At 46.2% G+C, this 55,840-nt stretch carries 56 protein-coding genes (1 of these 56 running past the window's edge); 22 read left to right on the top strand and 34 right to left on the bottom strand.

Annotated elements, in window-relative coordinates:
• The coding region (locus H735_RS31715) for a hypothetical protein (RefSeq protein ID WP_042980302.1) at window positions 1-209 on the top strand (209 nt) is incomplete at its 5' end.
• On the opposite strand, the gene H735_RS19955 is transcribed toward H735_RS31715, so the two are convergent.
• The 4 genes from H735_RS19955 to melA form a co-directional block, all read right to left on the bottom strand.
• Window positions 206-1,339 carry a flagellin gene (locus H735_RS19955; RefSeq protein ID WP_020195526.1) on the bottom strand — a complete coding sequence of 378 codons (1,134 nt, stop codon included), beginning with the start codon at window positions 1,337-1,339 and terminating at the stop codon, window positions 206-208. The genes H735_RS31715 and H735_RS19955 overlap by 4 nt on opposite strands.
• Window positions 1,340-1,511: 172 nt before the next feature.
• Window positions 1,512-3,758 (bottom strand): hypothetical protein, encoded by a 2,247-nt coding sequence (locus H735_RS19950; RefSeq protein ID WP_020195525.1) that lies wholly within the window; start codon window positions 3,756-3,758, stop codon window positions 1,512-1,514.
• A 116-nt stretch (window positions 3,759-3,874) separates the two neighbouring features.
• Window positions 3,875-5,299, bottom strand: a complete 1,425-nt coding sequence (melB, locus tag H735_RS19945; RefSeq protein ID WP_020195524.1) for a melibiose:sodium transporter MelB — start codon at window positions 5,297-5,299, stop codon at window positions 3,875-3,877.
• A gap of 88 nt (window positions 5,300-5,387) precedes the next feature.
• Entirely contained in the window at window positions 5,388-6,740 is a 1,353-nt protein-coding gene (melA, locus tag H735_RS19940; RefSeq protein WP_020195523.1) for an alpha-glucosidase/alpha-galactosidase, read from the bottom strand.
• Window positions 6,741-7,068: 328 nt separating this feature from the next.
• Between melA and melR the strand changes: the two genes are divergently transcribed.
• A complete protein-coding gene (melR, locus tag H735_RS19935; RefSeq protein WP_020195522.1) occupies window positions 7,069-8,079 on the top strand; it encodes a transcriptional regulator MelR in 1,011 nt (336 codons plus the stop codon).
• Between the two features lie 78 nt (window positions 8,080-8,157).
• On the opposite strand, the gene H735_RS19930 is transcribed toward melR, so the two are convergent.
• Window positions 8,158-9,060, bottom strand: coding sequence for a Dyp-type peroxidase (locus H735_RS19930; protein ID WP_005436880.1), 903 nt, complete (start codon window positions 9,058-9,060; stop codon window positions 8,158-8,160).
• Between the two features lie 44 nt (window positions 9,061-9,104).
• A complete protein-coding gene (locus H735_RS19925) occupies window positions 9,105-9,590 on the bottom strand; it encodes a DUF2919 domain-containing protein (protein ID WP_027726641.1) in 486 nt (161 codons plus the stop codon).
• Window positions 9,591-9,733: 143 nt separating this feature from the next.
• On the opposite strand from H735_RS19925, the gene H735_RS19920 reads away from it, so the two are divergent.
• Window positions 9,734-10,087 carry a DUF2956 domain-containing protein gene (locus H735_RS19920; RefSeq protein ID WP_020195520.1) on the top strand — a complete coding sequence of 118 codons (354 nt, stop codon included), beginning with the start codon at window positions 9,734-9,736 and terminating at the stop codon, window positions 10,085-10,087.
• 1 nt (window position 10,088) lies between these two features.
• Window positions 10,089-10,421: a DUF4156 domain-containing protein gene (locus H735_RS19915; protein WP_020195519.1), complete on the top strand. Its 333-nt coding sequence runs from the start codon at window positions 10,089-10,091 to the stop codon at window positions 10,419-10,421.
• Between the two features lie 37 nt (window positions 10,422-10,458).
• On the opposite strand, the gene H735_RS19910 is transcribed toward H735_RS19915, so the two are convergent.
• Window positions 10,459-10,746, bottom strand: coding sequence for a winged helix-turn-helix domain-containing protein (locus H735_RS19910; protein WP_005445349.1), 288 nt, complete (start codon window positions 10,744-10,746; stop codon window positions 10,459-10,461).
• Window positions 10,747-11,050: 304 nt separating this feature from the next.
• Here H735_RS19910 and H735_RS19905 point away from each other — a divergent pair, with 304 nt between their 5' ends.
• Genes H735_RS19905 through H735_RS19890 form a run of 4 tightly spaced genes read left to right on the top strand, consistent with a single transcriptional unit; the run spans window position 11,051 to window position 13,494 of the window.
• Window positions 11,051-11,401: an ArsC family reductase gene (locus H735_RS19905; protein WP_020195518.1), complete on the top strand. Its 351-nt coding sequence runs from the start codon at window positions 11,051-11,053 to the stop codon at window positions 11,399-11,401.
• Between the two features lie 18 nt (window positions 11,402-11,419).
• On the top strand, window positions 11,420-12,556 hold the full coding sequence (gene dapE / locus H735_RS19900) for a succinyl-diaminopimelate desuccinylase (protein ID WP_020195517.1): 1,137 nt from the start codon (window positions 11,420-11,422) through the stop codon (window positions 12,554-12,556).
• 39 nt (window positions 12,557-12,595) lie between these two features.
• Complete coding sequence (locus tag H735_RS19895) at window positions 12,596-13,294, top strand: M15 family metallopeptidase (protein WP_020195516.1); 699 nt, start codon at window positions 12,596-12,598, stop codon at window positions 13,292-13,294.
• The gene (locus tag H735_RS19890) at window positions 13,291-13,494 is read left to right on the top strand and encodes a DUF2897 family protein (protein WP_020195515.1); all 204 of its coding nucleotides are present in this window, start codon (window positions 13,291-13,293) and stop codon (window positions 13,492-13,494) included. The genes H735_RS19895 and H735_RS19890 overlap by 4 nt, the downstream gene beginning before the upstream one ends.
• A gap of 128 nt (window positions 13,495-13,622) precedes the next feature.
• Here the strand turns inward: H735_RS19890 and bamC are convergent, their stop codons facing one another.
• Together bamC and dapA are read right to left on the bottom strand one after the other, a co-directional pair.
• Window positions 13,623-14,642, bottom strand: a complete 1,020-nt coding sequence (bamC, locus tag H735_RS19885; protein ID WP_005436864.1) for an outer membrane protein assembly factor BamC — start codon at window positions 14,640-14,642, stop codon at window positions 13,623-13,625.
• 66 nt (window positions 14,643-14,708) lie between these two features.
• Complete coding sequence (gene dapA / locus H735_RS19880; protein WP_005436863.1) at window positions 14,709-15,587, bottom strand: 4-hydroxy-tetrahydrodipicolinate synthase; 879 nt, start codon at window positions 15,585-15,587, stop codon at window positions 14,709-14,711.
• A gap of 408 nt (window positions 15,588-15,995) precedes the next feature.
• Between dapA and H735_RS19875 the strand changes: the two genes are divergently transcribed.
• Together H735_RS19875 and bcp are read left to right on the top strand one after the other, a co-directional pair.
• Window positions 15,996-16,538 (top strand): glycine cleavage system transcriptional repressor, encoded by a 543-nt coding sequence (locus tag H735_RS19875; RefSeq protein WP_005436861.1) that lies wholly within the window; start codon window positions 15,996-15,998, stop codon window positions 16,536-16,538.
• A gap of 16 nt (window positions 16,539-16,554) precedes the next feature.
• Window positions 16,555-17,025 carry a thioredoxin-dependent thiol peroxidase gene (gene bcp, locus H735_RS19870; RefSeq protein WP_005433058.1) on the top strand — a complete coding sequence of 157 codons (471 nt, stop codon included), beginning with the start codon at window positions 16,555-16,557 and terminating at the stop codon, window positions 17,023-17,025.
• Between the two features lie 64 nt (window positions 17,026-17,089).
• Here the strand turns inward: bcp and H735_RS19865 are convergent, their stop codons facing one another.
• Complete coding sequence (locus H735_RS19865; RefSeq protein ID WP_005436858.1) at window positions 17,090-18,160, bottom strand: AI-2E family transporter; 1,071 nt, start codon at window positions 18,158-18,160, stop codon at window positions 17,090-17,092.
• A gap of 1 nt (window position 18,161) precedes the next feature.
• Entirely contained in the window at window positions 18,162-18,398 is a 237-nt protein-coding gene (locus tag H735_RS19860; RefSeq protein ID WP_009707396.1) for a sulfurtransferase TusA family protein, read from the bottom strand.
• Between the two features lie 270 nt (window positions 18,399-18,668).
• Between H735_RS19860 and bepA the strand changes: the two genes are divergently transcribed.
• Genes bepA through H735_RS19840 form a run of 4 tightly spaced genes read left to right on the top strand, consistent with a single transcriptional unit; the run spans window position 18,669 to window position 21,523 of the window.
• A complete protein-coding gene (bepA, locus tag H735_RS19855) occupies window positions 18,669-20,123 on the top strand; it encodes a beta-barrel assembly-enhancing protease (RefSeq protein ID WP_020195514.1) in 1,455 nt (484 codons plus the stop codon).
• 16 nt (window positions 20,124-20,139) lie between these two features.
• A complete protein-coding gene (arsC, locus tag H735_RS19850; protein WP_009707398.1) occupies window positions 20,140-20,490 on the top strand; it encodes an arsenate reductase (glutaredoxin) in 351 nt (116 codons plus the stop codon).
• Window positions 20,491-21,063: an NAD(P)H:quinone oxidoreductase gene (wrbA, locus tag H735_RS19845; protein ID WP_009707399.1), complete on the top strand. Its 573-nt coding sequence runs from the start codon at window positions 20,491-20,493 to the stop codon at window positions 21,061-21,063.
• Window positions 21,064-21,082: 19 nt separating this feature from the next.
• Window positions 21,083-21,523, top strand: a complete 441-nt coding sequence (locus H735_RS19840; RefSeq protein WP_005436847.1) for a DUF2069 domain-containing protein — start codon at window positions 21,083-21,085, stop codon at window positions 21,521-21,523.
• A 143-nt stretch (window positions 21,524-21,666) separates the two neighbouring features.
• Here H735_RS19840 and H735_RS19835 read toward each other — a convergent pair whose 3' ends face one another.
• Window positions 21,667-22,926, bottom strand: coding sequence for a DUF2066 domain-containing protein (locus tag H735_RS19835; protein ID WP_020195513.1), 1,260 nt, complete (start codon window positions 22,924-22,926; stop codon window positions 21,667-21,669).
• Window positions 22,927-23,161: 235 nt separating this feature from the next.
• Here H735_RS19835 and H735_RS19830 point away from each other — a divergent pair, with 235 nt between their 5' ends.
• Window positions 23,162-24,415, top strand: coding sequence for a uracil-xanthine permease family protein (locus H735_RS19830; RefSeq protein ID WP_020195512.1), 1,254 nt, complete (start codon window positions 23,162-23,164; stop codon window positions 24,413-24,415).
• Window positions 24,416-24,561: 146 nt separating this feature from the next.
• Here H735_RS19830 and upp read toward each other — a convergent pair whose 3' ends face one another.
• The gene (upp, locus tag H735_RS19825; RefSeq protein ID WP_005445324.1) at window positions 24,562-25,188 is read right to left on the bottom strand and encodes a uracil phosphoribosyltransferase; all 627 of its coding nucleotides are present in this window, start codon (window positions 25,186-25,188) and stop codon (window positions 24,562-24,564) included.
• Window positions 25,189-25,367: 179 nt separating this feature from the next.
• On the opposite strand from upp, the gene purM reads away from it, so the two are divergent.
• Both purM and purN read left to right on the top strand, forming a co-directional pair.
• The gene (purM, locus tag H735_RS19820; RefSeq protein WP_020195511.1) at window positions 25,368-26,408 is read left to right on the top strand and encodes a phosphoribosylformylglycinamidine cyclo-ligase; all 1,041 of its coding nucleotides are present in this window, start codon (window positions 25,368-25,370) and stop codon (window positions 26,406-26,408) included.
• Window positions 26,409-26,551: 143 nt separating this feature from the next.
• Window positions 26,552-27,190, top strand: coding sequence for a phosphoribosylglycinamide formyltransferase (purN, locus tag H735_RS19815; RefSeq protein ID WP_020195510.1), 639 nt, complete (start codon window positions 26,552-26,554; stop codon window positions 27,188-27,190).
• Between the two features lie 84 nt (window positions 27,191-27,274).
• On the opposite strand, the gene H735_RS19810 is transcribed toward purN, so the two are convergent.
• Together H735_RS19810 and lpcA are read right to left on the bottom strand one after the other, a co-directional pair.
• On the bottom strand, window positions 27,275-28,120 hold the full coding sequence (locus tag H735_RS19810; protein ID WP_005436836.1) for a class II glutamine amidotransferase: 846 nt from the start codon (window positions 28,118-28,120) through the stop codon (window positions 27,275-27,277).
• 61 nt (window positions 28,121-28,181) lie between these two features.
• Window positions 28,182-28,757: a D-sedoheptulose 7-phosphate isomerase gene (lpcA, locus tag H735_RS19805; RefSeq protein ID WP_005436835.1), complete on the bottom strand. Its 576-nt coding sequence runs from the start codon at window positions 28,755-28,757 to the stop codon at window positions 28,182-28,184.
• Between the two features lie 359 nt (window positions 28,758-29,116).
• Here lpcA and fadE point away from each other — a divergent pair, with 359 nt between their 5' ends.
• Window positions 29,117-31,561, top strand: coding sequence for an acyl-CoA dehydrogenase FadE (gene fadE / locus H735_RS19800; protein WP_020195509.1), 2,445 nt, complete (start codon window positions 29,117-29,119; stop codon window positions 31,559-31,561).
• Between the two features lie 105 nt (window positions 31,562-31,666).
• Here the strand turns inward: fadE and H735_RS19795 are convergent, their stop codons facing one another.
• The 4 genes from H735_RS19795 to dnaQ all read right to left on the bottom strand — a co-directional run bounded on the left by H735_RS19795 (window position 31,667) and on the right by dnaQ (window position 34,861).
• A complete protein-coding gene (locus H735_RS19795) occupies window positions 31,667-31,930 on the bottom strand; it encodes a hypothetical protein (protein WP_020195508.1) in 264 nt (87 codons plus the stop codon).
• A 342-nt stretch (window positions 31,931-32,272) separates the two neighbouring features.
• Window positions 32,273-32,665: a DUF1353 domain-containing protein gene (locus tag H735_RS19790; protein WP_020195507.1), complete on the bottom strand. Its 393-nt coding sequence runs from the start codon at window positions 32,663-32,665 to the stop codon at window positions 32,273-32,275.
• 213 nt (window positions 32,666-32,878) lie between these two features.
• A complete protein-coding gene (locus tag H735_RS19785; protein WP_020195506.1) occupies window positions 32,879-34,129 on the bottom strand; it encodes a TIGR03503 family protein in 1,251 nt (416 codons plus the stop codon).
• Between the two features lie 15 nt (window positions 34,130-34,144).
• Window positions 34,145-34,861, bottom strand: a complete 717-nt coding sequence (gene dnaQ, locus H735_RS19780; RefSeq protein ID WP_020195505.1) for a DNA polymerase III subunit epsilon — start codon at window positions 34,859-34,861, stop codon at window positions 34,145-34,147.
• Between the two features lie 58 nt (window positions 34,862-34,919).
• Here dnaQ and rnhA point away from each other — a divergent pair, with 58 nt between their 5' ends.
• Window positions 34,920-35,384 carry a ribonuclease HI gene (gene rnhA / locus H735_RS19775; RefSeq protein ID WP_005446139.1) on the top strand — a complete coding sequence of 155 codons (465 nt, stop codon included), beginning with the start codon at window positions 34,920-34,922 and terminating at the stop codon, window positions 35,382-35,384.
• Here rnhA and H735_RS19770 read toward each other — a convergent pair.
• Window positions 35,381-36,136: a class I SAM-dependent methyltransferase gene (locus H735_RS19770; RefSeq protein ID WP_020195504.1), complete on the bottom strand. Its 756-nt coding sequence runs from the start codon at window positions 36,134-36,136 to the stop codon at window positions 35,381-35,383. The genes rnhA and H735_RS19770 overlap by 4 nt on opposite strands.
• Before the next feature lie 39 nt (window positions 36,137-36,175).
• On the opposite strand from H735_RS19770, the gene gloB reads away from it, so the two are divergent.
• From gloB to H735_RS19755, 3 genes are all read left to right on the top strand, one after another.
• Window positions 36,176-36,934 (top strand): hydroxyacylglutathione hydrolase, encoded by a 759-nt coding sequence (gloB, locus tag H735_RS19765; RefSeq protein ID WP_020195503.1) that lies wholly within the window; start codon window positions 36,176-36,178, stop codon window positions 36,932-36,934.
• 253 nt (window positions 36,935-37,187) lie between these two features.
• A complete protein-coding gene (locus H735_RS19760; RefSeq protein ID WP_020195502.1) occupies window positions 37,188-38,774 on the top strand; it encodes a lytic transglycosylase in 1,587 nt (528 codons plus the stop codon).
• Complete coding sequence (locus tag H735_RS19755; protein ID WP_005436814.1) at window positions 38,771-39,457, top strand: YIP1 family protein; 687 nt, start codon at window positions 38,771-38,773, stop codon at window positions 39,455-39,457. The genes H735_RS19760 and H735_RS19755 overlap by 4 nt, the downstream gene beginning before the upstream one ends.
• 27 nt (window positions 39,458-39,484) lie before the next feature.
• On the opposite strand, the gene H735_RS19750 is transcribed toward H735_RS19755, so the two are convergent.
• From H735_RS19750 to rseP, 14 genes are all read right to left on the bottom strand, one after another.
• A complete protein-coding gene (locus H735_RS19750; protein ID WP_020195501.1) occupies window positions 39,485-40,333 on the bottom strand; it encodes an endonuclease/exonuclease/phosphatase family protein in 849 nt (282 codons plus the stop codon).
• A gap of 134 nt (window positions 40,334-40,467) precedes the next feature.
• Window positions 40,468-40,806: a nitrogen regulatory protein P-II gene (gene glnB, locus H735_RS19745; protein WP_005436810.1), complete on the bottom strand. Its 339-nt coding sequence runs from the start codon at window positions 40,804-40,806 to the stop codon at window positions 40,468-40,470.
• A 230-nt stretch (window positions 40,807-41,036) separates the two neighbouring features.
• The gene (locus H735_RS19740; RefSeq protein ID WP_009707411.1) at window positions 41,037-41,351 is read right to left on the bottom strand and encodes a c-type cytochrome; all 315 of its coding nucleotides are present in this window, start codon (window positions 41,349-41,351) and stop codon (window positions 41,037-41,039) included.
• A 64-nt stretch (window positions 41,352-41,415) separates the two neighbouring features.
• Window positions 41,416-42,762: a tRNA lysidine(34) synthetase TilS gene (tilS, locus tag H735_RS19735; protein ID WP_020195500.1), complete on the bottom strand. Its 1,347-nt coding sequence runs from the start codon at window positions 42,760-42,762 to the stop codon at window positions 41,416-41,418.
• A 103-nt stretch (window positions 42,763-42,865) separates the two neighbouring features.
• On the bottom strand, window positions 42,866-43,825 hold the full coding sequence (gene accA / locus H735_RS19730; RefSeq protein ID WP_005436807.1) for an acetyl-CoA carboxylase carboxyl transferase subunit alpha: 960 nt from the start codon (window positions 43,823-43,825) through the stop codon (window positions 42,866-42,868).
• A 46-nt stretch (window positions 43,826-43,871) separates the two neighbouring features.
• Entirely contained in the window at window positions 43,872-47,351 is a 3,480-nt protein-coding gene (gene dnaE / locus H735_RS19725) for a DNA polymerase III subunit alpha (RefSeq protein ID WP_020195499.1), read from the bottom strand.
• Between the two features lie 92 nt (window positions 47,352-47,443).
• Window positions 47,444-48,082, bottom strand: a complete 639-nt coding sequence (gene rnhB / locus H735_RS19720; RefSeq protein WP_020195498.1) for a ribonuclease HII — start codon at window positions 48,080-48,082, stop codon at window positions 47,444-47,446.
• Window positions 48,083-48,091: 9 nt separating this feature from the next.
• Complete coding sequence (lpxB, locus tag H735_RS19715; RefSeq protein ID WP_020195497.1) at window positions 48,092-49,231, bottom strand: lipid-A-disaccharide synthase; 1,140 nt, start codon at window positions 49,229-49,231, stop codon at window positions 48,092-48,094.
• A 170-nt stretch (window positions 49,232-49,401) separates the two neighbouring features.
• Window positions 49,402-50,190, bottom strand: a complete 789-nt coding sequence (gene lpxA, locus H735_RS19710) for an acyl-ACP--UDP-N-acetylglucosamine O-acyltransferase (protein WP_009707416.1) — start codon at window positions 50,188-50,190, stop codon at window positions 49,402-49,404.
• A gap of 1 nt (window position 50,191) precedes the next feature.
• Window positions 50,192-50,644: a 3-hydroxyacyl-ACP dehydratase FabZ gene (gene fabZ, locus H735_RS19705; protein ID WP_009707417.1), complete on the bottom strand. Its 453-nt coding sequence runs from the start codon at window positions 50,642-50,644 to the stop codon at window positions 50,192-50,194.
• Window positions 50,645-50,818: 174 nt separating this feature from the next.
• Window positions 50,819-51,850 (bottom strand): UDP-3-O-(3-hydroxymyristoyl)glucosamine N-acyltransferase, encoded by a 1,032-nt coding sequence (lpxD, locus tag H735_RS19700; RefSeq protein WP_005436787.1) that lies wholly within the window; start codon window positions 51,848-51,850, stop codon window positions 50,819-50,821.
• A 6-nt stretch (window positions 51,851-51,856) separates the two neighbouring features.
• A complete protein-coding gene (locus H735_RS19695) occupies window positions 51,857-52,366 on the bottom strand; it encodes an OmpH family outer membrane protein (RefSeq protein WP_005529354.1) in 510 nt (169 codons plus the stop codon).
• A 13-nt stretch (window positions 52,367-52,379) separates the two neighbouring features.
• Window positions 52,380-54,794, bottom strand: a complete 2,415-nt coding sequence (gene bamA / locus H735_RS19690; protein ID WP_009707420.1) for an outer membrane protein assembly factor BamA — start codon at window positions 54,792-54,794, stop codon at window positions 52,380-52,382.
• A 44-nt stretch (window positions 54,795-54,838) separates the two neighbouring features.
• Window positions 54,839-55,840: the 3' portion of a sigma E protease regulator RseP gene (gene rseP / locus H735_RS19685; RefSeq protein WP_020195495.1), read on the bottom strand. The gene runs 357 nt beyond the window's last position; the window shows 1,002 of its 1,359 coding nt (coding positions 358-1,359); its start codon lies beyond the right edge, outside the window; its stop codon occupies window positions 54,839-54,841.

Below are 55,840 nucleotides of genomic sequence, written 5' to 3'. Positions count from 1 at the left end.
TAGTTCTCTCAAAGTTACTTTTATTAACGGCGCATGCCCTGTTTTCTTTAGAAAAAATTTTAGATTTTTTTGAAAATAATTCGTTTGGAGGGGTAATCGTGACGAAGCGGATAAAAAAGCAAAAAAACTTTCATTTTTCGCTAAAGCTTCTTTTCGAATTGTCGATACAGGCTGATTTTGCGTTAAATTCGTGTGGTACGAATCATTAACCAAGCAGCGTCAAAGCAAGATTTGGCGCTTGTTTTGCTTGCGCCAGAATAGAAGTGCTGACCTGTTGTAAAATCTGCTGCTTCACCATTTGCGTGGTTTCTTTGGCGTAATCAGTATCTTGAATACGGCTGTTCGAGGCCGCTAGGTTTTCGTGGATATTATCCAGATTATTGATCGCATGATTAAAGCGGTTTTGATACGCACCTAACTCAGCACGATGGCTATCAACGTACTTCATAGCAGTATCTAGGACGGCCACGGCTTGTTGCGCACCACCGACAGACGTAATGTCGATGTTATCAACCGCATCATAACCTTTTAGCTGTAACCCCAACTCACTCGCTAAGTCACCTGAAAACGATAAAGTGCCTGAAGTTTCTTCTCCAGCCATAAATAGCTGTAACTGGCCTTCTTCATTCACCGATGCCGTGACTTTGTCAGTTTGACCATTGATATAAGTCGCAAGCTCTTCGATATCATCGCCAGCTTTGGCATTAATTTGAATGGTTGCCGTTTCACCAAAACGATTCGTAAATGACATACTAAGATCATTCGCACCGTCTTTTACTTTCCAATCAGAGCTTGCACGTCCGTTTGCAATGTAACTAAAACCGCCCATATCAATGCCATCACTGCGCATCGACTTTAATTCAACTTGCACGGCTTCACCTGACGCTGCACCGATTTGAAATGCCGACTTACCAAAGCTGCCATTGAGCAGTTTACGCCCACCAAAAGAAGTAGTTTCCGCAATGCGGTTTAACTCATCATTTAAAGCAGAGACCTCTTCTTGCAGCGCTGTACGTTCCGCTTTGCTGTTTGAACCGTTAGCAGATTGAAGCGATAAATCACGCATACGCTGCATGATGTTAGTCACTTCATTCATCGCGCCTTCCGCAGTTTGCATAATGGAAATGCCGTCGTTTGCGTTACGCACGGCAACATCCAAACCACGCATTTGCGATTGCAGACGGTTGGAGATTTGCAGACCCGCAGCGTCATCCTTTGCACTGTTAATACGCTTCCCTGAAGACAAACGCTCCATGGATTGGTTCAGCATATCGGTTGCACTGGTCAAATGACGCTGTGCGACAAGTGCTGCCACATTGGTATTAACGATGATCGCCACGAGTAAAGGTCCTGAAATTAAGGCTTTGGATACTTATCGACCAAATTTCAGAAAGGTTTAGTGTTTTTTAAGAAAAGTGATGTAGTTACGCATTTCCCGACGAGACAGCGAATAGCAAAAAGCCTAGTGATGGCACACTAGGCTTTGCATTTATGAGCAAAGACGACTCAGATTATTTTCTTACTTCGCTGCTTGAGTTGGCAGCAAGAGTAACTGTCACATAACTCACTCGTTGTCCGTTAACGAGCTTGTGCTCAGCAGGAACAGACTGCCCATCAACAGTAAGCGTCGGGTAATCGCCATAGAACCAAGCTTCCCATTCTAAGTTTTGCTCGGAGGTATTGGTTAGCATCGACCGCTCCAAACCATCATGGCGCAAAGTTAATTCGTGCTCTCCCATCGGAAGTTGCTCAACTTGAAGCCAGTCAATATCGGTTGTTAGATGAGACGCGGTTACAACTCGATGGTTTGCCGCATCAGGCTTGATGCCCATCAACCCCTCAATGGTATTCGAAATAAAGGTAAAAGAGATTTCAGGATAGTCACCGTTAGTACCTTGAGTTGGACGCTCATGGGGCTCGTCTTTGATATCCATGATGTACTGCATCCACTTCCATGCTTCCGCATTACGATTGTAAGGGAAGTAGGTTTCAGGGATATAAGTGTAAGCCTCAATGTTGTATGGCGCTTCCGGCGTACTTCCAATTCCATCACCCAGATTTTCTGTAATAAAGTCTAAGTAGCGGTCGTTACGTTCTCCAGGCTCAGTGATCAGCTTCATTGGCATGAACCAACTGTTTTCTTTACCGAAGTCATTCATACGGAAGCCGTCACGCTGAACGATATTCACGTAATTGTCCTGCGGTTTATTTGGATCCGCGATACTCCACTCTTCATTAAAGAAGTCTTTAAGTTGCTGCGCTTTCTCTTGCCAAAGCGCCGCCTCGCTGTACTCTTCACGAGCTCCAAGCATTGCAGCATACGCGACCGTCGCTTGGTATTGAGAGCCTATGCCATCACCGGCTTCAATTGGGAATTCGCCACGCTCGTTGTAAGTTGCGGATCCTTCAAAAATACCACCATAACCTTCGGCAATACCGTTAGGATCTTGATCGTCGTGAAGCGCGATATAATCCGTTAGCACCTTGGTGTAAAAACGCCATAAATCTGGGTCTTCGATGTAACGCTTGTCTCCTGTCCATTGATATTGCTTCCATGCTTTTTCCACAAACTCAAATTGCGCAGGCACTTCACGTACAAACCAACTGTCATCTTTGTAGTCAATGGTATGTGGCGTGCCATCAAAGTTAACCGCCCACAAGGTATACCATTTTCTTGATTCCGTAGAATGCTTAGCGAAGGTCTTAAACATCGAAAAGTTTTCGGCATCTAGACCTGCGATTTTGGCTCCGCTAGCTTGATGTAAGAAGTCGCGAGAGTAGAAAGCCGTTCGGTCAAAATAACCAGCCCAATAAGATGGAATGTAGTCTGCGGTGCCATCACCGTCATTATTGTTCTCATCACGGTTAACCAGGTCATGCTGCCCCGTCATAACGAAGCGACGTGTTTTATCAATTGCCCATTCAAACGAATCTTGGAGCTTCTGATTGGAGGACGTGACGACAACCTGCTTCTCTTTTTCAATCGCTGTTAATATCCATTTTTCTTCTTTGCCATTTGCATCTGTCACTACCGCTTGCACTGGTTGAGTAAAGTCCACGACTTCACCGACATCCATGCTTGATCGACTTTGTTCAGAAACCAAAAGTGTACTCACCGTTATGGCACTTAAATCGGTGCCATAAGGGACTTGGAACTCGACGGTTCGCTGAGTTTTATCAATGCCCGTCACACCGACCTGTTGCTCGGCCTTAAATTGGATGATTTGATTAAAACTAACAGGCTGGCTCTTGTTCACTCTAACCAAAGACACACTGTCGACGCTCACCCCACCGACATCAGATCCTGTAAACCAGACTTTAATTTGCTCGCCTTTCTCTAGTGGAATAGCTGGCAGAGTATTTGGCTTATATATTTCACCCTCTGTATTTTCGTCTTTGGTTTTTTCAATCGTCTGGCTGACTAGAACCTCATCGGTCAGATTACTCAAGCCAAGAATGGCGTCATCACTTGGGCTGCTGATGAAGGCAGATAAATCATAAAAGCCCGTCTCAGGAATAGTGACTGTTTGGCTTACATGATGGTTGGTTCCGGTGGCAATCCTCGCCATCGACTCACCAACATACGCATCTTCATACTTCACATTGGCAAACCAGTAGCTCCATCCTAAACCGTCATTTTCATAGGTAGAATTTGAGACAAGGTTGTCGCCTTTCGAAGAATCATCATCAGACGAGCTATTACAACCGGACAAAGCAAGGGCGACAAGAATCGCTGAAGCAAGTATTTTCAGTTTCATTTTTTTCTCGTAGGGATAGCGTGGTTATTGGATAATGTTTATTCGGGATGCTGCCGGCGACATGAAATGAAGACGCCGGCATGTTTATTGTTTATTTTTAATAGCCATAAGGAGCGTTAAACCGCTTGAATGGATTCTGGAGAAACTTTCGTTTTCTCATCAGAATCGTTGGCTACGATATGGTCGTATTTCTCGGTCAGATGATCCTGAATTTTTTGGTGGTAAGAACCGTTGAGTTTGTAGAAGCGGAAGTACACAACCAAAGCGATAGCGAAGAAGAACGCAGGCAGACCAACCATGATGCATTGCATGCCAAAGACGGTTTCAGGGCTTTGTTCCATGTTCGGTACATAATCCACTGCGGTCAGTGCGATACCAATGAAGAAAGCCGCAAAAGCTGAACCTGCTTTAACCACCAGCGTTTGCACGGAGTAAGCAATACTCTCGCAGCGAGAGCCCAGTTTGTACTCACCGTAATCCACTGTATCCGCCACCATAATGACGTTCAGTACCCAAAATAGCGCCGTACCGATTTGCAACAACACACCCGCAGTAGAAATCAGCAGAATGCTTTGCTTGTCGTACATGCCTACGTAGATAAGAACTGCACTGCCTAGGATTGGGAAGCTCGATGCACACGCCCACAGCACTCGACGTGAGAACATTTGCGCCAATTTAGGGAACAACACCAGTGTAATTAGGTTCGCAATACCAGCATATGCCATGTAGTAAGGGAAAAGTTCCTCATTACCGACCACATAGGTGAAGTAGTAAACCGCAAAGGCTGTGATGATGTTGGTAGCGAGGTTGTATGAAAGTGCCATACAAAGCACGCTAGTCAGTTGGTCATTTTTGTAGATAAGCGAGAGGAGCTTCTTCAGTGATACTTTTTCTTCAGGTTTCGTCACGTCAAGGTTGCTGGTTGAGTAGCGCTCTTTCACGTTACGTAGCGTGATATATGTTGAGACGAGGAAACAACCGACAAGCAAAATCGCAAACACTTGGAAGCCAAATCCTTTGTCGTCGCCACCGACATAATTAACGAACGGCATTGCGATAGCGGCGGTAACAATCCATGCAAGACTGGCAAAGAATCGAGGGTACGGCACAAGCTCTTCACGCTCACGTTTGTCCAGAGTGAGTGTCGGAACCAGTGACCAGAAAGGAATATCCATTAAGGTGTAGGTCATGCCCCACAAAATGTAAGTCACTGCTGCATAAGCAATAAGCCATGGCCCTTCGATGTAATGCGCACTAAACAACATGAGCAACACCACTGAGTTGGTGATGGTGCCAATTAAGATCCAAGGTTTAAATTTACCCCAACGTGTGCGGGTATTGTTCACGATCCAGCCCATAATTGGGTCATTCACTGCATCCCAAATACGCGCAATTAAGAAGATGGTTCCCACCACGGCAGCCGAAATACCAACAACATCGGTGTAGTAGAACATCAGATACATGTAAACGATGGTGATAGCGAAGTCTTTACCAAATGCGCCAAAGCCGTAGCTTAGCTTGGTATTCATAGAGATACTCATTTGTTACTCCTTACGCCCCCTCATCGAGAAGGCGCAGTATATTCACGTTATTGTCGTTTTTATTGATATTGGTTTTTTGATTCTGTATTTACTGATGCACCCACGCAGGCAACCAACCTTCATGTGCTTCAATCAAATCGTCAACAAGGGCATAAATCTCTTCGAGTCCAAGCACTGCTGCAGTATGAGGATCAAGCATGGCAGCATGATAGATACGATCTCGGTTTTCAGTGAGGATGGCTTCCGTCAGCAGAGTCTGAACATTGATGTTGGTCTGCATTAATGCCGCTAAGTGATTTGGTAGTCGGCCAGCTTTGATAGGTTGCACGCCATTTGCGTCGACCAGACAAGCTACCTCCACACAACAACCTTGTGGCAAGTTGTCAATTAACGCTTCATTCTTCACGTTGCCGTAGATAACGCTTGGCGTGCCTGTCCAAATCGAGTTCATGATGGTGCTCGCGTATTCATGCGACTCTTTGACGATGATTTGATCCGCGTTTTTGAAGTCTTCGAGGTCTTTTTTCCAGTCAGCAATTTGTTCTACACAACGTTTAGGATATTCATCCAATGGCACTTTATAACGTTCAATCAGATCTGGGCGATTTGGTTTGATGAAATATGGGGTGTATTCAGAAAAATGTTCTGATGATTCCGTTACGAAGTAGCCCAGCTTCTTAAACATCTCGTAGCGGACTAAGTTGGTGCAACGACCGTTGTGATGCAAACCCGGCTTCGGCGCTTTGCCTGATTCAAATGCCTCAAGCAAATCAGGATAAATGTCGACATACTCCCCCTGCTCGTTTTTCTTTTCGAACGTCAGGTAATAAGCCATGTGGTTTATGCCAGCACAGGTGTAACGAAGGTCTGAATATTCGATATCAAGGTCGCGAGCCAACTCTTCCGCCGTCCCTTGCACGGAATGGCACAAGCCCACTTGTTTGATGTGAGGGTATTTCTCATACATCGCCCATGTGTTCATCGCCATTGGGTTAACGTAGTTGAGCATGGTGGCATTTGGACACACTTCAGTCATGTCTTCACACACGCTCCAAAGGTGAGGAATAGTGCGCAGTGAGCGCATGATGCCGCCAGGACCTAAGGTGTCGGCGATGGTTTGCTCCAAACCGTGACGCTTACAAACCTCAAAGTCCGTTACAGTGCATGGTTCATACCCACCGATTTGGAATGCGATAACGACAAAGTCTGCACCTTGCAATGCTTCTTTTTGGTTTAAGTGACAAGTGATCGTCCCCGTCGCACCGGATGATTCCATCAACTTGCTTACTACTAGGTGTGATTCCTCCAAGCGGATTTCATCAATATCCATCAAGGCAATTTGCGCCCCTTTGAAGGCCGGCTTATGGAACACATCGCCAAGAATGTTCTTCACAAAAATCGTAGAACCCGCACCGATGAATGTGATTTTAGGGCTTTTCATAGTTGAATCCTTTTTGCTTTCATACTTTTGTTTCGATGCATTTAAGTTACACCTGTCGCAACGCCGAATTCGTCTCAGATAAACCAATCACTCTCCCGTTTCCTAACATTTAAAATCAACCAGTAAAAAATCTTAGGAAATGGGATATTTTTGTGTAAATCACGGATAAAGAAGGTGGGAAGATACGCTGAGGCTTGCTAGCACGGCGATTTAAGTCACATAACCAAAATCTTATAAAACAGAGTAATCGGTGTTTTTGAAGCTGTTCTGAGTTTTGTTTCAACAGATTTAGTACAAAGAACTTATACAGTTTCCTAAGAGGTGGGCGATGGCGAAGGTAGAGTCCAAGGCAGAGTTAGATACATTGAAAGTCGTGATTCAAGATAAGTATTCTTCCGAAACGGTTTCTGTAAGCCCACTTTCGCTGTACTCATCCTATGAAAAAATCGATATCGAGCTTAGGCCGCCCCACTCTATGCCGGGTTATCACTGGCACGGACAAGTAGAGGTAAACATTCCTTTTGGCGATGATGTTGAGTACATCATTAATGGCAGCCCAGTCGTGGTAAAAGCGGGCTCGATAGGATTGTTTTGGGCGTCGGTTCCTCATCGACTCACCAACCCGGGCAAGAGTCATAATATGGGGATCATCAATATTCCGATTCACCACTTTATGTCTTGGACACTAAATCGAGACTTCGTCAATCAGATCACTCATGGTTGTGTGCTGCAATCAAACGCCAGTTCATTAGTCAGCGAGTTTGAGTTAGCACGCTGGGCTAAAGAAATAAGCCACTCTTCGGAAAGTCGCCAGCAATTAGCGATTGATGAAATTGGCTTGATGTTAAAAAGAATGTGCTTAGATGGATGGCAACAACTGAGTATCAATCGACAAGAGAAGTCGACCAAAAAAGGCGTCTCCAAACACTCGCAGTTTTACGTCAGTCAAATGCTGGAATACATTGCCACCCATCATAACCAACCGATCACGATAAAAGATATCGCAGAACACATTGGACTGCACACTAATTACGCGATGAACGTGTTCCGACGAACCATGCAGATGACCATCAAGCAATACATCACGGCAATGCGGATTAACCACGCCAGAGCGCTGTTGAGTGATACCGACCGGACAATTTTAGATATTGCTTTAACGGTAGGTTTTAATTCTAGCAGCCGATTTTATGAGACTTTTCAGAATTATATTGGTGTAACGCCAACGCAATATCGCAAGAAGTCACGCGAAGATCATCGCTGGAGCAGTCACAGTACTAGCCCACTTTACGAACTAGAGAAAGGTGCCATTGATGGCAAAAGACCACTGACGGTCAGTTAGTCTTATCAGGCAAGAATGAGAGGAAACAAAAAAGGCAGATCACTCTGCCTTTTTAATCATTGGAGGGTTAGCGAAGAATCACTTAATCGCCAATTCCGCTAGCATTTCTTGTGAAGGAGCGAAGAAGTACGCACCTGTTACCGCTTTAGTGAAGCGAAGCAGTTGGTCAGTCTTACCATCTGTCACGCCGTACATGCTTTCAAGCATCACTTTGATGTTGTGGATAGTGTTGCAGTAAGAGATAAACAGCAGACCGTGTGCGCCCGTTACTGTGCCGTATGGCAAGCTGTGACGAACGATCTTAAGGCCTTTGCCTTCTTCTTTGATGTCCACACGACCTACGTGAGAAGCGGCTGGAACATCTTCTAGCTCGATAGAGTCAGGCTTAGTACGACCAATCACTTTCTCTTGTGCAGACACGTTCAAACGGTTCCATGCAGGAAGGTTGTGCTCAAAGCGTTGAACCATCACGTAACTACCACCAGCGAAAGCACCGTCTTTGATCAATGCTACGTCAGCACGTGCGTCGCCTTTCGGGTTCTCTGTACCATCAACAAATTCTGTCATGTCACGAGCATCTAGGTAACGGTAGCCGTATGTTTCGTCAACAATTGTTACGTCTTCCGCTGTGTCCACTAGGAACTTACGAAGAACGTAGAAGTGCAAATCGTGGCGCGTTGAATGACAGTGGATCAGTACATCAACGTCTGATGCCGGAGCAATCACGTCACCTTCACCCAATTGTGGAAAATCAATCAACTCTTCTGGCATTTGCATGTTTAGGTGCTGCCAGAAAGACTTAGTGAATGCGATAGAAATTGTTAGGTCTGCACCTGGTTGGTTCGCATTGAGCTCTTTTACTAGCTCAGGTAGCGCTTTCAGTTTCGCCAGCACGTTTTCACGGTTTTGGTTCACTTTTAACTGAGTGTAAAGTGCAAATGGTCCTGCTTCAGGCACAATCGCCGTTTGAGCTTGTGACATTGAGAAATCCTCTATACATTGCCCCATGCGGGAATTTTTTGTTCTTAATTCTTCGATGGCTGTTCTTCTTTGTGCTCAACTTGTGGCACGTTGAAACAGTCTTTCACCCATCTTCCATTAAAAAGATAGATCATAAACCAAGCTAACAGGGTAATAGTGAGCGCGTTTGCCCAGTTGAATACACCATGTTCTAAGTAGACATGATACATGGTCTGAACCAATTGAATACCGCACAAGATCAAAGTCATGGCACGACCATGCTGGGTAATTTGATTCACCCAACCTCTGTCTGGATGGCGCAAGCCCATCAACCACATCAATAATAAACTTGGAATACCCATCGATAGTCCGAGATATAGCGTATTAGAGTCGGGATAAACAATCGATAATATCTTGCTACCGCTGTCTCTACTCACTCCTGCCATGGCAAACACCACCCAAGAGCGTGCTAGGAACATCCACCCTAGCCATAACATAATTGGCGCTTTCAAAAATCCATGAGCGTCGTACTGATCAAATGAGTAACGCACAATATCGTCTTCTTAGTTTCATAAAAACGCCACTTTAACTGATCGCTTCAGAGTTGCAACCCAGCAAAGCTGAGAACTAAAGTTCATTTCATCATCTTACGCAGGTAAACTAGGTTTAGATTTACAGTGACGTCGATGGAAACATGAAGAAGAAAAACACAGCAGCACCCGTTCCTTCCCAAGAAACCCAAACAGAAGCGATGAAGATTGCTAAATCCACGCAAAAACCTGGGCAAACCAAAGAACAGACTAAACTGATCGCTCAAGGTATTGAGAAAGGCATTGCTCAGTACAAGAAGCAGCAGAAAGAGCGCAACCGACAAGCGGATAAAGCGAAGAAAAAGCAGCAAAGAGAAAAACAGCGCCAAGTTGATGACGTAGTTGAACAAGGTTCTTCAGACGTTGAAGCACCAACGAGCAAACCTGCCGTCTTACCTTGGGCGCTATTGGTTTTAAGTTGGGCAGGTTTTGCGGCTTACATCATAATGGGGAAATAGCATGCAACGTTATGTGATGATAGGAAGCATCGCATTGGCTTTGATGGGGTGTTCATCACCATCCATACTGTCAACTGAACTAGGTAGTGATGTGCAGATTCGCATTGATAGCCAGTTCAATCCAGATCAATGCGAGTACCTAGGTGAAGTGACTGGCAGCGAAGGACATTGGTATAATTACTTGTTCTACACCAACGATGCCATGATGCATGGTGCGATGGCCGATTTGAAAAACAATGCTGCTTTGCTCGAGGCCGACACCGTTTACATGGTCTCACCTCAAGACTTTGTGACTTCTTTCAGCGTGCTAGGTACTGCCTACCGCTGCCAATAAGCGTTTTCCAGACGTAAAAAAGCCAGCAATTGCTGGCTTATGCACGAAATCCAAGACTGCTAGCGATATCTCCCTCTCGCTCAAGAACCCATTGACTGTCAAAAGGTCCCCAATCCGAAAGTTGGTAATAGCCGTCGTTATGACGTCGACCATCTTGAACGAAGATGAGTTCGATGCCGATCCCCGGTAATGCCTTGAGTACATCTTGAATAGTACGACGAGGCCACCCCGTTCTTTCGATCAATTTTGGTACATTTGGCCTTTCTAGGTTTTCCACCAACAAGGCCAAATATAGCCGCCTTGCAAAAACAGGACTCAATTCCATTGACACCTCCTAAAATTGTGCTGATTCATTATTTCTTTTTTGCTCGGCGAGATGTTGCGTTTGATCAATAACTCGACTTTTCCGTGCTATTTAGCCGAGTTTTTTATCAATCTGATCACCATTTGGTGGAGGAATGAGCTACAAAATAAGCCTGAATAGAGCACTGACCTGTGAAATATTCGCCGCATGATTTTGTCACATTGGTTGCTTCTTGATAGGATGCTTGAACAGCCAAAAACAATGCAAAATCGGGCGTTCCATAGCGCAAACCGATAAGTAAAGTACAAAGAGAAAAGGAAATAATATGACGATCACTATGTTCGGCATCCCAAACTGCGACACGATTAAAAAAGCCAAAAAATGGCTAGAAGCAGAAAACGTTGCTTTTGATTTTCACGACTACCGCAAACAAGGTGTCGATGCGGCAATGGTAGCTGAATTTTGTAACGCACTAGGTTGGGAGCAAGTTCTGAACAAGCGTGGCACGACTTACCGTCAACTGACCCAAGAGCAAAAAGATTCTCTTAACGAAGAAAACGCAATCGCGCTATTAGTAGAAAATCCAGCGATGATTAAGCGCCCAATCTTGAAAGTTGAAGACCAACTTCATATCGGTTTCAAAGCAGACCAATACGCGACCATTTTTAACTCTTAATTTAAGGAACACTCAAGGATGACAGACAGTCCAGTACTGGCACTTGCTAAAGACCTGATTAGCCGCCAGTCCGTAACGCCTGAAGATGCAGGCTGCCAGGAAGTAATGATCGAGCGATTGAAAGCGCTTGGTTTTGAAATTGAAGTCATGGTGTTTGAAGACACCACTAACTTCTGGGCTCGCCGTGGTACAGAAGCACCACTGTTTGCCTTTGCCGGCCACACAGACGTTGTGCCAGCGGGTAAGTTAGAACTGTGGGATACACCACCATTTGAACCGACCATTATCGATGGTTACCTTCACGGTCGCGGTGCGGCCGACATGAAAGGCTCACTGGCTTGTATGGTGGTTGCGGTTGAGCGCTTTATTGCAGAAAACCCGGACCACAAAGGCTCGATCGGCTTCTTGATCACTTCAGACGAAGAAGGTCCATTCATCAACGGTACCGTTCGCGTTGTTGAAACCCTAATGGAACGCGGCGAGAACATCGACATGTGTATCGTTGGCGAACCTTCAAGTACAGAAGTGGTTGGTGATGTAGTGAAAAATGGCCGTCGTGGCTCAATCACTGGTGACCTAACCGTAAAAGGTACACAAGGTCACGTGGCCTACCCTCACCTTGCAAACAACCCAGTTCACCAGTCTTTAATGGCTATCCATGAGCTTGCCACCACTGAGTGGGACCAAGGTAACGACTACTTCCCTCCGACTAGCTTCCAGATCCCGAATGTTTCAGCAGGGACTGGCGCGTCTAACGTCATTCCTGGCGAGTTCAATGTTCAGTTCAACCTGCGTTTTAGCACTGAACTCAGCAATGAAGTGATCGTTCAACGCGTCACTGAAACGCTGGATAAACACGAGCTAGACTACGATCTAAAATGGACCTTCAACGGCGACCCGTTCTTAACTGACACTGGCGCATTGCTAGACGCAGTGGTAGCAGCAGTTGATGAAGTAAACAGCACTAAGCCTGCTCTTCTGACAACAGGCGGTACATCTGATGGGCGCTTTATCGCTCGCATGGGTGGTCAGGTGGTTGAACTTGGCCCTGTTAATGCGACGATTCATAAAGTGAACGAGTGCGTGAAAGTGGACGATCTAGAAAAGTTGACTGACATGTACGAGAACACATTAAAGCATCTGTTAGCAAAATAGCGCCTAAGTGTGTAGCAAGTAGTATTTAACGAGAACACCATGACACCAGAGCAACTTACCGGAATCACTGACTCGCATCTGCAATCCACTTTAGCGGGTCAAAAAGCCTTTATGCTTCATCCAGAGGTCGCAGAGGATTTGCTGCAGATGATTGATGCGGCAAACAAAGCGGGCTTTAAGATGGAAATCGCCAGCGGCTTTCGCGATTTCAACCGTCAAAAAGCGATCTGGAACGGTAAGTTTTCCGGTGACTTAGCCATATTAGATTCTCACTCCCAGCCTCTAGACAAGGCGAAACTCAGTGATGAAGAAAAGCTGATGGCTATTCTTCGTTGGTCTGCCTTACCGGGCGGAAGCCGACATCATTGGGGTTGTGATTTTGATGTCTACGCACGTAACTTGCTACCGTCAGACACACAATTGCAGTTAGAGCCGTGGGAATACTTAGAAGGTCACCAGTTACCTTTCTATCAATGGTTAGCAGCCAATTTAGAGCACTTTGGCTTCTTCTTCCCTTATCAGCAAGATTTGGGTGGCGTTGCCATTGAACCCTGGCACATCAGCCATCGTTCTGTAGGGCAGCAATGCCTAACTCATTTGACGCCCGAAGTTCTGAGAAATCAGCTCATTGAGCAAAATCAGATCGATAACATTGCAGGGATTGACGTCATATTGAATAATTTGGATAAGGTCGTTACCAAATTCATTCACAATATCACGCCGCCGGAGGCTCTATGATCGAACTATTAACCAACCCTTGGGTCATTATCATCATAGTGGTCAGCATCGTGGTGGGGAATATTGCTGCGCTCAAGTACACCGCAAAAATGAAGTTTGGTCAGATGGATAAAGGTCGTAAGAACGATTTAGATAAGCTGAACGAGTTGGATAAAGAACGCTACGGCGAAAATGGTGAGAAGAAAGACGAATCTCGTTAATATCTCATTTGAGCTTACTCTGAACTCAAAGCAAAGTACTGAGTACTCTCATTAAAACTAATACTAAAAAGGGACCAAGAAGGTCCCTTTTGTTTATCTGTGTCTAACTACTTAGCTGTCTTAAGCAATTAATCTTTCACTACCGCAGCCAATACTGGCGCAAGTGATTTCAAGAATTCTTCTTCTACTGGCTTACCAGAAGAGTCAGTAATGTTGATAGAAGTACGGTTACCCAAGTCACCCAATAGGAAAGTGTATTTACCTGCTGCTAGGTCGACTGGTTTCACGCCGATGTCATTCCAGAAAGCATCATCAGGTGATGCGTATTTCGCTGTCACCGTACCTTGAGATTGGCTGCGCTCTTCGATAGTGAAGCCCATCTTCGGCATGATGTCTGGTAGGCGGTTCCACACTACGTTGTATTGAGCACGAGCAATGATCACTGGTAGACCGCTGCGGTCTTTACCCATAGTAATTGGGATGTGCTTCACTAGCTCTTGTGCTTTACGCTGTGCTTCTTCACGAACGTGTTGGTCATAACGAGCAGTAACCAAGTTAGTCATAAACACGTTGTAACGCTCACGGTTAGTACGTGTTACTTCTTTAACTTGATTGCCTTCACGCCAATCAATCAAGCTCACTTTAAAGCCATGGCGACCGTTCATCTCACCACGAGTAATTTCGTAGCGGCTGCCGATTTCCATGTCTTCATCTGGTGAGTTCCAAGTTACCCAACCCGTTTCGATACGATTGTCGGTTTGGTTTTCTACTGGGATCTTGTTCTCAGCAACCATGTCTTGAACGGTTTGCCAAACTTTATCCAATTCATCCTTGCGAAGCAGCCACAGTGTTACTTCACCGTCATTGCTGCGATCTAGGCGAGCACCAGGGATCAATTCCAATACTTGCTGCGGCGGACGAATATCCACTTCTTTACCAATACCACCAGCGTACTCACCTTGTGGGATACGGTAGTTAGGGTAAAACTGAGGAACAGCACCTGCGGGAACACTCCACTCTTCAAGAGGTGGGGTGTTCAAGTACTCGAAGTCGTCTTTTGCTTGACGACGCTGGTTTGCACCACCTGAACAGGCAGTCAATACGAATACAGCTAGTGAACTTAACACTAACTGGCTTGAAAGCTTCATTTATACTCCTAAAACACTGAGGGCTTATTTGCCCCCAGCATGAACTTCAATCCTAGCAACTCAATCTTAATAAATACCGGCGTCGGTTAGCGCCTGTTCCACGACTGGCTGCGATTTTTCAGAAAGTGGGGTCAAAGGAAGACGCAGTTCACCTTCTTCAATCAAACCAAGCTTATGTGCAGCCCATTTTACTGGGATTGGGCTTGATTCAACGAATAGGTTCTTGTGCAGAGTCATCAAACGTTCATTGATCGCTTCTGCTTCGTCGTATTTTCCTTCACTTGCCAAATGGAACATGTCTGCCATGTCCTTAGCCGCGATATTGTTCGTTACCGAGATAACGCCATGACCGCCAAGTTTAACAAATTCTAGGCCAGTCGCATCATCACCACTTAGTAAGATAAAATCTTCGCCACAAAGTTCACGGTGAAGTGCAATTCGGCTTAAATCGCCTGTCGCGTCTTTTAGAGCCACGATATTATCAAGCTTTGACAAGCGTGCCACTGTCTCAGGCAACATATCTACCGCAGTACGACCCGGTACATTGTACAAAATTAGAGGTACGTCACTCGCTTCAGCAATTGCTTTGTAGTGTTGGAACAAACCTTCTTGAGTTGGTTTGTTGTAGTAAGGCGTTACGCTCAGGAAACCCGTAATACCAGAATCAGCCAATAATTTGCTAAATGTCACTGCTTCGTGGGTTGCGTTTGCACCCGTACCAGCAATCACTGGGATACGACCGTTTGCAAACTCAACGGTTTTATTTACGACCTTTACATGCTCTTCAATGGTTAGAGTCGCTGACTCACCAGTGGTGCCAACTGCAACAATACCGTCTGTACCTGCTTCAACATGGTACTCAACAAGCTTTTGTAGACTATCAAAATCTACTTCACCATCTGATTTTAGTGGTGTAATCAGCGCTACGATACTTCCTGAAAACATGTTTATCTCCCTCATTTTACTCTTTCTGCATGGTACTGTAATGCGATTGAAAAACACAAGAGCGTAAACTCGCTTACAAAGTACAAATGAATGAATAATTATCAGTTGTTAGAGGTCTCGCAACTAAAATGTGAATTTTGTTCTCAATCCTAGCCATTCTGATAATTGTGTTTGGTGGCGACATGCCGTGAATAAGCCTAGGCCGCCGCTTTTAATTAGGCGCGGAATATACTCTCTCGTCATGAGGCTCAAGTCAGCGTTGAGTGAATTAATAGAGTACTCAACAATCAAACTGTTCACTTAATCAACAAAGCGTTTTAACAAGTTTAAAAAAAGAACTGACTCGACATTTCTGTGCCGTATCTGTGCTAACATCTCTCTATTGAAGAAAGGACAAGAAGCTCATTTATGAAGCAACATCTGGTACTTACAGCGGTTGGAACGGATCGTCCGGGCATATGTAACCAAGTGGTTAAGCTCGTCACACAAGCTGGCTGTAACATTGTCGATAGCCGTATTGCTATCTTTGGTAATGAATTCACTCTTATCATGCTGCTTACTGGTAACGCCAGTAATGTCACCCGCGTCGAAACGCAATTGCCACTACTAGGTCAAGAACACGACCTTATCACTATCATGAAACGTACGTCAGCACATGAATTGCTCGACAACAGCTACACCATGGAAGTGTTCATTGAATCAGAAGACCGTATCGGCCTTACAGAGAAGTTCACGCAATTCTTCGCCGATAAACAGATTGGTCTAGATTCCCTTAGTGCGCAAACAATCAGTAAATCAAAAATCCAATTAGATGCCGATCAGTTCCACATTGCGATCACCGCTTCAGTGAGCTCTGACTGTAATCTGATGCAATTACAAGAAGATTTCGATGAACTTTGTAATACGCTCAACGTACAAGGTTCTCTGAATTTCATTAAAAACAATCTATAAAGTAAAGGATATAACAATGAATACGCTGACAGCAGGCTCGCCAGCGCCAGCCTTCTCTTTGCTCGACCAAGATGGCAACACCGTTTCTCTCGGTGACTTCAAAGGTAAAAAAGTTCTGTTTTACTTCTACCCGAAAGCGATGACGCCGGGTTGTACCACCCAAGCAAAAGGCCTGCGTGATGTAAAAGCAGAGCTAGATGCGCACAATGTTGTGGTATTGGGCGTAAGTATCGACCCAGTAAAACGCCTTGGTAAATTCATCGAACGTGATGAACTAAACTTCACGCTACTTTCAGACGAAGACCATGCGGTTGCTGACCAGTTCGGTGTGTGGGGCGAGAAAAAATTCATGGGTAAAGTGTACGATGGTCTTCACCGTATTAGCTTCCTGATCAACGAAGAAGGCGTGATTGAGCACGTGTTCAACAAGTTCAAAACCAAAGATCACCACGAAGTGGTTGTGAACTACTTGAAAGAAAACGCGTAAGCTTAACTTTCATCCAAATACCAAAAAGCCCAGCAATCGCTGGGCTTTTTATTGGAATCGATTTCTATTCTTGTATCGGTTCGTTTTCTTCAGTACTTGGCAGTGCGTTCCATACCGCTTTTACTAGTGTCGCCAACGGAATTGCGAAGAAGACGCCCCAGAAGCCCCACAAACCACCGAAGACCAACACGGCAACGATAATCGCCACGGGGTGAAGGTTTACCGCTTCAGAGAAAAGCACAGGGACTAATACATTGCCGTCTAGTGCCTGAATGATGCCGTAAGCAACCAACAACCAGTAAAACTGTGGTGTTAAGCCCCATTGGAACAAGCCAACAATCGCAACAGGCACCGTCACTGCAGCCGCACCGATGTACGGGATAAGCACTGACAAACCCACCGCTACAGCAAGCAATGCAGAGTAACGCAGGTCAAGAATCGCGAACGTCACGTAACTTACGCCACCAACGATAAGGATTTCTAACACTTTACCGCGAATGTAGTTCGAGATTTGCTCGTTCATCTCGTGCCAAACTTTATTCGCTAGCTTACGGTTTTTCGGCAGAATACCACTCGCCATACGCAGCATTTCTTCTTTGTCTTTGAGCAGGAAGAATACCAATAGCGGAACAAGAATCAGATAAACCGCCAGTGTCGCTAAGCTTACCAAAGATGCCAAAGAGCCTTTTACCACACTCTCACCCAGACCAATGGCTTGGTTTTTCGCGTTGGTAACAACGGTTTCTACGATCTCTAGGTTTGCCAGCTCAGGATAACGCTGTGGCAGTGTAGCAATGAATTTTTGCAACCCTGCATACATGTTCGGGATATCGTTAATTAAATTCCCCACCTGAGTCCAAATCGTTGGCACGAGACCAAAGACAGCAATCAGCATCAAACCGATAAAAATCAGAATGACGGTAATGACGGAGAAAGTACGCGGAATACCCAAACGGCACATTTGTGTCACTGGCCATTCAAGTAAGTATGCAAGAACGATCGCCACCAGCAATGGCGCAATCAAATGCCCGAAAAAGTAAATTGTGATAAAGCCGAACAGCAAGATCGCCACTAGGCTCACTGCATGTGGGTCTGAAAAGCGTCGCTTATACCAACGACTTACCATTTCAAGCATCTTATGAAGATTCCTTATTGAATACTGTCAACGTGAAGTGTTCCGGCGAAGTTTGGCAATCCACCGCATACCCTTGGTTAAGTAAATACTTCACGATATCGTGTTTAGAGCTTTTATCCACCACTTGAATGACAAGCTGATGATATTGCTGTGTTTCTCCCTGAAACACATCTGCAGCGTGACGCTTAGCAAGTAACAGTGCCATAGGGCAGCGTTGCTCGCGCAAATCGAGTAACATGGATTCCATTGTATTGCTCTGCACTTGTGATAGGGTTGTATTGTAACGGCTTTTTGAGCTGGTGCTAGTGATTTAAGCGTAGACGACAAAGACTTTATAATTCAAAATTTTAACATCTTGTAAGAAGTATCTACGAAACCAATCCGTTTATTTTCGGTCTTATAGCTAGCATATTCATCCCATAAGGATGACCATAATGCATGGTGGTCATGCTGAGAGGAACTCGGCACCTAACCCATGTTTCGGTATTTTGGAGAATCTTTAAACCGTATGTTAAAACGCACTCGCTCGCTAGTTTGTTTATGCCTTGCTGCTGCATTGAGTACACCAACACCTATTTACGCCAATAGCCTTGATCTCCCTGATATTGGTACGGCAGCTGGAGGCACTCTGACGATAGATCAGGAGTTGATTTATGGCGACGCTTACATGCGTATGCTCAGAGCCAGTAGCCCTATTGTTAGCGATCCCGTCATCAATGAATATATTGACACACTTGGACACCGTTTGGTTGCCAATGCGAATGACGTAAAAACTCCGTTCCACTTCTTTATGATCCGTGACCGCAACATCAACGCATTCGCCTTCTTTGGTGGTTACGTTGCCCTGCACTCGGGTCTATTTTTGCACGCTCGTACTGAAAGTGAGCTTGCCTCTGTTGTGGCGCACGAAATTGCCCACGTAACACAGCGTCACCTTGCGCGAAGCATGGAAGAACAAGCTCGTCGCTCGCCAGCGACTATGGCAGCACTCGCTGGTGCATTGCTACTCGCCATTGCATCTCCAGAAGCTGGGATGGCAGCCGTGACGGCAGCAACAGCCGGTAACATGCAGAGCCAAATCAACTACACCCGTTCCAACGAAAAAGAAGCCGACCGCTTTGGTATTGCAACCTTGGCGAAAGCAGGCTTTGACGTACAAGCAATGCCGCGCTTCTTTGGCCGCCTAGCGGATGAATACCGTTACGCGAGTAAGCCGCCACCAATGTTGCTGACTCACCCATTACCTGAAGATCGTATTACCGATAGCCGAGCGCGTGCGCGTGCTTACCCGCCAATGCGTATCATGCCTTCGATTGATTACCATTTGACGCGTGCTCGAATCGTTGCGCGTTATGCGGGTATCGATGGACAAGCGGCAATGGGTTGGTTTAATCGAACTCAAAAGAAAGCCTCTCCTGAGATCATCCCGTCTTTTGATTACGGTCGAGCGCTCGTTCACCTAGACAACAAACGTTTGAGTGAAGCTGAGCCACTTCTGAAAAAGCTGCTGCAACAAGACCCTGGCAACCCATTCTATTTGGATGCCATGACCGACTTGTACATCGCGCAGAAGAAGCCACAAAAAGCAGTTGATATGCTGAGCAGTGCGCTAAAACGCAACCCGCAAAACAAAGTGCTGACCATCAACTATGCTAATGCTTTGCTGGAAGCGAATAAGAATGAAGAAGCCGTGCGCATTCTTCAACGCTACACGCACGATAACCCAGAAGATACCAACGGCTGGCACCTTCTATCAAAAGGTAACCACGCACTGGGTCGCAATGACGAAGAACTCGCCGCTCGCGCAGAAATTTTAGCGCTGCGTGCAGGATGGAATAAAGCCATTCAATATTATTCTGAAGCAAGTAAAATTGCTGAACTGGGCAGCTTAAAACAAGCACGATACGACGCTCGTATCGACCAGTTAATGATCCAAAGAGATCGATTCATGGCATTACAATAACGAAATGGAGAAAACCATGTCAGTCGTGATTTATCACAACCCTCGTTGCTCAAAAAGCCGTCAAACTCTAGAACTTCTAGAGCAAAACGGTGTTACACCAGAAGTCGTTAAGTACCTTGATACACCACTTAATGTGGAACAACTCAAAGCACTTTACGCTCAACTTGGTTTCTCTTCTGTACGCGAAATGATGCGTACAAAAGAAGACATCTACAAAGAGCTTGCTCTGGGTGAAGCGTCAGTGACAGACGAGCAACTGTTCGAAGCAATGGCACAAAACCCTAAACTGTTTGAGCGCCCTGTTGTGGTTGCCAACGGCAAAGCGAAAATTGGTCGTCCACCAGAGCAAGTACTGGAAATTCTATAAATGGATTGCCAGATCCTCATTTTGTATTTCAGCCGTCATGGCTCGACAAAACAGCTGGCAAGACAAATAGCAAGAGGGGTCGAATCGACTCCTCATTGCGAAGCGATTTTGCGTACAGTTGAAGAATTGTCACCTCACTCACATACCCCTTCCGATCCAATTGTTACTCTAGATGAGTTGAAGCAGTGTGATGGCCTCGCGTTTGGCAGCCCAGTATGGTTTGGCAACATGGCAGCACCGCTTAAGCACTTTTGGGATCAAACCACACCTTTGTGGGTGAACGGCGATCTTATCGATAAGCCAGCTTGTGTGTTTACCTCATCGTCCTCAATGCACGGTGGTCAAGAAACCACGCTGCAGAGCATGATGACCCCACTTCTGCATCACGGCATGATGGTGTTAGGAATCCCTTACTCAGAGCCAGAACTGCATACCACCCAATCAGGTGGAACCCCTTATGGGGCAAGCAGTGTAGGACAAGAACCAAGTCTTACGGCAGAAGAGATTCGCCTCGCACAACAATTAGGAAAACGACTGGCGACCGCAGCGAAAAAGCTCAAAGGAAGTCAGTAAGCTCAAGGATAAGAAATCGATGTCTGACATTATTGACCAACCACCTCTTAGCACCCGAACCCAAACCTATCGCTACATGGCGCTGTTCGGCAATTTGGCATTGTTAGCTTGGGTTGCGATTTGGCAATTAGCCCTCTCCCCTCACCCGCACCTAAGCAGTACCACGCTCGCTATCGCATGGTGTATCCCGCTACTTTTACCATTGCCGGGTATTCTTGCAGGTAAGCCATACACGCACGCATGGGCAAACTTCGTCTTGATGCTGTACTTCTTACACGCACTGACAATTTTGTATATCGATGGTGGTGAGCGTTGGTTAGCTGCTGTGGAACTGCTCCTTACTTCACTCGGCTTTGCAGGTAACATCTTGTTTGCACGAGCGCGTGGTAAAGAGTTGGGGTTGAAGCTAAAACGTCTATCTCAAGTGGAGAAAGAAGAGAAAGCTAAATTCAATAAATAGCAATTTCAATAAGTAGCTAGCCCAATACGTATCTGGATGATGAAGCCTCCAGTTTTCTCACTCCCAGCAAGAAATACCAAACAATAAAAAAGAGTCGCACTTGGCGACTCTTTTTTTGTTCAGCTTGTTGTTCGGCCTAATGCTTAGTTTAGGTCTTCAACCACATCCGTTTCTAGCACTGGTGCAATCTCTGAGTTTTCTTCAGGCTCGACAGGCGTGCGAACTGGCGCATTCCATTTGTAGATCAAGTCGTACTGCTCTGGTGCAGGCTTCACTACGGCAGGCTGTTCTGGTTGCGCAGTCTCTGTATTTAGATCGACCACTTCCGCTGCTTGAGCGTCTTCTGTCGTTGCTGGCAGTTGTGTTGGCTCTTCAGGTAATTGGGCCGGTACAACTTCTTTCATACCAGCCATTGGATCTTCCGTTACTTCCAAAGAACGAATAGAAGAGACTTCTTGCTCAAACGCTTGTTGAGAAGCCAATAGATGGATAGTCAAGGTGACTTGATTGCCTTGAATACGCTTAATTTCAGCACCTGCAACCGAGCTCAACTTTGTTAGTGAGTTTTCTAGCTCGAAGAAATCCATAGCAGAGGAAACGCTAAGCACTTTCACATCAATCGCTTCTGATGATTTGCTAGAAACGACGACAGCGCTCTTCTTCGCATAGTAATCGGCAATGCCACCAACCATTGCTGGAATCGCATTTGCGCCAGACGCAGAGCCACTACGTGGAGATTGTTTAGACTCAGAAAGCTGGGCTGGAGATTGGTCGTACAACGTCCAACGAATCTTATCGCCTTGAACACGAACAATCAGTACCGCATCCACAGGGTAACGTTGGCTCGCTTGGCTGATAGGGTCAACAAAGTCGCCCCATAGATCAGAAACGTTCACGCCTGTTACATCATCGAAATCACCCACTGGCATCGTGATTGGAAGACCACGTGCTTGTGCAGCATCACGAAGGGTCGCTGCACTCGTTGAATCTGAATGCTCCCATGTAATCGTACGATCGTAGCCTTGCTCTTCTACCATCCAAACCAGAATATTCGCACGGTTTGGTGACCAAAGAGGAAGCTGAGCTTGCGTTAGTAGTGAGCGGATCTGGCCACTATTAAACAGCATTTTTAAGCTGCTTTGACCATCAATTTGGCCATAGCCAAGTTGGGAAATATAGCGAGAACTTGAACCCACTGCTTTCTTAATTACTGGGTTGCTAAGGGAAGATTGGCTGCCTGTCGCACGCACAATCACATCTTGCATACCTTGTTGACGTGCGAGTTCTTCGCCGTCTTTTTGCTCACCGTCGATCGCCACTTCGGCACGATAGATATCTACCTGAGTTAATGCATAAACTGGCAGAGACAACCAACCTATCAATAAGAGAGCTAAATAGCGCATAGTTTTCATAATCCTCTGAACAAGAACACGCATGATAAGCAACTATCAAACCTTGAGCAAGAAGAGTACTGAGTGAATTGTTTGTATTCTGACCAACTTAAAAGGCCCGCATGAAACTAAACATTCGCTGACCTTATAAATCCACACAAAAGTTTGATCTAGGCAACATTGCAATCGATTGCTAGATGATAAGATTCGCCGGATTTGTCTGCGTATCTTTGAATAGGGAATTATTATGAAAAATGCGTTACAAGGCGCTCAGATGCTCTTTGTCGCTTTTGGTGCTCTCGTACTTGTGCCACTTCTGACTGGCCTTGACCCAAACGTTGCTTTGTTTGGTGCTGGTGTCGGTACTCTTCTTTTCCAACTGATTACTAAACGTTCTGTTCCAATCTTCCTTGCCTCTTCTTTCGCGTTTATTGCTCCTATCATGTTCGGTATCCAAACTTGGGGTATCGGAGCAACCATGGGTGGCTTGATGGCTGCAGGTTTGGTTTACGTTGGCCTTGGTGCGATGATCAAAGTGCGCGGTGTTGGATTCATCCATAAGATTCTTCCACCTGTCGTGGTTGGCCCTGTAATCATGGTGATTGGTCTTGGCTTAGCACCAACGGCTGTAAACATGGCGGTTGGTAAATCAGGTGACGGCGCAATTCAATTAGTGAACGGCGACGCAGCGATTATCATCTCCGCAGTGTCATTGCTAACGACGATTGCCTTAAGCGTATTCGCGAAAGGCTTCCTAAAACTGGTTCCTATCGTCGGCGGTATCTTGGTAGGCTACACTGTGTCTCTATTCTACGGCGTGGTCGATTTCACTCCGGTTACTCAAGCGGCTTGGCTAGCAATGCCAAACTTCACCGCGCCTGAATTCAACATCAACGCTATCTTATTCATGATCCCTGTAGCCATCGCTCCTGCGGTAGAGCACGTAGGTGACATGCTAGCGATTTCTAACGTAACGGGTAAAAACTATCTGAAGAAGCCAGGTCTTCACCGCACTATCGCGGGTGACGGGGTAGCAACAATTGCTGCTTCTATGGTTGGCGCGCCACCAAACACGACTTACAGTGAAGTAACCGGCGCGGTAATGCTAACGAAAGCATTCAACCCTGTAATCATGACATGGGCAGCAATCACAGCCATCGTACTTGCGTTGGTTGGTAAGCTAGGTGCGACTCTACAAACGATTCCAGTTCCAGTTATGGGCGGCATCATGATTCTACTGTTCGGCTCTATCGCAACAGTCGGTCTGAACACACTGATCAAGAACCACGTTGACCTTCACAAATCACGTAACCTAGTGATCGTAGCAGTAACGCTAGTGTTTGGTATCGGCGGCATGGCTTTCGGTATTGGCGAGTTCAGCCTACAAGGTGTGAGCCTATGTGGTATCGTGGCTATCATTCTTAACCTAGTGCTACCACACGACCTTGGTGAAAACCACGTGGTGGATAACGCACAAATGGAAGAAGAGAACGCGAAGTAATTTGCAAGTGCGGCTTAATCGAATTAAGTCGCCTTTCCTACTCTCGCATCTCGTAACTAGCTTCTACATAACAGATGCAAAAAAGGCTTGGTTTTCACCAAGCCTTTGTTCTTTCAATTCAGTAATAATCTAGCACCAAGCTCAAATTATTTAGTACCGAAGATCTTGTCACCTGCGTCACCAAGACCAGGAACGATGTAGCCTTTGTCGTTTAGCTTCTCATCGATTGCTGCTGTGTATAGCTCAACGTCTGGGTGAGCTTTTTCTAGCGCTTCAATACCTTCAGGAGCAGCTACAAGAACAAGTACTTTGATTGCCTGACAACCTTTCTCTTTTAGAAGATCGATTGTTGCGATCATAGAACCGCCCGTTGCAAGCATTGGGTCAACAACTAGAGCAATACGCTCGTCGATGTTAGAAGCAAGCTTGTTGAAGTAAGGTACTGGCTCAAGTGTTTCTTCGTCACGGTAGATACCAACAACACTGATACGTGCACTTGGCATGTGCTCAAGTACGCCGTCCATCATGCCAAGACCAGCACGTAGGATTGGCACTACTGTCACTTTCTTACCTTTGATTTGGTCAACTTCTACAGGACCGTTCCAACCTTCAATGGTTACTTTTTCTGTTTCAAAGTCTGCTGTCGCTTCGTAAGTAAGTAGGCTACCGACTTCTGTCGCTAACTCACGAAAACGCTTCGTGCTGATGTCACCTTCTCGCATTAGACCAATTTTGTGTTTTACTAGAGGGTGTTTAACTTCAACAACTTTCATTTCCATCTCCGGCTTTTTTGGCAATATTTAAACAAACCTTCAGATTATACATGATTTTTGCAGGGATATCAGGATAGATCACTAAAGAAAAAAACCGACGCAAACGTTTGCTATCTGTATTTAACCACTGGTAGAATAGCGCCGTTTTCATATCCAACTTAAAAACCGAGGACTTCCCTGTGAGTGGTAACAACTCTTCTCTTAGCTATAAAGACGCTGGTGTAGATATTGATGCAGGCAACGCGCTTGTAGATCGTATTAAAGGTGCGGTTAAGCGTACTCGTCGCCCTGAAGTGATGGGTGGTATCGGTGGTTTTGGCGCACTGTGTGAATTACCGACTAAATACAAACAACCTGTACTGGTTTCTGGTACTGACGGTGTAGGTACAAAACTTCGTCTAGCACTGGATATGAACAAGCACGACACCATCGGTGTAGACCTAGTCGCGATGTGTGTAAACGACCTAATCGTGCAAGGTGCTGAGCCGCTATTCTTCCTAGATTACTACGCGACTGGCAAGCTAGACGTAGACACAGCAGCAGATGTGGTTTCTGGCATTGCTGATGGCTGTGTTCAAGCAGGCTGTGCACTTATCGGTGGTGAAACTGCTGAAATGCCGGGCATGTATGAAGGCGAAGACTACGACGTTGCAGGCTTCTGTGTTGGCGTAGTAGAAAAAGAAGACGTGATTGACGGCACGAAAGTAGCAGCAGGCGACGCACTAATCGCTGTAGGCTCAAGCGGTCCACACTCAAATGGTTACTCGCTTATCCGTAAGATCCTAGAAGTATCTGGCGCAGATAAGAACGAAGAGCTAGCAGGTCGTACTATCGGTGAACACCTACTAGAACCAACTAAGATTTACATCAAATCAGCACTGAAGATGATTGAGAAGCACGACATCCACGCGATTTCTCACATCACTGGTGGTGGTTTCTGGGAAAACATCCCACGCGTACTACCTGAAGGCACGAAAGCTGTTATCGATGGTAGCAGCTGGGAATGGCCAATCATCTTCAAATGGCTACAAGAGAAAGGCAACGTTGAAACGCACGAAATGTACCGTACGTTCAACTGTGGTGTTGGTCTAGTCGTTGCACTACCAAAAGACCAAGCAGACGCAGCGGTTGCTCTTCTTCAAGAAGAAGGCGAAAACGCATGGGTGATTGGTGAAATCGCTCAAGCAGAAGCCAATGAAGAGCAAGTTGAAATCCAATAACTTGCGAATCAAGCTCAAAAAATAAAAAGAATGAGGACGCCATGTCCTCATTCTGCTATCTGGAACATCGAAAACCATTCTAATAGTAGGTAATTTAGTGATTAAGCACGTCAAACCTACAGTATCAAGGCAGTCTCAATATCATGAAAAACATAGTGGTCCTCATTTCGGGTAACGGCAGTAACCTACAAGCAATACTTGAAGCCTGTGAAGCCAACATGCCAAACGCACAAGTGGCAGCGGTTTTTTCCAACAAAGCTGATGCCTACGGTTTGGAGCGTGCAAAACAGTTTGATGTGAATGGTCACTTTGTCGATCCTAAAGCATTTGAATCTCGTGAAGACTTTGATGCCGAACTGATGAAGCAAATTGATGAATACCAACCAGATGTGATTGTACTGGCAGGTTACATGCGTATCCTCAGCAGCGCGTTTGTTTCCCATTACCTGGGTAAGATGATCAACATCCACCCTTCTCTATTGCCTAAGTATCCGGGTTTACACACCCACCAGCGTGCCATTGATGCCGGAGACAAAGAGCACGGCACCAGCGTTCACTTTGTCACAGAAGAATTAGACGGTGGTCCTGTTGTGCTGCAAGCTAAAGTACCGGTGTTTGAAGACGATGATGCCGATGCACTTGCCGCACGCGTGCAGACTCAAGAGCACAATATCTACCCAATGGTGACTAAGTGGTTAGTCGACGGGCGATTATCGATGACTGAAGGCAAAGCGTATCTCGATGGTTTTGAGCTAAGTGCTCACGGCTACGCCGACGAGTAGTTCTCAACTCCAAACACCAAACGCAAAAAGGCAGCTATCAAGCTGCCTTTTGTTTTATTCGAATGTTTTACTGCGAGAAAGCCATCACTCCAACGGCTCAGTCGGCGCTTGATTACCCGGCTTCGGCGCGGCAAACGGTACATCAGTTAGCGCTTCGGCGTTGTTCAATATCAACTCACCAACATGGAACAAGCCATACTCACCCGGCTTCATTCGATGCCAAGTCTCATTGCCCGTTAAAGGCTGAGTCGCAATCACAGAAACCACATCGTTTGGTGTCGTCTCTTCTTGGAAGTTGATTTCTACATCTTCATCCAACAGCGCTGCCTTGCCAAATGGTGCTCGACGCGTGATCCAGTAAAGATGGTTGGTACAGTAAGTCATCACAAACTCACCGTCGCTGAGCAGCATGTTAAACACGCCCTTTTCTTTCAACTTATCGCAGCACTGGGCAACATAAGCAAAGACCGCTTCCATATCTTGAGGAGGCTCAGGGTATTTGTCTTCCATCTGCTTGAGTAGCCAACAGAAAGCCATCTCACTGTCGGTTTCTCCGACCGGACGGTGGCGACCCGTATACAAATCTTGGTAGTCAGTTAGCTGACCATTGTGTGCAAAAGTCCAATAACGTCCCCAAAGCTCACGCGTAAACGGGTGTGTGTTTTCTAGATTCACGCCACCTCGGTTTGCTTGGCGAATATGGCTGACCACCGCACGACTTTTGATCGGGTAGTTTTGCACTAACTCAGCAATTTTCGAGTCACAACTTGGGTTTGGATCTTTGAAAGTACGGAACCCCTTTCCTTCATAGAAAGTAATTCCCCAGCCATCACGATGCGGGCCAGTGCGACCACCGCGCTGCATCAAGCCTGTAAAACTGAAACAAATATCTGTAGGAACATTTGCGCTCATGCCGAGCAATTCACACATGGTTTAACGAACTCCTTACCTTAAAACACAACTAAGCCAGTATTCGGCTTAGTTGTAAATCTTATTCCATCTCTTTTTCGATCAACTGAATGATGATGTGAATGATCTTAATGTGCACTTCTTGGATACGGTCTGCGTAGCCAAAGTGTGGTACGCGGATCTCGATGTCTGCAAGACCTGCCATTTTACCGCCATCTTTACCCGTTAACGCGATAGTCTTCATGCCTTTCGCTTGTGCCGCTTCAATCGCTTTTAGGATGTTGCCTGAGTTGCCAGAAGTCGACAAACCAAACAGAACGTCACCTTTGCGGCCTACTGCTTCTACGTAACGAGAGAATACAAAATCGTAACCAAAGTCGTTACTTACACAAGAAAGGTGGCTTGGATCTGAAATAGCGATACCAGCGTAACCTGGGCGGTTTTCACGGTAACGACCTGTTAGCTCTTCTGCAAAGTGCATAGAGTCACAGTGAGAACCACCGTTACCGCACGACAACACTTTACCATCTTGCTTGAATGAGTCAGCAATCATTTTCGCTGCCGCTTCGATTTGCGCGATGTTGTGGTCATCACTTAAAAACTTATTCAGAACTTCAGCAGCTTCGTTTAATTCACTTCTAATCAGATCTTGGTACATAAGACGTTCTCTTTATTATTTCGGCCACAGCGGAGCGTTTCCGCTTCTCACTTGGCAAATTGTTCTGATGCTAAATTCACACCGGACAGTTCATTACTCTGAGTTTACCCACAAACGAGAATTAGTGTCGATAGCGATCCAACAGATTTGGATTCATCGCGGTAATAAACTTGTTAACTTGCTTACGAAATCATCACCCAACTCCCAACTTTAGAATTTTAACTCTACTTAGATCACTTTTTACTCAATCTTGGGTTTTACATTTTATTAATATTTTGATTACACTTATGAGAACTGGTTAGACCTCTTACCAAAATACAGACGTACAACATAATTAAAGTCTGAAAAGGAAAAAACATATGGACATCTTGCTCTCAATCGTAGCGATGACAGTTGTATTAGGCATTACGCTTTACCACAGAATGTCACTCGTGAAATCCGTCAGTCTGCTAACTGCTGCCATGCTAGCACTGACTATCGCAGGCTCAGTTGGTGTTATTGGCTGGGCACTTTACGTTCTTGCTGTTGCAGTGTTCGCGGTTTCTAGCATTCGCCAATCCCTCATTAGCCGCAAAGCACTCGTTATGTTTAAGAAAGTCCTGCCTGCTATGTCTCAAACCGAGAAAGAAGCATTGGACGCAGGTACAGTTTGGTGGGAAGCCGAGCTATTCAAAGGCAAACCTGAATGGCAAAAGCTTCACGCAATCAAAGCGCCTAAGCTGAGCAAAGAAGAGCAAGCTTTCCTAGATGGCCCAGTAAATGAAGTGTGTGCCATGGTGAGTGACTTCCAAGTAACGCACGAGCTGGCTGACCTTCCACCAGAAGTGTGGCAATACCTGAAAGACAACAAATTCTTCGCCATGATCATCAAAAAGAAATACGGCGGCCTAGAATTTTCTGCATACGCGCAATCTTTGGTACTGCAAAAACTCACTGGCGTATCTGGCGTGCTGTCTTCTACCGTTGGCGTACCAAACTCGTTAGGTCCTGGTGAACTTCTGCAACACTACGGTACAGAAGAACAAAAAAATCATTACCTACCGCGCCTAGCAGAAGGTAAAGAAATCCCATGTTTCGCACTGACTAGCCCAGAAGCAGGTTCCGATGCGGGCTCTATCCCAGATTACGGCGTGGTATGTAAAGGCGAATGGCAAGGTGAAGAAGTCCTTGGTATGCGTCTAACTTGGAACAAGCGTTACATCACTCTAGCGCCAGTCGCAACGGTACTTGGTCTTGCATTCAAACTACGTGACCCAGAAGGCCTACTAGGTGACCAAGAAGATCTTGGTATCACCTGTGCTCTAATCCCAACTGACCTTAAAGGCGTTGAGATAGGTAACCGTCACTTCCCGCTTAACGTACCATTCCAAAATGGCCCAACTCGCGGTAAAGACATCTTCGTACCGATGGACTTCATCATCGGTGGCGAAAAAATGGCAGGCCAAGGCTGGCGTATGCTGGTTGAGTGTCTATCGGTTGGTCGTGGTATCACGCTACCTTCAAACTCAACAGGCGGCATCAAAACAGCGGCTATGGCAACAGGCGCTTACTCACGCATTCGTCGTCAGTTCAAACAGCCTATCGGTCACATGGAAGGCGTGGAAGAGCCATTAGCGCGCCTAGGTGGTAACGCCTACGTAATGGATGCAGCAAGTAACTTAACCGTAGCGGGTATCGACCTAGGTGAAAAACCTTCGGTTATCTCAGCTATCGTGAAGTACCACTGTACGCACCGTGGTCAACAAAGCATCATCGACGCGATGGACATCGTAGGTGGTAAAGGCATCTGTATGGGTCCTTCTAACTTCCTAGCGCGTGGTTACCAAGGCGCGCCAATCGCGGTAACTGTAGAAGGTGCAAACATCCTAACTCGTTCAATGATCATCTTCGGTCAGGGCGCGATTCGTTGTCACCCTTACGTACTTGAAGAGATGAACGCGGCTTACTCTGACGCTAGCGATGCGGTTGAGAAGTTCGACAAAGCACTAGCTGGTCACGTGAGCTTCACCATGAGTAACCTAGTGCGCAGTATTTGGTTTGGTCTAAGTGACGGTCTAGGTTCTTCATCACCAACCAAAGACGCAACCAAGCGTTACTACCAACAATTGAACCGTTACAGCGCAAACCTTGCTCTGCTGTCGGATATCTCGATGGCAGTACTAGGTGGTTCGTTGAAACGTAAAGAGCGTCTGTCTGCGCGTCTTGGTGATATTCTAAGTCAGCTATACCTGAGTTCTGCAACATTGAAACGCTTTGAGCAAGATGGCCGTCCTGTTGAAGATTTGCCATTAGTACATTGGGGCTTGCAAGACAGCTTGAAGCAAGCTGAAGCTGCAGTTGATGAGTTCCTAGCGAACTTCCCGAACAAAGTGATTGGTCGTGCACTACGCGTATTGATCATGCCATTTGGCCGCGTACGTAAAGCACCAAGCGACAAGCTAGACAGCAAAGTAGCTCGTATTCTACAAACGCCAAGTGCAACACGTTCACGTATTGGTCGTGGTCAGTACCTAGAACCAACGGAACACAACGCAGCAGGTAAGATTGAGCTGGCACTGTCTGTGATTCTTCAAGCTGAGCCTGTGTTTGACAAGGTATGTAAAGCACAGGGTAAACGCCGTCCATTCATGCGTTTGGATATGATTGCTCAAGAAGGTCTAGAGCAAGGCTTCATTACTCAAGAAGAAGCTGATTTGCTGAGAGAAGCAGAACAGCATCGCCTAGATACCATCAACGTAGACGATTTTGAGCCAGAGCTATTGGCCGCAAAGCCGCTTTACCCTCAGATGGAAAACGTCGCTTAAGCGGATGATGGCTTAAACGATAAATAGGAAAGCAAAACGGGAGCCGAGGCTCCCGTTTTTTATTGAATCTCTGCTTCGCACAACACGGCGATCGCAAAGAAGCGCTTATTGTTCGTTATCGTCTTCAACAATAAACGACTGTTCAATTCTGCGCAGTTCTTCCTGCTCTTTCAGCTTAAGTTCTTCTTGAAGCGTCGCTCTGCGTTCGTTCAATGCTTTCTTTTCTGACTTAGTTAAGAACTTCACCGCTTTTTTGTTTGCCAATGCGTACGCAACGACATCTTCACCTTTTTCACGGCGCTCACTCACGCGTTGTGAGAAACGTTCGTTGTCACGTGCTTTACGTTCAGCTGAAGTTAATTTACTCATTTTTGTGCCTTTAATAAGAATACAGCAGCCCAGTTGCTGCCCTCAGGTAAACAAATGAGAAGTCATTCATATAGCTGATAGCGAGAGTCTAACATAGATACGTAAAGGAACAGCGAAGTGATTGAGTGTGCAAAGTAGGATCTACTACCGAGTACTCTGTAGAGGGTGAAGAAACAAACGCCCCAGCGCGCTGACATTAGATTATTAGTCTCACTGGAGCTCGCTAGAATGACAGTTTATTTTTAGTTATCAGGTTACTACACGCACAGTGTTCCTAGGTTTTCGTCATTTTGAACAGTGAGGAACGAACATGATTCAGAACCTCTTACCAAGAGAGCTTAACTAGGCAGACAAAAGATCCGGTTTAGAAAAGAATCCGCCAAATACTCTGACTCCGTAATAGATGTACGTCGCTCTAAAATTCGACATGCCATGTTCAAGGCATATTTGACGCAGAAGCCTATCCGCTTGCTCTCGACTGCTTTGCGGCAATACTTCCTCCCTCATGAGCTGATACAACGCATCATGCACCAAAGACGCCTTGAGGATGTTCTTGGTATCAATCGCTGGGCCACTCGCCCCATCCCATGAGTAACCTTTCTTAATCGTCAGCAACCCTTGCTCAGATAGACTCAGAAACGGACTATCAAAAGGCTGTGCGAGGGTGATACCGGTTTCAATCTGTTCTTCGGAATGAAGGTTATATTTGTACGTCCGACGTTTTTTGTACTTCATCAGAGACCTCCTAGTCACCTAGCTTCTTTGAGATTTGGAGCTTAAATCTTTCACACACTCAAATCAGCTTTAACCCACTTAGTGAATACCACGAATGATTTTGCAAATTGAACCGATATTCATAACCTTCGCCAAGAGTGTCACAAAATTAGATGCACCATAAAAAGTAAAACGGAGCCAATTGGCTCCGTTCTATAATCAAAATTCTGCGCCCTACTTCTTAGGCACTTCTAATTGCATCTCTGGCATGGCTTGGCGTTTAGCTTTGAGCTTGCTCCAGATAATCCAGAATAGAATCACCAGAATCAGTGCGATGACGTTGCCGATGACAATGATGATCATGCTACGTTTACGTTCGGCTTCGCGCTCGGCGATGATGCGTTTTTCCATTTCGATGCGGCGTTGCTCGGCGATCTCAGCTTCTTTCGCTAAGCGTGCAGCTTCGAGATCCACTTCATCGACGACGCTAAATGACTGCTCTTTGATTGGGAAGACTAATGAGCGCTTGGTTGCTAGGTCTGTGGCAAAGACTTCACCATGCCATGAGTACTTACCTAACTCTGGATCGTTATCCATCTTAAGCGTGGTTTTGGTACCGTCAGCAGACACTTGACCTTGGCTGTAACTAATAAAGCCATCTGGTGCTTCTTGCTCGACGTTCACGGCAATGGATCCCGGCGTGATCATGCCTTGCTCACCACTAACCACCAGCTGGTGTGGTTGGTCTGCATGACGCGCTTGAATAAAGGTGCGTGTGATTGGCGATGGGTAAACCAGTACCACTTGCTCCTGAGCTCGTAAAAATACGCCATTGCCCGACGTAATACGTGCACGGTATTTACCCGGCTCGATATCAATTGGCAGTTGAACGGTAAACACACCGTCGCCAGCTTTTTCATCTAGCCCGCGGCCATCATCAGCAAACTCGCCAATCACCATAGGTACAGGACGCGCTTCTTTGATCAGTTCGTCTTCGTTTTCTACAAATTTAGTGAAGGTGACGCGCAGATTTACGCGGTCTAGGAAATCACGCAGTACGAGCGGCTTATCGTCTGAAGTCAAACGTGCGGTAAACTTGAGCGCTTCATTCTGATAAAGGCGATTTGGGAATACATCTGTGCTGAGCTTTAAGTGTGAGATCAGACGAATGTTGTTTTTCGGGGTAACTTTTCCGACGGCCTGCCACGGACCTGGCATGGGTTTATCTATCGAAATAATATCGAGGGAGGATTCTTGATACCAACGAACGTTGTCGTAGGTGCCCCAAGCGTAATACTTTTTACCGTCAGGGCGGACAAGGACGACAGGCTGAGAGCTCTGTTCACGATAAACCAAAAAAGTAATCTGTTCGATGGTAGGATCGACACGAAAGCGGTTATCTAACAAAGACATGGCGGACTCGCTCGCGGCAAACGCGAAACAACTCCAGAACGCTAAAATAGCGACTGACAAAGCCCTCAACATAGTCTCTCCTATCTACTACCAAATACTGTCGTTCACCAGTTCGAGTCTTTTCTGGTGTGCTTCTACTTCATCGGCAGTTGCACGCAAAACCTTTAGCGCTTTTCTTCCTTCAACACGACGAATGCCTTCCGCTTCACCGTCTTTTTTATTGGCATTAAATTCGAGGCTTGTTTGTCCACCGGTCATCAGTAGGTAAACGTCGGCTAGAATCTCCGCATCGAGCAATGCCCCGTGGAGAGTACGGTGTGAGTTATCAATGCCGTAACGTTCACACAATACGTCGAGGTTGTTTCGCTTGCCCGGGAAGATTTTCTTCGCCATGGCAAGGGTATCGGTCACCTTACAGAAATCATCCGTTTTACCGATGGTCGGATCGAGCATTTCAAACTCGTAATCCATGAAGCCTGTATCGAAGGGCGCGTTGTGGGCAACCAGCTCGGCGCCTTTAATGAAATCTAGAAACTCTTGGTGTACGGCAGAGTATTCTGGCTTATCGACCAAGAATTCATCCGTAATACCGTGGACGCCAATCGCGTCTGGTTGGATTTCACGGTCAGGCTTTAAGTAGACGTGAAAGTGACGACCAGTCAGCTTACGGTTGATGATCTCCACGGCACCAATTTCGACGATGCGGTGACCCATGTAGTGAGGACCACCTTCTAGGTTCATACCCGTGGTTTCGGTATCGAGAACGACAATACGATTATGTTCAGAATTGCTGCTGGTATTCATAAGGTTATGTGTGTCAGACTATGCTTTATTAAATGTTTCGGCTAATAGTACCAAAAATATGACCAAACACGTTGAGATTTTCACTGATGGATCTTGTTTAGGCAATCCGGGCCCTGGCGGCTACGGCATTGTCTTGCGTTACAAGCAAACAGAAAAGACCCTCGCGAAAGGCTACACTCTGACCACGAATAACCGCATGGAAATGTTGGCCGCCGTGGTTGCACTTCAAACGCTAAAAGAGCCATGCCAAGTGACGTTAACGACGGATAGCCAGTACGTGCGCCAAGGCATTACGCAGTGGATTCACAACTGGAAGAAACGTGGCTGGAAAACAGCGGATAAAAAGCCGGTGAAGAATGCCGACCTATGGCAAGCGCTTGATAAAGAAACCGCTCGCCACCAAGTCGATTGGCATTGGGTTAAAGGCCATGCAGGTCATCGTGAAAATGAAATCTGTGATGAACTAGCGCGCGCTGCCGCAGAAAACCCAACTGAAGAAGATACAGGGTATCAAGCGTCCTAGTTTTTACTACTTGAGACCTTTTTCACTGCACTGCCCTCTCTGTTCATCACGCCAAGTGGTGTTAGCTTTCTCTTCAAGCGCCAATGCGGCTTGATAGGCTTGAGAGGGTACGTTCGTTTACGAGCCACGATGTAATACAAACTCCCCGCCGGTGACGCCCAATCACCCAAACTGTTCTCTAACCACGTCCACATGGTTTTGTAACGCGTCATTGGAAACAGCGCATAGCGATCGCAGTGAATCACTTGGTAGTTCAATACCCCTAACCAGTCTTTAATCCGGTTCACCGTGAACATGCGACCACTCCATGGCAAATTATTTCTTCGCCAAGGTAATAAACTCGCTAGCCCAGTGAGACTGATCGGATTGAATCCCGTAATAATGAGATAACCATCATCCATCATGACGCGATCAACTTCTCGCAGCAGTCGATGGGGATCACTTGCATAGTCAAGCTGATGAGCAAGCACCACAACATCAAAGCTTTTTTCTAAAAAGGGTAATTCGTAACCATCTGCGATGACATTATGCAACGGGTTCTGGATATCTACGTTGACTTGGTGTTGAATGTTACAACTACAGCTGGTTAGCTCACAGCTCAAACCACCCAATTTCAACATGTGGTAACCGAACAGCTTCGGACACCACTCATCAAGTCGGGTTTGGATTGACTCAAGTACCCACGGCCCATTGTTCATGTCTGACCAAGTCGACGGGTACTGTAAAGTTTTGTTGCTGAGTGCTGGTTTCATTAACCACCTGACTATATAAAGGGTGACGGAGAACGAATCGTGTTAGAGATCAAAAGCATACCCGCATTTAATGATAATTACATCTGGCTGATACAAAATAGCGACAAGCGATGTGCCGTGGTCGATCCGGGCGATGCTAAGCCAGTGTTAGAATATTTGCAGGCTAACGAATTAACTTTAGAAGCGATCTTAATTACGCACCACCACAACGATCACATTGGTGGCGTTCCAGATTTAGTTCATGCTTTTCCTCATGTTTCTGTTGTAGGGCCAAAAGCTGAACCTATCCCAACATTAACCAATGCAATGGAAGAAGGCGATAAGCTTGAGCTTTTCGGAGAAATCTTCATGGTGCTGGGTTTGCCGGGTCACACGCTTGGTCACATCGGCTACGCTGGTGATGGTAAATTGTTCTGTGGCGATGTGCTGTTCTCTGCAGGTTGTGGTCGTATTTTTGAGGGCACACCAGAGCAGATGTTCGAGTCACTGAGCAAAATCATGAAGCTGCCAGAAGAGACCGAAGTGTTCTGCGCGCACGAATACACCGCAAGCAACGTCGCCTTTGCCCTAGCGGTTGAGCCAGACAATGAGCACTTACGCCAGTACCGTGATGACGTAAACCGACTACGCGGATTAAACATTCCCACCATTCCTACCACGCTTCGCAAAGAGAAGTTAATTAACCCATTCCTGCGTGCAACCAACGCAGAGGTCATAAAATCTGTAACAAACCGTATCGAAAATAGCGACCCATGCTCGGTTTTTACAGCTTTACGTGAGTGGAAGAACGAATTTTAACCAATTTCTGCTTGTAACTTTGCTCGACGCAAGTATTATCGTGAGCTGATTTTCATAGAAGCGCCTCTGGCGCTTCTATTGCGTTTGGGGCTGATATAAAGCTGTTTGTATTTCACCCAATCGCATAAAAGTAGCGGCTTTCACGCCCTACCCTTAGTTAGTGTTACAAGATGTCTATTATCTTGCGACTGCCACGCACCTTAGCTGCGCGACAGGCAGGAGAAGATAAACAGGCCCTAAATAGGCTGAATCCATGCGTTTAAAGTACAGTTGGGCGTTGGCGTTACTACTTTCTGGCTGTCAATTGACACAGTCAGATTCAACAAACACACCAACACCAGAAACCAATAAGTCCGAGCAAGCGGTAAAACAAGACGCGGCTCAAGCGGACTCCGAGAAAAAGCAATCGATAGCGAAGAAACCTGCTAAAGAGACGCCGAAAACCCTTTCTCCTCAGGAACAAAAAGATGTATGGCGTCGTATCGGCATGCAGCTTGAAATGGACATCCCAGACAACAAGAAAGTCGCTTACTACCGTACATGGTATCTGAAGCACCCTAACCACCTGCGCACCGTTTCTGAGCGTGCACAGCCGTTTTTGTACATGATTACAAAACGTATTGAAGAACGTGGTCTTCCAATGGAATTGGCGCTTCTACCTATCGTAGAGAGCTCATTTGACCCATTCGCGTACTCACACGGTAGCGCGGCAGGTCTCTGGCAGTTCGTTCCTGGCACCGGCAAGATGATGGGCCTAGAGCAGAACTACTGGTACGACGGTCGTCGTGATGTGTACGCAGCGACGGATGCAGCACTTGATTACCTAGAGCAACAAAGCAAGCGCTTTGACGGTAACTGGGACCAAGCGATTGCTGCTTACAACAGTGGCGGCGGTCGTGTATCAAGCGCGATTCGTAAGAACAAAAAGCTAGGTAAACCTACGGACTTCTTCTCTCTAGATCTTCCAAAAGAGACCAGCAGTTACGTTCCTAAGCTACTTGCGCTTGCAGACATCATTGCGAACCAAGATAAGTACGGCATCGACATTCCACCGATCCCGAACAAACCTGTGCTTACGCAAGTCGATCCAAAAGAACAATTGGATCTCGCGATTGCGGCAGATTACGCAGGCATTGGTGTGAAAGAGCTGCAGGGCTACAACCCAGCTTACAACCAATGGTCGACAGCACCGAATGGCCCGCACCAGCTTCTTATTCCTATCGAGAAAAAGGATCAGTTCCTTGCTCAAGTGAAGAAGAACCGTGGTAAAGGCATGAAGGTCGCACGCTACAAAGTGAAGTCTGGTGACTCACTCAGCGTATTGGCTCAAAAGTACGGTACGACAACGAAAGTTATCCAACGTGCTAACGGCCTAAAAAACAACAATATTCGCGTTGGTCAGTACCTAATGATCCCAACGTCAACAAAAGACGATGCTAAGTACGCGCTTACCGCCGAAAATCGCCTTAACAAAACGCAATCTCAAGCTCGCGGTCAATTCAAACTGACTCACGTTGTGCAATCTGGCGAGAGCTTGTGGTCTATCGCAAAAGAGAACAAGGTTTCTCATAAGTCTCTGGCGAAATGGAACGGCATGGGACCAAAAGACACCTTGCGCGTTGGCCAAAAGCTGGTGATCTGGAAAAACTCAGACAAAGGCGCAGTGATTCGCACAGTGTTCTATGACGTGCGTTCTGGCGACACCATCAGTGGCATTGCGAGCAAGTTTAAGGTGAAGAGCAACGACATCGTGAAATGGAATTCTCTTCAAAAGCAGAAGTACCTGAAACCAGGTCAGAAGCTCAAGTTGTATGTTGACGTAACTAAGGTAAGTGTATGAACCCATCGAGTAACCCGCTTGTAATGTTGTTGGATATTTTTCGATCTCCAACATCTAGCTTCTTGGCGCTGTATCAGCGTGGAGGCTGGGGGTGGCAACCGTTCATCTTTTTGATGCTCAGTCCATTCCTATTTTGGGGTGCCTATTTCTCGAATGTGGATTTCACTTGGTTAAGTGAACAATTAACAGCTCAATTCCAACAGGTCGATCCTAAGCAGATTGAACTGTTGGAGCCAAACACGCTGATGGCAAGTGCGATCATCAATGATGTGTTTAACCGCTTTGCAACTCTGCTGCTTTTGGCGCTGTGGTTCTTCCTAGCGACTAAAGCAAGCAAACAACAATACGGTTACTGGAAATGGTTTGCGGCGGCTTCTGCAATCTTATTCCCAGCGGTACTAGGCGACATCGCAAGCTATGCGAGCCTGTTGCTAAAACACGGTCAAGTAATGACGTACGCGGCGGATTTAAACAGCCTAAATGGTTTGTTAAAACTGCCACTCACTAATGAATGGTCACATTTTGCTAGCTCATTACCGCTGCTTTTGCCTTGGTACATTGTGCTTGGTTACGGTGTGGTTCTGACTTGGACAGAGTTTGAACGTGGACAGGCTCTTGTAATTTCGAGCCTGCCTTGGATTGCGTTTTACGTGATTTGGGCCTTGTACATCGTTATTGCTTAAGCCATTTAAGCGAGTTCATAAGAGCCCTTACTGGTGGTTAAGCGTAAACGACACCAATAATGGATTATGATCGGAAGCGTCGCTCTGCGGCGCTTTCGCGTTTTTGAGGGTCAGACCTCGATAAAATACGTGGTCGAGCGGCAATCCGGTAATGAACTGAGTGCGATTGTCTTGACTGAACTTCGCTTCTTGTAGGTCTGCCTTTTGGAGAGCCTTCTTCATTGCTTTCACGCGGTCCTCACTCCAGCTATTAAAATCCCCCGCAAACAAAATTGGGCCTTTGTGCTCTTTTAGAACCATTTCTAAACCAGACAACTGTGAAGTGTACTCTTCAGTGCCAACGGTAAAGTTAATCGCATGAATGTTTACCACGGCGAGGGTTTCGCCATTGCTAAGTTGATACTTGCTGTACAGAGCCGACTTTGGCAAACGCAGCCATGGTTCTTTAGAAGTGTATGCGCAAGCACGAATTGGCTCTTTCTGCGCAATACTGATTACCCCTGCACCACTTCCTAGTGCCTTAAACGCGCTTACTTGGTTGCTCATCCAATGGCCTTCCACCAGCCAGTTTTTAAACTCATCGGTCAAACTGGCTTCTTGTAAAAGCAACAACTGCTTATTGGCAGAGAAAGCATCGAGCGCTTGTTGCCAGTTGTCTCTGTTTTGCTTATAGATGTTCCATACCAAAACGTTAAGCTCACCATCCTTATCAATCGCTTGTGGCTTATTAAACTCCATACAGCGGATGTCTTGAGTAATGTTCGTCCCTGTTTGAGTAACAATCTGTGGTTGTTCCGGCACAGTAAAGATCACCTGAAAACTCACAAACCCAGCGATAATGAGAAAAACTAACGCAAAAGCTAAACGCTGATACATAGACCTACCTGAATGCAAATAAAATGGAATCAAAAATACGAGCAATAAAAAAGGAGCCATTCTCGGCTCCCTTTTAGCTTACTCAAATTTTCACCACATGCTGTAGTGAAATCTTATATCTATCTGGATAAAGATTAGATTGCGTCTTCGTCTTCTTCACCCGTACGGATACGTACTACACGCTCTACGTCGGTTACGAAGATCTTACCATCACCAATCTTACCGGTTTGCGCCGTTTCAATGATGGTTTCTACACACTTGTCTGCAACGTCTTCTGTCACTACGATTTCTAGCTTCACTTTAGGAAGGAAATCCACCATGTACTCAGCACCACGGTACAATTCTGTGTGACCTTTCTGACGACCAAAGCCTTTCACTTCAGAGACGGTCATCCCTGTAATGCCTACTTCAGCCAATGCTTCTCGAACATCATCCAATTTGAATGGCTTGATAATCGCTTCAATCTTTTTCATGTTCATCCCTTAAGCTTCAATCGTTTGCGCATATTATCGGTTAGCGTCTCACAACATTCAATCCTTGTTGTCACCAAGCACCTGAAAATCCTGACACTGGTGGAATTTATTTGCCGATGAATGTAACAAAGTCGCGCAGTCAGCAATCCCGCATGCCCGAAACGAAAAAACCAGAGCACTGGCTCTGGCTTGGTCTAAATCTTTGCCTGGGTTACAGCGACAAGCCGCGCTTACTTCAAGCTTGCGTAGTACGCTGCTAAGTTTGCGATATCTTCGTCTGACAATAGATTCGCTTGCGCTTGCATCACTGCAGCAAGGCCACCTGTGCGTTGACCCGCTTTGTACGCCTTGATTGAACTTACGATGTATTGCTCATTCTGGCCTTTCAGGTTTGGGTAACCAGGAATCACCGCGATACCATCCGCACCATGACAAGCAGCACATACGCCTGCTTTTGCTTGCCCTGCAGCTACATCACCTGCCGCCAGAGCTTGCCCACTTAACATGGTTAGCGCCACCATTGCGCCCATGATTGTTTTCTTCATTGCTTCACCTAATCGATTATTATTTAAGGATTTTTATATTTTATCATCGACATTGTGGCATGAATTACAACGACTTGCGCCAGATAAGTTCACAATCTTGGCCACTGAAGGCTTGATCAACAAACAAATCACCGACCGCCACCACCTGATCTTGGTACATCAGAATCGGGATCTGGCGACGCAGCCAACTCGGCACGTTGTACTCTTGAAACAACTTCTTCAGCTTACGACTGTGATTCCGCGTAGTTGGGTGCGCAGAGAGTCCTTCCGGATTAAACGTCACTCTGAGAAGTTCAGGTTGAGGCGGCAAAGCAATGCTGGCTTGTTCTGAGTTGGTACTCAAAGTGAGCTCCCCGAGTCGCTCAGGCAATACCAAAGCAGTATCGGTTTGAATGTCACTCTGCCACGTCGTGACATCAACCGTTTCGGTTACCCAATACAGGCGATTCTGAAAACGACGAACTTCACCCTGCTTGAGCTGAAGCTTTGGATTGGCATCTTGCTGCGCCAGCGCGACCTCATTCCAAATCAAATTGAGCTGAACTTGTGTTGGCATATTGGCATTTAGCTTAGCCAGCCACATACGAACCAATCGCGCACGAGCCAATTCACTGTGCGTAGCTAACTCTTCAATACTAAGACTCAAATCACTTTGTAGAGCACGTTCAAACACTGCGCTAAGCAACTCGTCCAGCAAAGCTTCTTGCTGCGCGCACAAACTCGCACTGCGCTGCACCGCTTGATGGATACTCGGCCAACGTTCAGATAGCTCAGGCACAATGCGATGACGGAGGAAGTTACGATCGTAACGAGTATCTTGGTTGCTTTCGTCTTCTACCCAATCCAGCTTTTGTTCTCTGGCTGCCGCCTCGATTTGCTCTCGCGTAACGGCCAGTAATGGGCGAACTAATGTGCCATCAGCAAACGGCATGCTTTCAGCCATCGATGATAACCCCTTTGGTCCGCTGCCACGTTTAAGTGCTAACAAGAAGGTTTCCACTTGGTCATCGGCATGTTGCCCTGTCAGCAATAAGTCACCCATTTGGATATGCTTTGCTAAGACCTGGTAACGTGCTTCACGCGCCAGCAACTCAATGCTTTCACCACTATTGATGTCTAAGTTCACATGCTCAACCGAGCATGAGATTCCCGCTTGCTGAGCCCAAACTAAACATTGATTTGCCCAGTCGTCCGCATTCGTACTCAAACCATGATGTACGTACACCGCGTGACAGCTAACGGATTTAGAATCTGCTGATTGATTGTCTATCGAATGCGCTTGGCGATAACGGCTAAGCAGCTCGAGTAATAAACGCGAATCCACCCCACCACTAAACGCCAAGACAATCTTGGTGCCTGATTGGTAATAACGATCAAGAACTTGAGCAAATTGCGAGTAAAGCGATTCCATAAATCATCCGATAGAAACAAAAAAGGGTTGGACGCATGCCCAACCCTTTCTATTTTATCTGTAATCTTGCGAGAATTCAGCTAACGCCTAGCGACAGCTGTAATTAGCAGTAACCGTAGTTCATTAGACGTTGGTAACGACGCTCTAGTAGCGTTTCGTGGTCTAGTTGCTCAAGATCTTCTAGCTGACGAAGCAAGTTTGCTTTCATGTTTTCAGCCATTTGAACGTGGTCACGGTGTGCACCGCCTAGTGGCTCTTCGATGATTTCATCGATAAGCTCAAGCTCTTTCAGACGTGGAGCGGTTAGGCCCATCGCGTCTGCTGCTTGTGGTGCTTTGTCTGAATCACGCCACAGGATTGAAGCACAACCTTCTGGAGAGATTACTGAGTACGTTGAGTACTGAAGCATGTTCACGTAGTCACCTACACCGATTGCAAGTGCACCGCCTGAGCCGCCTTCGCCAACAACGTTACAGATTACTGGTACTTTAAGACCAGACATCACTTTAAGGTTCTTCGCGATCGCTTCAGATTGGCCACGCTCTTCTGCGCCAACACCTGGGTATGCACCTGCTGTGTCGATGAAAGTGATGATAGGCATGTTGAAACGCTCTGCCATTTCCATCAAACGTAGCGCTTTACGGTAACCTTCTGGTTTAGGCATACCAAAGTTACGTTTTACTTTTTCTTTGGTCTCACGACCTTTCTGGTGACCAATGATCATCACTGGGCGACCTTCAAGACGAGCGATACCACCAACGATCGCTTTGTCGTCAGCAAACGCACGGTCACCCGCTAGTTCATCAAATTCATCAAATGCGTGCTTGATGTAATCTAGTGTGTATGGACGTAAAGGGTGACGAGCCAGTTGAGCTGTTTCCCATGCACCTAGATTGCTGAAGGTTTTCTTCTTAAGTTCTAGGCTCTTTTTCTCAAGCTGTTCGATTTCTTTATCAAGGTCAACCGCAGAATCACCACCGTGACGAGATACGTCACGTAGCGCTTCGATTTTCGCTTCTAGTTCTGCAATTGGCTTTTCAAATTCAAGAAAGTTTAGGCTCATCTATGAATCCTTTTTTACTCAGCGTCTTACATATTGCGCTGAATTTTTAGTTAAATTCGAGTTCTACTTGGCCTTTGCCAAGCAACTGTTTTAAATCGTCTAGTAATGTATCTGTTGGCGTTACTCGCCATTCGGTGCCCAATGTTAACCGCGCTCTGGCGTCGGCACGCTGGTAGTATACATTGACAGGTACGGTTCCGGCTTTGTGCGGTTCTAAAATACGAGTAAATTGCTCAAAGAATTTATCGTTGATCTGGCTAGCATCAATAGATACCGACAAACCACGTGCGTATTTCTCACGTGCGGTACCCAGATCCATAACTTCACGCGCCGACATTTTAAGGCCACCGTTGAAGTCATCAAAGCTGACCTGTCCAGAAACCACCAGAATTTTATCTTTTTCGAGAAGTTCTGCATACCTATCAAGCGCATCCGAGAACAACATCACCTCCATTCGACCACTTCGGTCGTCCAGAGTCATGATACCGATACGCGTACCGCGTTTAGTTGTCATCACACGAGCTGCAATCACCAGACCCGCCACTGTCACGGATTGATCGCGACGAGTTGGGGTCGCGTCTTTTAGTCGACAACTAACGTACTTATTTAGTTCCTTTATGTATGCGTTAACTGGGTGGCCGGTCAAATATAAACCGAGCGTCTCACGTTCACCCTCTAACCATACTTTCTCTGGCCACGCTGGTACTTGAGTATATTTGTGTTCCACCTCTTCTGGCGCATCAGTCAATACACCGAACATATCGGTTTGACCAAAGGCTTCCGCTTGGTGGTGTTGGCTTGCCGCTTTCACCGCATCATTGAGTGATGCCATCAATGCCGCACGATGTGGACCTAGCCTGTCGAGTGCGCCTGCGTAAATCAGCTTTTCGATTACACGCTTGTTGACCTTCTTCAGGTCGATACGCGCACAGAAGTCAAATAGGTCGATGAAGTGACCGCCTTTGTTGCGCGCTTCTAAAATTGCATCAATTGGGCCTTCACCCACGCCTTTAATCGCGCCAATACCGTAAACAATCGCGCCATTCTCATCCACGTTAAAACGGTACAAGCCGGCATTGATGTCTGGCGGAAGCACGGTGAGCTTCATGCGGAAACATTCGTCTACTAGGCCAACCACTTTCTCTGTGTTATCCATATCGGCGGTCATTACCGCTGCCATGAACTCCGCTGGATAGTGCATCTTCAGCCATAGCGTTTGGTACGAAACCAATGCATAGGCTGCCGAGTGAGATTTGTTAAAGCCGTAACCCGCGAACTTCTCTACCAAGTCGAAGATCTTCATCGCCAACTCGCCATCGACGCCGTTGGCAATTGCCCCCTCTTCGAAGGTAGCACGCTGTTTCGCCATCTCTTCCGGTTTTTTCTTACCCATCGCACGACGAAGCATATCCGCCCCACCTAGGGTGTAACCAGACAGTACCTGTGCGATCTGCATTACCTGTTCTTGATACAGGATGATGCCGTAAGTCGGATCGAGAATTTCTTTAAGCGATTCGTGTTGCCACTTTTCATCTGGGTATGAGATCGCCTCACGGCCGTGCTTACGGTCGATAAAGTTATCTACCATGCCCGACTGCAGTGGACCCGGACGGAAAAGTGCCACCAATGCGATGATGTCTTCGAAACAGTCCGGTTGCAGACGTTTGATCAGCTCTTTCATACCGCGCGATTCAAGCTGGAATACCGCAGTGGTTTCTGAGTTTTGCAGCAAACGGAATGACGCCGCATCATCCAGTGGAATCGATTCGATGCGAACAGGATCTTTGCCTTCACGTTCTAGACGCGGGTTAATCAGACCCAACGCCCAGTCGATGATGGTGAGGGTACGTAGACCCAAGAAGTCAAACTTAACCAGGCCGGCGGTTTCAACGTCGTTCTTATCAAACTGAGTAACCGGGAAGTGACCTTCCGAGTCGGCATAAATCGGCGCGAAGTCAGTAATGGTGGTTGGTGAGATTACAACGCCACCCGCGTGCTTACCGGCGTTACGTGTACAACCTTCAAGGAGGCGACACATGTCGATAAGCTCTTTCACTTCCTCGTCTGCGTCATACAACTCTGGCAGTGCAGGCTCAGCTTTGAACGCTTTTTCCAGCGTCATACCCGGATCAGGCGGAACCAATTTTGAAATACGATCAACGAAGCCAAACGGGTGACCCAGTACACGGCCTACGTCGCGGATTACCGCTTTCGCCGCCATGGTACCGAAGGTGATGATCTGAGATACCGCATCACGGCCATACATCTCCGCTACGTGATCAATTACTTGGTCACGCTTATCCATACAGAAGTCGACGTCGAAATCGGGCATGGATACACGTTCTGGGTTCAAGAAACGTTCGAATAGAAGGTCGTATTCCAATGGATCAAGGTCAGTGATCTTCAATGCGTATGCCACCAAAGAACCAGCACCTGAACCACGACCCGGACCTACCGGAATCGCGTTGTCTTTCGACCATTGGATGAACTCCATTACGATCAAGAAGTAGCCTGGGAACCCCATTTGGTTGATTACGTCGAGTTCGATTTGCAGACGATCATCGTATTCAGGACGACGCTGTTTTCGCTCTTCCTCATCTGGGAACAGGAACTCTAAACGCTCTTCCAGACCTTCACGAGACTTCATTACCAAGAAGTCGGTCTCTTCCATACCTTCAGTTGGGAAGGCGGGAAGGAAGTATTCACCAAGACGTACTGTCACGTTACAACGCTTGGCAATTTCAACACTGTTTTCTAACGCTTCCGGAATGTCGGCAAACAGCTCGCACATTTCCTCTTCAGTACGCAGGTATTGTTCTGAACTGTAGTTCTTCGGACGACGCGGATCTTCTAAGGTGTAGCCATCATGGATCGCAACGCGGATTTCATGGGCGTCAAACAAGTCTTCACTGATGAAAACGACTTCGTTGGTTGCGACAACTGGCAGCTCAACCTCTTCCGCCAATTCAATCGCAAAGTGAAGGTAAGTTTCTTCATCTGGACGACCAGTACGAACCAATTCTAGGTAGAAGCGGTCTGGAAAGTATTGGTTGTAAAACTCGACACAACTGTCGACAACTTTGCGGTTGCCTTTTAGCAATGCTTTACCGATTTCACCGTTTTTCGCGCCTGAAAGAACGATCAAACCTTCTGATAGTTCAGCCAACCAAGCTTTGTCGAGCACCGGTTGGTGTTGTACATGACCACGAAGGTAAGCTTTTGAAATCAGCAAAGTCAGGTTTTTATAACCTTCGTTGTTTGCTGCGAGTAACGTTAATTGCGTCAGCTCCTCACCAAACTCATCCGATTGCATTTTGAAGTCTGCACCGATGATTGGCTTCACACCACTGCCGTGTGCGGTGCCATAGTATTTCACCAAACCACACAGGTTGGTGAAATCGGTTAACGCCATTGCAGGCATACCGAGTTCGGCGACTTTCTTAACGAGCGGTGGAACTTTGTTGATACCATCCACCATAGAGAAATCACTGTGGATTCTTAGGTGAATGAACTTGGGATCTGACATTAACAGGTACCGTAAAACTATATCTTGATTGGGATTCTAACCTAAAGCGGACGTGGTTTATAACACCGAAACGCCCATTCTATTACTTTGCTTTATTCTTCGATGCCGAGCGCTTTCTTCACGGGTTTGAAGCTCTTACGATGTTCACTGATCACACCATGTTGTTCAATCGCTTCAAAGTGCGCTTTAGTTGGATAACCTTTGTGCTTAGCAAAACCAAATTGCGGATATTGTTTATCCAACTCTTCCATTTCTTGGTCACGAACCACTTTGGCAATGATAGAAGCCGCGCTGATTTCCGCTACGCGTAAGTCGCCTTTCACTACGGCTTGAGAATCCATTGGCAACTGCGGGCAGCGATTACCATCGATAAGCACTAAGTCTGGCTGGACCTTCAAGCCGGCAATTGCACGTTGCATGGCAACCATGGTCGCTTGCAGGATGTTTAGCTCATCAATCTCTTCAGGAGAACAACGGCCTACCGCCCATGCTAAGGCTTTCTCTTTGATTTCTGGTAGCAATGCGAGGCGTTTTTTCTCGCTCAGCTTTTTAGAATCGTTTAAGCCTTCAATTGGGTTGTTTGGATCTAAGATGACCGCTGCGGTAACAACATCACCCACCAAAGGACCACGCCCTACCTCATCGACACCCGCAACCAGCTGATAGCCTTGCGGGTATTCAAACGGTGGTAGTTCTACTTTTGCTTTGGTCGTTTTTGGTTTTACAGCCATGGTAAATCTCTATTTATTAATCAGTTTTAGAACCGCATTCGCGGCTTGTTGATCCGCATCTTTACGAATCCAATGATGCATTTCAGTAAACTTATCCAACATTTCTCGGTTGTCACTCTCTAATAAACGAGACACTTCATTGAATAGGTTTTCTGGCGTGCAATCTTCTTGCAGGTATTCTTTTACAAGTTCGGTGTCAGCCAAAATGTTCGGCAGCGACACGTATTTGGTTTTCAATAGTCGCTTAGCAAGGAATGCCGTTACAGCATTAACACGGTAACCCACCACCATTGGGCGTTTAAGCAACATACATTCAAGTGCTACGGTGCCCGAGGCTAACATCACCGCGTCAGAAGCAGTAATCACGTTGCGTGCAGTATCGTCCACCAACTTGAAATCAAGCTCTGGTGCATGCTCATTCCACGCTTGCTCAAATTGTTCACGGCGTTTTTGATTCACCAAGGCAACAACAAAACCAAGATCTGGGAATTTCTGATGTAGCTTTTTACAGGTTTCAATAAACGGTTGAGAGAGCATTTTTAGCTCGCTGCCACGGCTACCCGGAAGTACCGCTAGCCATTGTTTATCTTGCTCTAAACCGAGCAGTTCACGTGCAGGCGCTTTGTCCGATTGCAGTGGAATAGCATCTGCCAATGTGTGACCAATGAATTCACAAGGTACATTGAATTTGTCGTAGAACGCTTTTTCAAACGGTAGGAATGCCAGTACCAGATTGGTTGCGGCTTCAATATTGAAGATGCGCTTTTGACGCCAAGCCCAAACCGATGGACTGACGTAATGCACGGTTTTAATGCCCGCATTTTTCAGGTCTAGCTCAACTCGCAAGTTAAAATCTGGAGCGTCAATTCCGATGAAAACATCTGGTGGATTCTCGGTGAAATACTTCACAAGTTGCGCTTTGACTTTCAGTAGTCTTGGCAAGCGACCTAGCACTTCCACTAGGCCCATTACAGCAAGTTCTTCCATATCGAACAGAGACTCACAGCCTTGCGCGATCATCTTAGGGCCACCAATACCAACAAACTCTGCGTCTGGGTATTGTTGTTTTACTGCCTTAATAAAGCCTTCACCTAGCGTGTCGCCAGACAATTCTCCGGCAATGATGCCGATACGTAATGGTCTTTCCATATCTACTTCGCTATTTTTCCTGTGCGCTATGGGTAACGTTTTAAACTATGTAGACACATAAACCGCAGTAGCCGCACAATCTGCAGCGTACAAACCGTTATCCATAAAACACAAAAAGACCGCAGCCCAATTTGGGCGCGATCTTTTCAATTTAACCGCTCATTCGTTGATTAACGAATAATGCCACGTTCCGTTGTTTCCAGAATGTCTGAGAAACGTTTCACTGCCGGCCACTCTTGTGCCATTTCAGCTAAGATTGGTTTCACTTCTTCCAGCGTCTTACCTGAACGGTAGATTTCTTTGTACGCTTTTTGTAGCGCACGAATTTCTGGTTTTTCGAAACCGTTACGCTTCAAGCCTACCAAGTTCAAACCAAATGGTGTTGCGTGGTTACCTTGAGCAAGTACGTATGCCGGTACGTCTTGAACAACAGCAGAACAGCCGCCAACGTATGCGTAAGCGCCAACCGTACAGAACGGATGAATCGCAGAAAGCGCCATCACACCTGCATGATCATCAACGGTTACGTGACCACCAAGAATCGCATTGTTACCAATGTGAGTATGGTTACCAACGATAACGTCGTGTGCGATGTGTGCATTTACACAAAGCAGGTTGTCATCACCAATCACTGTTGTCGCTTTGTCTTGAACCGTACCACGGTGAATCTGAACCGCTTCACGAATCACGTTGCGGTCACCGATAACCACTGTTGTATCTTCGCCACCGTACTTCTTGTCTTGGTTTTCTTCACCAATAACAGCGTGTGGGAAAATGCGGTTGTCTTTACCAATTGTGGTGTGACCTTTGATCACTACGTGAGACATCACTTCAGTACCTTCACCGATTTCTACCGTTGAGGTGATGTAAGTGAATGGACCAACAGTCACGTTAGCGCCAATTTTCGCGCCTTCTTCTACCACCGCAGCTGGGTGGATTTTAGCGGTTTCATGAATCATATTAAAACTCTCGACGAGCACACTTCAGCTCTGCTGAACATACTACTTCGCCGTCAACCTTCGCTACACCTTTGAATGCAGCAATGCCGCGACGCTCTTTCAAAAATTCTACTTCAATTATCATTTGATCGCCTGGTACTACTGGTTTACGGAATTTTGCACCGTCAACACTTGCAAAGTAGTACAGTTCGTTTTCAGTTGGCGCACCAAATGATTTAAATGCAAGTAAGCCTGTCGCCTGCGCCATCGCTTCCAGAATAAGAACACCTGGGAAAACTGGCAATTGTGGAAAGTGACCTGTGAACTGAGGTTCGTTAACCGACACGTTTTTAATCGCGTGAAGGTACTTCTCTTCTTGGAAGTCAATCACTCGGTCGATCAATAAGAATGGGTAGCGATGAGGTAGTAGCTCTTGAATTTCAGAGATGTTCATCGTTTTCTTTTCAGTAGTCAAAGTCGTCTTCCTATATCAATACTCAACAACCAAGATGGCAAGGCAGCGGCAAAAGCCACTTAATCAGGAAATGCCTGCAAAGTGTATACCAGCTTGGTGATAAATCTACTTATAGCGCGTCATTATAGAAGAAAAAGACCCGCATTTCGCGAGTCTTTGTTCAGAATTATGGAACTAAGATTCTTCTTTCGGTTCCAGCTGTTTCTCAACAGCTTTCAGGCGTTTGTTCATATCGTCAATGCGATGAACTCGAGTTGCCGTTTTACGCCACTCTCGGTTCGTTTGCAGTGGAATACCTGACGAATACAAGCCTTTCTCTTCGATACTGCGCATAACCATGCCCATACCGGTGATAGCTACACCATCTGCAATCGTGATATGTCCGTTAAGAACCGACGCGCCGCCGATCTGACAGTATTTACCAATTTTGGTACTGCCAGCGACAATAGTACCACCTGGCATCACGGTACCATATCCGATCTGCACGTTATGAGCGATTTGAAGCTGGTTATCAAGAATTACGTTGTCTTCGATAATGGTGTCTTCAAGTGCACCACGGTCAATCGTAGTACATGCACCAATCTCAACGCGGTTACCGATACGCACTGAGCCAAGTTGAGGGATCTTAATCCACTCGCCTTTGTCGTTAGCGTAGCCGAAACCATCAGAGCCAATGACTGTGCCAGATTGAACCAGACAGTCATCGCCCATTGATACTTCATGATAGATAGTCACATTAGCCCAAAGCTTGGTGTTGTTACCTAGCTTTGCGTTCTTACCGATAAAGCAACCAGCGCCGATACTTACGTTGTCGCCTAGTTCAACACCCGTTTCAATCACTGCGTTTGCACCGATTGTTACGTTAGTACCCATCTTCACGTCTGCTGCTATGACGGCACTTGGTGCGATCTCATCAGCAGGCTTCGGCGTGGTGTCCATTGCTTGAACAACACGAGCGAATGCAACATAAGGGTCAGCCACAACCAGTGCATTACCTACACACTGGTCTTTGTGTTCAGCTTTCACCATCACAACCGTTGCTTGACACTCAGAAAGGTGTTTTGCGTATTTTGGGTTAGACAAGAAAGTGATATCACCTTCTTGTGCTTTATCCATTGGAGCTACACGGCTTACGACGAGAGACTCGTCACCAAATAGCTCACCCCCGGTAATTGTCGCCAACTCGGCTAATGTTAATGTCTTCATAACTTCTTATTTTAGAGCTTTAATTACGTCTTCAGAGATGTTGTATTCTGGCTTACCGTACTGAAGTGAAGAGATGTCGATTACCATGTCGTAGCCTTTCTTAGTTGCTACTTTCTTCACTGCGTCTTGGATAGTTTTGAATAGCTTCGCTTTCTCTTCAGCTTCGCGACGTGCACTTGCTTTCTCTAGAGCTTGTGCCTTCACTTTGTACTCGCTGTCTAGTTTAGCGATGTCGATACGTAGTTTTTCAACTTCGTCTTGACCTAGAAGCTCACCATCACGTTGTAGCTTTTCAATCTTAGTCTTAGCTTGCGCTTGGATAGATTTCAGCTCATCTGCTTTGCTCTTAAAGTCTTTCTGCATTTTTTGTAGAACTACTTCGCGTTGAGGAAGCGCTTGGAAAACTTGAGCAGTATTTACATAAGCAATTTTCTGAGCAGCTTCAGCCGCGTTAGCAAACATTGAAGAGCTAAGTACTAGAAGGCCTAGGCCAGCTGCTTTGATCATTTTATTCAAAATATTTTCCTCTTTAGAAGGTTCTACCGATAGTGAACGTGAAGAACTCTTCATCGTCGCCATCATATTTCTTAATTGGTTTCGCTAGCGAGAATACTAGAGGCCCCATTGGAGACATCCATTGCAACGCCGCACCGTAAGAAGAGCGGTAGTTGGTTGGATCTGAGTAATCGTAGTAGTAACGGTCGCCGTATTCCGCACCTGAGCTACGGTAATCGAATTCCGTATCCCAAACACTCGCCATATCGAAGAAGATACTGGTACGAATTTGGTTACGAACTTCGTCAGAAGCAAATGGTGTTGGAACAATCAACTCAAGGCTTGCCAACGCAACCGCGTTACCACCAACAGAATCGTCTGTTGCAGTATCAGCACCGTTGTTCGAGCCTGAGTAGTCACGATAAACCGCTTTCGGACCTACGGTATTCGAGCCGAAACCACGTAGTGTTGTAAAACCACCCGCGTAGTAGTTTTCGTAGAATGGGAACAAGTTATCGTTACCATCCGTTTGACCATAACCGTTACCATAACCTAGACGACCACGGAACAAGAGCGTGAATTCATGCTTCTTAGTCAGTGGAACGTATTGACGAACATCATACTGCATCTTGAAGTATTGAACGTCAGAGCCAGGTACGGTCATCTTATAGAATGCACGTTGGTGGTTACCCGCTGTAGGGAAGTAGCCACGGTTTAGGTTGTTACGTGTCCATGAGATGTTGAAGTCAAAATCATTTGTGTTCAACGCGCCGCTAGAGTCAATGTTGTCCTCTTGCGCCTGTAGGAACTGTTCTACCTGTAGGTAAGGAGACAAGTTACCGATCTTGTTGTGGGTGTAGCCAACACCAAACTCAAAGCGGTTCAGTTCGTCGAATGGGAAACCCCATGTCAAACTTGCGCCGTAACTTTGGTTGGTATAGTCAACGATACCCGCTTCAGATGCTTCGAACTCGTCGTAGAAGATCTTACCACCCAAGCTTACACCATCTAGGTTCCAGTAAGGGTCACGGTAGTCCAAGCTCACGTTTTTCTGGTAGTCGTTCATCATCGCGTTAATACCAACGCGGTTACCACTACCAATAAAGTTGTCTTGCTGTAGGCCAACCTGGAAGCTCACGCCCGATTCAGTACCGTAACCGACACCGAAGTTCACGCTGCCCGAGTTCGCTTCTTTAACAGAGTAAACTAGGTCAACTTGGTCATCGCTGCCAGGAACACGTACCGTTTGTACTTCTACGTTTTCGAAGTAGCCCAGACGGTTTAGACGCGTTTTACCCGTTTCGATTGATTTCGAGTTTAGCCAGCTGCCTTCCATCTGACGCATTTCACGACGCAGAACTTCGTCTTTGGTCGAGTTGTTACCCGTAAAGCGAATGTCGCGTACGTAAATACGGTTACCTGGGTCTACGTTCACAACAAGCGATACTTGTTTGTTTTCGTCGTCAAACTCAGGAATGGTGTTTACTTGTGGGTAAGCATAGCCAGATTCACCAAGCACACGCTTGATGCCTTCTTCCATTGACGTTACGCGAGAGCCGTTGTACGTCTCGTTGTCTTCAAATGGAACCAGTTTTTCGAACGTTGCTTCTTCACCAATTAGGTTGCCGCGGAATTTCACGTCCTTAACGGTGTACACGTCGCCTTCTTCAAGACCAAGGGTAATGTATACGCCTTTTTTGTCAGGAGAAATCGCCACTTGTGTCGAATCAACGTTAAATTTCAGGTAACCACGGTCTAGGTAGTAAGACTTCAGCGCTTCGATGTCACCAGCAAGAACTTGCTTCTGGTATTTTTCGTCCGCTAGGAAGTTCCACCATGGCACGTCAACGTTTAGGTTGAAACGAGATAGAAGGTCTTCATCAGAAAAGACTTCATTGCCGATAAAGTTGATTTGCTGAATTTTCGCCGATACACCTTCGGTGAAGACGAATTTCAAGTCAGAACGGTTACGAGGCAATGGAGTAACAACCGCTTTTACCGTCGCGTTGTATTTACCAACACTGTAGTAAAAGTCTTCCAAACCTTTTTCGATGTTGCTCAGCGTAGTGCGGTCAAGCGCTTCACCTTCACGAACGCCAGAAGCATTCAGGTTTTCTTGTAGCTGCTCGTCCTTGATTGCTTTGTTGCCTGAGAATGAGATGCTCGCAATAGTTGGACGCTCTTTCACTTGAACAACCAGAACATCACCATTACGCAGCACTTTCACATCTTCGAAGTTACCCGATGCGTACAATGCGCGAATGATCTCTGCAACATCGCCTTGGTCAACGGTATCACCGACACGTACAGGCATTTTCAGCAACGCTGCACCCAGTGCCACACGCTGCAATCCATCGATTTCAATATCTTGAACTACAAAGTTCTCTGCTCCGTTTGCAGATACACTGGTCGCCAGTAAACTTGCAAACAGAATTCGCTTAATCGCCATACTTGTTCTAATTATTCCTTGCTACTGCTTTTGTCTCTGAACTATCACAGACGAGTAAAATCATTAAATAGCGCTAACGCCATGAGCGAGAAGATAATCGCACCACCAATTCGATAGCCCATTTCCTGTACTTTCTCAGGTACTGGGCGTCGGATGACTGCTTCAATTGCAAAAAACAGCAGATGCCCACCATCCAACATTGGTAAAGGAACGAGGTTAATAATACCTAGGTTAACACTAATTAGTGCTAGAAAACCTAAAAAGTAGACCAGACCATAGTCTGCGGTCGCCCCTGCTCCTTTGGCAATAGATATTGGTCCGCTCAAATTGTTCAGACCAACGTCACCTACAATCAGTTTCTTAAGCATACTGATGGTAAGTCCAATAACTTGACCAGTTTTGTCAATCGCTTTGCCAATAGACTCGAATACACCAAACTGTAATTCGAAGCGATAACTTTCTGGCCATTCTGCGACTTCAGGTGCGATACCCGCGAAGCCAACCGTTTCTTTGTTAGCTAGCTCACGACTACCTGGAGTCAATGTGAAAGATTGCTCTTCACCTTGACGTAACACCGTCAGGTCAATTGGCGTTTCTGGGTTAGAACGAATGGCTTCAACCACTTCATCCCACTTAGAAATCTTATCACCATTAATCTCGATGATTTTATCGCCAGCTTGTAGGCCTGCTTGTTCAGCGGCACCACCTTCACTTACCTGTGCCAACTCCGTATAAATCTCTGGAGTGTAAGGTTTGAAGCCTAGCGATTGCATCGCAGATTGTGTTTCTGGATCAAATTTCCAATCACGGATATCAAGTGTCTTCGTGACTTCCGAGCCTACTTCATTAGCCGAAGAAAGCGTTACTGTCATCGAATCATCACCAATGTGGGAAACTAATCCCATGTTGACTGATTCCCAGTCCGGAGTTTTGATACCTGAGATGGATTTTAGTTCCATCCCTGATTCAATTCCTGCTTCTGCAATGATTGAATTGGGCGTAACTTCACCAATTACCGGCTTCACTGCTGGTACTCCAATCAGGAA

Source organism: Vibrio owensii CAIM 1854 = LMG 25443 (assembly GCF_000817815.1).
GTDB classification, from domain to species: Bacteria; Pseudomonadota; Gammaproteobacteria; order Enterobacterales; family Vibrionaceae; genus Vibrio; species Vibrio owensii.
Note: the sequence above shows the minus strand (reverse complement) of the source record. Positions and strands in the feature narration are given on the sequence as shown.

What these genes read in the sequence shown, in the direction of transcription:
- H735_RS19950 (WP_020195525.1), bottom strand. Translation starts at nt 3,758, where the DNA reads ATGAAACTGAAAATACTTGCTTCAGCGATTCTTGTCGCCCTTGCTTTG.
- melB (WP_020195524.1), bottom strand. Translation starts at nt 5,299, where the DNA reads ATGAGTATCTCTATGAATACCAAGCTAAGCTACGGCTTTGGCGCATTT.
- melA (WP_020195523.1), bottom strand. Translation starts at nt 6,740, where the DNA reads ATGAAAAGCCCTAAAATCACATTCATCGGTGCGGGTTCTACGATTTTT.
- melR (WP_020195522.1), top strand. Translation starts at nt 7,069, where the DNA reads ATGGCGAAGGTAGAGTCCAAGGCAGAGTTAGATACATTGAAAGTCGTG.
- H735_RS19930 (WP_005436880.1), bottom strand. Translation starts at nt 9,060, where the DNA reads ATGTCACAAGCTCAAACGGCGATTGTGCCTGAAGCAGGACCATTTGCA.
- H735_RS19920 (WP_020195520.1), top strand. Translation starts at nt 9,734, where the DNA reads ATGAAGAAGAAAAACACAGCAGCACCCGTTCCTTCCCAAGAAACCCAA.
- H735_RS19915 (WP_020195519.1), top strand. Translation starts at nt 10,089, where the DNA reads ATGCAACGTTATGTGATGATAGGAAGCATCGCATTGGCTTTGATGGGG.
- H735_RS19910 (WP_005445349.1), bottom strand. Translation starts at nt 10,746, where the DNA reads ATGGAATTGAGTCCTGTTTTTGCAAGGCGGCTATATTTGGCCTTGTTG.
- H735_RS19905 (WP_020195518.1), top strand. Translation starts at nt 11,051, where the DNA reads ATGACGATCACTATGTTCGGCATCCCAAACTGCGACACGATTAAAAAA.
- dapE (WP_020195517.1), top strand. Translation starts at nt 11,420, where the DNA reads ATGACAGACAGTCCAGTACTGGCACTTGCTAAAGACCTGATTAGCCGC.
- H735_RS19895 (WP_020195516.1), top strand. Translation starts at nt 12,596, where the DNA reads ATGACACCAGAGCAACTTACCGGAATCACTGACTCGCATCTGCAATCC.
- H735_RS19890 (WP_020195515.1), top strand. Translation starts at nt 13,291, where the DNA reads ATGATCGAACTATTAACCAACCCTTGGGTCATTATCATCATAGTGGTC.
- bamC (WP_005436864.1), bottom strand. Translation starts at nt 14,642, where the DNA reads ATGAAGCTTTCAAGCCAGTTAGTGTTAAGTTCACTAGCTGTATTCGTA.
- dapA (WP_005436863.1), bottom strand. Translation starts at nt 15,587, where the DNA reads ATGTTTTCAGGAAGTATCGTAGCGCTGATTACACCACTAAAATCAGAT.
- H735_RS19875 (WP_005436861.1), top strand. Translation starts at nt 15,996, where the DNA reads ATGAAGCAACATCTGGTACTTACAGCGGTTGGAACGGATCGTCCGGGC.
- bcp (WP_005433058.1), top strand. Translation starts at nt 16,555, where the DNA reads ATGAATACGCTGACAGCAGGCTCGCCAGCGCCAGCCTTCTCTTTGCTC.
- H735_RS19865 (WP_005436858.1), bottom strand. Translation starts at nt 18,160, where the DNA reads ATGCTTGAAATGGTAAGTCGTTGGTATAAGCGACGCTTTTCAGACCCA.
- H735_RS19860 (WP_009707396.1), bottom strand. Translation starts at nt 18,398, where the DNA reads ATGTTACTCGATTTGCGCGAGCAACGCTGCCCTATGGCACTGTTACTT.
- bepA (WP_020195514.1), top strand. Translation starts at nt 18,669, where the DNA reads ATGTTAAAACGCACTCGCTCGCTAGTTTGTTTATGCCTTGCTGCTGCA.
- arsC (WP_009707398.1), top strand. Translation starts at nt 20,140, where the DNA reads ATGTCAGTCGTGATTTATCACAACCCTCGTTGCTCAAAAAGCCGTCAA.
- wrbA (WP_009707399.1), top strand. Translation starts at nt 20,491, where the DNA reads ATGGATTGCCAGATCCTCATTTTGTATTTCAGCCGTCATGGCTCGACA.
- H735_RS19840 (WP_005436847.1), top strand. Translation starts at nt 21,083, where the DNA reads ATGTCTGACATTATTGACCAACCACCTCTTAGCACCCGAACCCAAACC.
- H735_RS19835 (WP_020195513.1), bottom strand. Translation starts at nt 22,926, where the DNA reads ATGCGCTATTTAGCTCTCTTATTGATAGGTTGGTTGTCTCTGCCAGTT.
- H735_RS19830 (WP_020195512.1), top strand. Translation starts at nt 23,162, where the DNA reads ATGAAAAATGCGTTACAAGGCGCTCAGATGCTCTTTGTCGCTTTTGGT.
- upp (WP_005445324.1), bottom strand. Translation starts at nt 25,188, where the DNA reads ATGAAAGTTGTTGAAGTTAAACACCCTCTAGTAAAACACAAAATTGGT.
- purN (WP_020195510.1), top strand. Translation starts at nt 26,552, where the DNA reads ATGAAAAACATAGTGGTCCTCATTTCGGGTAACGGCAGTAACCTACAA.
- H735_RS19810 (WP_005436836.1), bottom strand. Translation starts at nt 28,120, where the DNA reads ATGTGTGAATTGCTCGGCATGAGCGCAAATGTTCCTACAGATATTTGT.
- lpcA (WP_005436835.1), bottom strand. Translation starts at nt 28,757, where the DNA reads ATGTACCAAGATCTGATTAGAAGTGAATTAAACGAAGCTGCTGAAGTT.
- fadE (WP_020195509.1), top strand. Translation starts at nt 29,117, where the DNA reads ATGGACATCTTGCTCTCAATCGTAGCGATGACAGTTGTATTAGGCATT.
- H735_RS19795 (WP_020195508.1), bottom strand. Translation starts at nt 31,930, where the DNA reads ATGAGTAAATTAACTTCAGCTGAACGTAAAGCACGTGACAACGAACGT.
- H735_RS19790 (WP_020195507.1), bottom strand. Translation starts at nt 32,665, where the DNA reads ATGAAGTACAAAAAACGTCGGACGTACAAATATAACCTTCATTCCGAA.
- H735_RS19785 (WP_020195506.1), bottom strand. Translation starts at nt 34,129, where the DNA reads ATGTTGAGGGCTTTGTCAGTCGCTATTTTAGCGTTCTGGAGTTGTTTC.
- dnaQ (WP_020195505.1), bottom strand. Translation starts at nt 34,861, where the DNA reads ATGAATACCAGCAGCAATTCTGAACATAATCGTATTGTCGTTCTCGAT.
- rnhA (WP_005446139.1), top strand. Translation starts at nt 34,920, where the DNA reads ATGACCAAACACGTTGAGATTTTCACTGATGGATCTTGTTTAGGCAAT.
- H735_RS19770 (WP_020195504.1), bottom strand. Translation starts at nt 36,136, where the DNA reads ATGAAACCAGCACTCAGCAACAAAACTTTACAGTACCCGTCGACTTGG.
- H735_RS19760 (WP_020195502.1), top strand. Translation starts at nt 37,188, where the DNA reads ATGCGTTTAAAGTACAGTTGGGCGTTGGCGTTACTACTTTCTGGCTGT.
- H735_RS19755 (WP_005436814.1), top strand. Translation starts at nt 38,771, where the DNA reads ATGAACCCATCGAGTAACCCGCTTGTAATGTTGTTGGATATTTTTCGA.
- H735_RS19750 (WP_020195501.1), bottom strand. Translation starts at nt 40,333, where the DNA reads ATGTATCAGCGTTTAGCTTTTGCGTTAGTTTTTCTCATTATCGCTGGG.
- glnB (WP_005436810.1), bottom strand. Translation starts at nt 40,806, where the DNA reads ATGAAAAAGATTGAAGCGATTATCAAGCCATTCAAATTGGATGATGTT.
- H735_RS19740 (WP_009707411.1), bottom strand. Translation starts at nt 41,351, where the DNA reads ATGAAGAAAACAATCATGGGCGCAATGGTGGCGCTAACCATGTTAAGT.
- tilS (WP_020195500.1), bottom strand. Translation starts at nt 42,762, where the DNA reads ATGGAATCGCTTTACTCGCAATTTGCTCAAGTTCTTGATCGTTATTAC.
- accA (WP_005436807.1), bottom strand. Translation starts at nt 43,825, where the DNA reads ATGAGCCTAAACTTTCTTGAATTTGAAAAGCCAATTGCAGAACTAGAA.
- dnaE (WP_020195499.1), bottom strand. Translation starts at nt 47,351, where the DNA reads ATGTCAGATCCCAAGTTCATTCACCTAAGAATCCACAGTGATTTCTCT.
- rnhB (WP_020195498.1), bottom strand. Translation starts at nt 48,082, where the DNA reads ATGGCTGTAAAACCAAAAACGACCAAAGCAAAAGTAGAACTACCACCG.
- lpxB (WP_020195497.1), bottom strand. Translation starts at nt 49,231, where the DNA reads ATGGAAAGACCATTACGTATCGGCATCATTGCCGGAGAATTGTCTGGC.
- lpxA (WP_009707416.1), bottom strand. Translation starts at nt 50,190, where the DNA reads ATGATTCATGAAACCGCTAAAATCCACCCAGCTGCGGTGGTAGAAGAA.
- lpxD (WP_005436787.1), bottom strand. Translation starts at nt 51,850, where the DNA reads ATGAAGACATTAACATTAGCCGAGTTGGCGACAATTACCGGGGGTGAG.
- bamA (WP_009707420.1), bottom strand. Translation starts at nt 54,794, where the DNA reads ATGGCGATTAAGCGAATTCTGTTTGCAAGTTTACTGGCGACCAGTGTA.